Genomic DNA, 57,671 nt, shown 5'->3' with positions numbered 1-57,671 from the left:
GCCGGGTATCCTCGCCTAGTGTCCGCGTCTGGAAGGAAGCTGCGTAAAGCTCGACTGCTGATCAGTGACACGGCCATCCAGTCGCTCATTCGGCTTTCCGCCCGCTTCAACCGACGACGCATCACTGACGAACGATCGGATGCGATCGTCTCTTTGACCACTTATGGGCATCGTTTGCGCACGGTGCACCTGGGGATCGAGTCCATTGCGTGGGGCAAGAGTCGGCCGTCCCGAATATTGTTGTGGCTGAACACCGATGAGATGGTCGCGATTCCACGTGCGCTTCGACGCCTCAGTGATCGCGGGCTCGAGATATTGGGGACCCCCGACCTCGGACCGCACAAAAAATACTATCCGTATGTTTCAACTTCGAGCGATTTGGCTAGCCCGCTGGTAACCGCCGACGACGACGTCATCTATCCCCGGCGATGGCTCAGCGATCTATTGGCGGCGCACCACTCCGATCGGGAGTCGGTGCATTGCCACCGCGCATGGTCGATACTCATCAAAGACGACGCTGTCGCGCCCTATCTGCAGTGGCGGCCGTGCACTAGTACGACTGCGAGCCACTCTCATTTCACAACGGGCGTGTCCGGTGTGCTTTATCCCGTGCGCGCGCAGGAGGTGCTCCGCGCCGCCGGGGATGACTTCGTGAACACCTGCTTTCGAGCGGACGACGTGTGGATCAATGCAAAAGTCGCTGAAGCGGGGATACGGGTCCGACAGATCAGATCCAGCGGACCGCGATTTCCGCTCATCCGTGGGACCCAAGCGGAAGCACTGTGGAGAACGAACATTCGAGGAGAGTCTCAGAATGACGAATACATCAAACGAACATACTCTCGCGAGGCCCTAAGACGGGTTCTGCTCGACGCGGAACCGGCAACAAAGGAGTAGGTCCATCACGCGGGCTTTGGGGCGCGCCGACGAGCGACGCCCAAGAGCCCGCTGCCGATGACCCTGAGATCGGCAGGTCGAACCAAGTAGAAGTCACGAGTGCGTAGCTTCCCGCCCCGGGTCATGAACACTATGCATCCGTTGCTCGAGATCACGTTGCCGGCCAAGGTCGCATAGGCGGCGCCGTACGCCCCGTAGTGCGGCACCAGCAAGACGAGCAGGCCGATGTTGACGACGCAGGCGAACGTCAGCGACAAGCTGCGCATCCCGGGCCTGCCGCGGGCGCTGAGTCCCGAGCCGGCGATCGACCCCGGTGTGCCGAGCGCGACCGCGATGATCAGCACGATCGCCACGCCCGTGGCCGGCCTGAACTGCGAGCCGAAAGCGGCTGGCAACCATAGCCACAGGGTGCCGCCGATCAATCCCGCGACCGCGACGCTCAGCGCGAAGGAGACCCGAGCCGCCCGGGTGAGCTCGTCGTCGTTGCCGCGCGCCGCGTCGGCGGAGAACATGACCTCGCGCACCGCCGTGTTCACGATCAGCGGCAACTCGCCGATGCTGACGGCGACCGCGTAGAGCCCGAGCTGATAAGCGGCCGACAGCGGGGTCATAATCGTTTGATCCAGCCGGGACAACAGCACGCCCGAGACAGCGCCGACCCAGACCCGCGATCCGTAACGCATCATCAGCCCGGTGACGCCGTCGGTGACGGCGGCAGTGGTCACCTCCGCGGTGACCGGCATTCGCAGGTAGGCAAGCGCGCCCACCGAGGGGGCCAGACTGATCGCCAACGTCGCGGTCAGCGTGTCGAGCCTCCCGATCAGCGCCAGCACGACGATCGACACCAGGCGAAATGCGGCGTTGATCATCCGTTCCCTGGTCACCCGCTTCCAGAAGTGCTCACCAGCCGCAGCGCCTCGCAACACGGCGGTAAACAGGCCGGGGATGATCAGCGCCGCGCTGACGATCATGAGCCGGCGGATGGTGTGATCTCCACCGCTGAGCGGGCCCGACAGCGCGATGACCGCCAAGCACGTGACGGTGCTAGACAGCAGGATGATCCGGATGGCATGCCGCAGTGCCATCCGGCGGGCGAGCTGCCGCCGCGCCACGAAATAGGTCACTGCGTCTGGGACGCCGAGGGTCGCGCATGACGTCGCCAGCAGAAACGGCGCTGTGGCTGCCGCGACCTGGCCGCGCTCGGTGACCCCGAGGGCGTGCGCGAGGATCGGCGCCGTGACCACGGCGGCCGCGATGGGCGCCAGGTTGCCGAACGCGTTCGTCACCATCCGCGAAGACAGCGACACCTTGGCGGCCTTCGATTCCGCCGTGGCCACGCGCTCCACTGGGGCGCGATGCCGACCTTCGGTCATCAAAGCGCCCCGCGATCCGCAGTCGTCACGCGCTCGGCGAGGTCAGAGGTCAGCTGTCAGGTCGTCGCGTGTCAGCTCGTCCACTTCGCGGTAGACCGCGAGGCCACGAGCTTCGAGAGCACGACAGGCTTGCACCTGGTGATCGTCGACGTGCTCTCGACGGACCGAGCGGCGCGGAATCAGGATCGGCTTCTTGCCGCGCTCGAGAATGTGGATCGCGGTGCCGATGCCGGCGTGGCTGATCACGACGTCTGCGTTGTCGATCGCTTCGTCGAAGGCTGCCTGCTCCAACTCGAGTTTCGCGATGCCGGGAAGATCGTCGCGGTCAGTGACCCCCAGCTGCCAGACGACAGACGCGTCTGCGGGCAGGCAGCGCAGCACGGCGTCCACCATGCTGTCGAACCGCCATGGCCGGACGGTGCCCAACGTGACGAAGTAGCGGGGCGGCCCCGGTGCTCGAACAGCCGGCGTACCGGCGGCCGCCAGGTCGCCGACGATGCTGCCGCGGTAGGTCCACCGCGGGGTGATCCAGGAGACGTGTTGTGCGTATCGCTCGATTCCTGGCACGTAAGCGAGCATCCGCCCGCTGGTGGACGGGCCGTCGAATCGGGAGAAACTCTCGATGAAGACGGCTCGTATCCCGCGTGCGCGAGCCGGCAGCAATGCGCTCAGCGCGACCGCGCCGCCGGTCGAGGCGACCGCGGCGAACTCCCGCGCACGCAGCAGATCGTTGACGATCTTTCCAGCTCGGAGGACTGCGCCGGGTGAGCGCGCGGCGATGTAGGGGACGAAGGTGACCCTGCGTTCATTCGCCAGAGCCCGCGACTGCGCATTCTCGAACGTGACCAGTTCCACGTCGGCGGTGGGCAGCTTCGAAATCAGCCGAAGCGCCTGCACGAGATGGCCGCCGGTTGAAGCAGCCACGAGCAGGCGTTTGCCGTCCAGGTCGAGGGTGGACACCAAATCGCGTTCAGGCACGAATGGACCCCCAGTCCTCGACCCTGACGGTGCCGCAGGGTGTCTGTTTCGCCTTCTTGGTTGGCCGCAAGGCCGGGGAACGCCTGCTGGCCGCCGCGCTAGTGTGTTGCCGATGTTAGCAAACTGGCATAACCCGCGGCGCGCTTCGATGGCGCAATTTGTGTGGCAAAGGTCGCCTGACCCTTTGCCGGCTGCCCGGGATCACGAGCTTAAGACTGCTATTTTCCACGGGTCTGCGGCGCAGCGTCGGTGAAGGCGGTGGAATGAACGTCCTGATAACCGGGGTCGCCGGCTTCATCGGCTCGACCCTCGCCCGGCGCTGCCTCGACCTGGGCTGGACTGTCGTCGGCTGCGACAACTTTTCTCATTACTACGACGTGGAACAAAAGCGGCATAACATCGCAGAAGCCCAAAAAAACGACGCTTTTCGCATGATCGTCGGCGACATCACCGACACAGTGACGCCGGAGCTGCTCGCCGGGGTCGATGTGGTGTTCCACCAGGCCGGTCAGCCTGGCGTGCGCGCGTCCTGGAGCACCGGCTTCGGCGACTACGTGGCTGCGAACATCGTGGCCACCCAGGCCCTCCTCGAGCGTTGCCGCGCAGGCACCACCCGCGTCGTGATGGCCAGCAGCTCCTCGGTCTACGGCAACGCCGAGAAGTACCCGGTGCTGGAGACGACGCCGACGCGGCCGTACAGCCCCTATGGCGTCACCAAGCTGGCCGCCGAACGTTTGGCCGTGGCATATGCGGACAATTTCGGCCTGCCCATTGTGGCGTTGCGCTACTTCACCGTGTACGGGCCGCGGCAACGCCCGGACATGGCGATGCACCGGCTTGCTCGCGCCGCGTTGACCGGCGAGGAATTCGCGGTGTTCGGCACGGGCGAGCAGATCCGCGATTTCACCTACGTCGACGACGTCGTCGAGGCGAACATCGCCGCGGCGACCGCTGCCGTCGATGGCGCGCAGGTGCTCAACATCTGCGGGGGGTCCACCATCACCCTGAACGAGGTAATAGAACTGTTGCGAGAGATGTCCCCGCGTCCGCTCAACCTGCGGCGGCAGGGCGCAGAGCATGGCGACGTGTTCCGCACGGGCGGAGTCAACGACCTCGCGCGGTCTGCGTTGTCGTGGCAGCCGACGGTCGCAGTCGCCGACGGCCTTCGGCGTGAGCTGGACTGGATGGACGACTGGCTCACGAGCGGGGCGTCGTGACCGCCGGGCGGGTTCAGCGTCGAGTGATCATCGACGCGTTCGACCCGCGGAAGACCAAGGCCGGCGGCATCGACACGTGTATTCGTGGCTTGCTCAAGTATCGGCCGGCAGACGTCGAGATCCACATCGCGGGCGTGGACACCCAGGGCGACCTCGAACTCGGGGCGCGGCACGAATGGGACTTCGAGGGATCTCCTTACTCGTTCACCGCGATCGCCCGGCTGGACAACACCGACATGCGTCCGAAGGTCCCGCACACGCTGAAGATGGTCGGCGGCATAGCCCGGTTCAGGCCCGGTCGCGACGCCGACGTCATCCAGTCGCACCGGGCGACCATCGGGGCCTTTGTCGGCCGGACAACGTCGAAACCGCAAGTCCAGTTCTTGCACAACGATGGCGAGACCAACCTGAAAACCGCAGGCGAGTCGTACTTCTCGCGCGCCGCGTGGGCGTATCGGGCGCTTGAGCACGCCACTGTGCGAAGAGCGGTCGACGTCGTGGTCTTCAACGCGGCGGGGGCGGAGCGGCTTCGGGCGGTGAGCGACCGTGTCCGCTTCTCGCCGACGTGGTACGAGCCGTCGATCTTCTTCCCGGCAGGCGTTGCGCGCGCAGAACGGCGCGGCCGGCTGCTCTGGGTTGCCCGGATGGACCCGGCGAAGGATCCCGTGTTGGCGGTGGAGACACTGGCGAACCTCGGTGCGGAATATTCGCTGACCATGGTCGGCGCCGGCACGCTGGCCGAGGAGCCGCGGCGCCGGGCTGCGGAACTCGGTGTGGCAGACCGAGTCGACTTCGCCGGAGTCGTTCCCAAGGACCGGGTGGGGGAGCTCATGCGCGCCCACGACGTGCTGCTGATGACCTCCCATTTCGAGGGCTATCCCCGCGCGGTCGTCGAGGCCCTGGCGTGCGGGCTGCCAGTCGTGTCCACCTTCGGCGGCGAGCCGAACGGGTTGGTCTCCGACGGCGCGAACGGTTATCGCGTCGAACCCCGCGACCCCGCCGCGCTCGCTCGGGCGATCGAGCGGTGCGCCGACATCGGCGCCGACGCGTGCGTCTCGTCGGTCAGCGGGTTGAGCGCGGCGGAAAGGGTGCCGGATGTCCTCGGTTGGCGATGACGCCGATGTGCTGCGTGGCCGGCCGATCACCTTTCTGATCCATTCGCTCAGCGGCGGCGGCGCGGAGTTCGTGACCCGCGTGTGGGCGACGACGCTGGCCGCCCGCGGCCACGATGTACGGGTCCTGATGACGAATCCCGGCGACGCCGAGCCGCAGCTGACAGGTGTGCGGCAGTCGCGGTTGGGCGGCCAGGGCTCTGGCCGACGGGGGCAGATCGTCGCGTTGCGGAGACTGCTAGCAAGCGCGCCGGACCAGGTGGTCATCTCGATGATGACCCGGTCGAACATCGTGCTGCTGTCTGCTGTGGCCACCTTGAGGTCGGGGCGCAGACCAGTCAGCGTGATCAGCGAACGCAACATGCCCTATGTCGAACGATCGCACTCTGTGCCTCATCGGGCGTTTCGACGGTCGGCAGTCCGCTTGTTGTATCCGATCGCGGATCAATTCGTCGCGATCTCGCACCCCGTCGGCGCGGTGTTCACCGGGCTGGCGGCTCTCGAGCGCACCCGTGTCGCGGTAGTGCCGAATCCCGCGCTCGGCAAGGCCGGCGTGCTGACCGGCGCAGGAGTGGACACCGGGCGAGCCGGGGGTCCGCTGTCGATCGTGGTGCCGGCGCGGCTGGTGGCCAAGAAACGGCCGCTCCTCGCTGTCGAGGTCGCCGACGTGCTGGCGGCGCAAGGGCACGATGTCCGGTTGATCTTCTTCGGCGACGGCGACATGCGGCCCGAGCTCGAAGGACTGTCGCGTGCCTACCCGATCGAGCTGCGTGGCTGGGTGGACGCCTGGTATGACGAGCTGCCCGGTGGCGCCGTGGTCTTGTTGACATCGGCGGTGGAGGGCTTCGCGAACGTCCTGGTCGAGGCCGCGAGCCGCGGAGCGCCGTCGGTGGCGCCCTCGACAGCGATGGGGTGCGCCGACGCGATCGTGCCCGGAGTGACCGGCGTGCTGACCCTTGGCGACGAAGCGCGCGACCTGGCGGCCGGGGTCTTGCAGGCCGCCGCGATCACCCCGGCCATCGACAGCCCGTGGTTGGCGAGGTTCACAGCCGAGGCGAGCACCGCAGTGCTCGAGCAGGCTCTCGGCGACGCCGTCCGCCACCGGCGAAGGCTAGACCAGCGACAGACGTGACCGAACGATGAAAGGAAACGAGTTCCGAGGAATCATTTTCCGTCGAGTGTGAAAGACGGCTGAGGTCTGTTACGTTCCGCCCGTCGTATTAGCCGGGGGGCGAGCTCGTGAGCATTTCGTCGCGCATCTTTCGTTTGTCGCGTTATGTCCTGTTGTTGCTCTTGGGTGCTGGCGCTGCCACAGCAGTGATCGCGGCGTTCGGCCAGTCGGCTTCGGCAACGCCGACCTGCACGATCTACTGGACAGGCGCCAGCTCGACGACGTGGAGCAGCTCGGCCAACTGGTCGTTGAGCGACGGCGGGCCGTCGGCCGGCGGCACGCCGGCGAACAGCGACTACGCGTGCATGTCGACGTCTCCGGTCCGCTCGACGGTCATCGCGAGTTCCACCAACCGGACAATCGCGGGCATCAACTTCGCGAAGACCGCCACCGTCACGCCGAGCCTCGAATTGCAGGGCGGCACGTTCTCGGTCAACACCAACGCCTCGACGATCAACAATCTTCAGGTCGACGGCGGCGGTCTCGGCGGCACAGCCGCGCTGACTCTCACCGGCACCCCGCAGCTCAGCGGGTCGACGATCTCCGGTTCCGGGGCGAAGATCATCCCCGCTGGCGTCACCACCGAACTGACTAACAGCCTCAACCTCGGTTCCAACTCCTCGCCCGCGGCGACCGGACTGCTGCAGGTGAACGGCACCCTCACCATCGATCAGGGCGTGGGTGTGTACCTGGCAGCGCCCTCGAGTGGCACCGCCGTCACGCTGACCAACGCCGGCACCATCAACCTCGGCGACGGATCGGCCGTGAATGAGAACGGCAGCGGCGTGGTGCCCAAGTTCAGCAACTCAGGCACGCTGATCACGGCCGCCGGAACCAGCGTCGACAGTATTTCGACCCAGTTCACGAATACCGGCAGCGTGCAGGTGGCTGGGGATGCGCTCAACATCTCGGGCGACAACGTCACCGGCACCACCGACACCGGCACCTGGAACGCGTCCACGTCCCAGGTTCAGTTCGCCTCCGGCACCCGATCGCTGACGGCCGGCTCGATCAGCGGCGCCGCGGGCGCGCAGGTTTCCGGCGCGACGGTCACCTTCGCCTCGAACTACGCTGTGTCGGCGCTCGACATCGAGTACGGCACGGTGAAGGGTTCGCCTGCGGTCACCACCGCGGTGCTGAACGGTGGGACGCTGACCGGCGCCGGGACGTTGACGGTGCCGGCGAGCGGCACAACCAAGCTGTGCGGGGTGACGCTCGATTCCGGCTATCGGCTGTTGAACAAGGGCACGATGTCGACCGACAGCACCAACTGCTACTTCACGAGTGTCACCGGCGGCGGCCAGATCGAGAACGCCGGCAGCTGGACGGTTACTGGCGACGGCACCTACGGGCTGAGCGCCGACGTGAACACGACTGACGGCGTCACCAACGATTCCGGGGCCACTTTCACGGTCTCCCTCGACGCAGCAGGCGACAACTGGTCTCTCACCCCGCCCTACACCAACGCCGGATCGGTGTCGGTGACGGCAGGCTCGTTGACCCTCAATTCCGGCAACGTCGGATCGACGACCGACTCCGGAACGGTGGCGCTGTCGAGCGGGACGACGTTGAATCTCCCGGGCGGGACGCGGTCGGTGTCGGCGGGTTCGGTGACGGGGGCCGGCACGCTCGAGGTGTCCGGCGCGGCGGTGACTTTCGGCTCCGGCGTCACGTTGTCGAGCCTGGATCTGGAGGGGGGCTCGGTGGCCGGCTCGCCGTCGGTCTCTCGGGCGGTGCTGAACGGCGGGACGCTGACCGGTTCGGGCACGTTGACGGTGCCGTCGAGCGGGACGGCGTCGCTGTGCTCGGTGACGATCGACTCCGGTTACCGGCTGCTGAACAAGGGCGCGCTGACGTCTGACACCGGCTGTTACTACCCGACGTTGAGCAACGGCGGCCAGATCGAGAATGCCGGCACGTGGACGGTCACCGGCAACGGCAACTACGGGATCGTCAGCGACAGCAACACCTCGGACGCGATCACGAACGACGCCGGGGCGACGCTCACCGTCTCGCTCTCCGCGACCACCGCGCAGTGGTACCTCTATCCGGCGTTCACGAACGCCGGGACGATCTCGGTGACCGAAGGCACGATCTGGCTGTCGAACGGAAACGTCGGGTCCACCACTGACTCCGGCACTGCGGCGTTGTCGAGCGGCGCGACGCTGGACTACGGCGGCGGGACCCGGTCGGTGTCGGCTGGTTCGGTGACCGGCGCCGGCACGCTCGAGGTGTCCGGCGCGACGGTGAACTTCAGCTCGGGTGTCACGCTGTCCAGCCTGGATCTCGAGTCCGGCACGGTGACCGGCTCGCCGTCGGTGACCCGCGCGGTGCTGAACGGCGGGACGCTGACCGGGTCGGGGACGTTGACAGTGACGTCCAGCGGCACCGCGTCGGTGTGCGCGCCGACGATCGACTCCGGTTACCGGCTGCTGAACAAGGGCGCGATGACCACCGACACCAGCTGCTACTACGTGTCGCTCACCAACAGCGCCCAGATCGAGAACGCCGGCACCTGGACGGTCACCGGCAACGGCAACTACGGGATCAACAGCGACGGCACGTCGAACTCGATCACCAACGACGTGGGCGCGACGCTCACCGTCTCGCTCAGCGCGACCAGCGCGCAGTGGTACCTCTATCCGGCGTTCACGAACGCCGGGACGATCTCGGTGACCGAAGGCGCGCTGTATCTGTCCAACGGCAATGTCGGGTCGACGACCGACACCGGCACTGCGGCGTTGTCGAGCGGCACGACGCTTAACTACGGCAGCGGCACGCGGTCGGTGTCGGCCGGCTCGGTGACCGGCGCCGGCACGCTCGAGGTGTCCGGCGCGGCGGTGAACTTCAGCTCGGGTGTCACGCTGTCCAGCCTGGATCTCGAGTCGGGCACGGTGACCGGCTCGCCGTCGGTAACTCGGGCGGTGTTGAACGGCGGCACGCTCACCGGCTCGGGGACGCTCACGGTGCCGGCGAGCGGCACGGCGTCGCTGTGCCAGATCACGATCGACTCCGGTTACCGGTTGTTGAACAACGGCGCCATGACGACGGACAGCACGAACTGTCCCGTTTACCTGACCGGCGGCGGGCAGATCGAGAACGCCGGGACCTGGACGGTCACCGGCAACGGCAATTACGGGATCGTCAACAACGACGGCAACAGCTCTAACGCGGTCACCAACGACGCCGCCGCCACTCTCACCGTCTCACTCAGCTCGACCAGCGCGACATGGCCGATCAGCCCGGCGTTCACCAACCAGGGGTTGCTTAAGGCGACGAAGGGCACGGTGCAGCCTTCGACGCTGACCAACCTGTCGTCGGCCGGAACGCTGGCGGGCGGCGGCTACGCGGTCGCCGGCGGCAAGATCGTGTTCCCGCAGGCTGTGGTGAAGAACTCCGCCACGCTGACCCTGGGCTCGACCGGCTCGTTCAGCCCGTCGTTGGCCTCGGTCACGTCGAACACCGGCAGCCTGTCGATCGCGCAGAACGTCACCGCGTCGGGGTCGCTCACCAACTCTGGCGCTGTGGCCGTCAGCGGCTCGGCGATCACCTACCGGGTCAGCTCGTTCGCGCAGTCGGCCGGCTCGACCACTGTGGGCAGCGGCGCGACCTTCAAGTCGGGTTCGTCCGGAACGGCAGCGGTGGCGATCTCGGGCGGCGCCTTGAGCGGCACGGGCACGGTGCAGGGCGCTGTCGCCGGCGTCGGCTCGTTCAGCCCGGGCACGGCCGGCGCCGGCACGCTGACGGTCACCGGAACGTTCGCGCCGGCGTCGGCAGGCTCGACGGCGGTGACCGTCGGTCCAGGTTCGGCGGCCACCCAGCTCGCCGTGTCCGGCGCGGCGACGCTGAACGGCAAGTTGGCGATCAGCTCCGCGAGCACGCCGGCGGTCGGCTCGACGTTCACCGTGCTCACCGCCGGCAGCATCTCCGGCACGTTCTCCTCCATCACAGGTCAGAACATCGCCGCCACCGGCACCTTCTACTCGGTCAGCTACACGTCCACGTCGGTGGTGTTGACGGTCAAGGCGTTCCCGACGATCAGCGTCGGGTCGGCGTCGGTGGCCGAGGGCAACTCCGGAACCACGAACCTCGTGCTGCCGGTGACGCTGTCCAGCACGGCCGAGGAGCCGGTGTCGGTCAGCTACGCGACGGCCGACGGCACCGCCACCGCTGGCAGCGACTACACCGCGGCCACCGGCACGGTGACGATCCCGGTCGGATCGAGCGCGTCGTCAATCACCGTGGCGGTGTCGGGCGACACGACCTATGAGCGTGACGAGACGCTGACGGTCACGCTGTCCACCCCCGTGAACGCCACGATTGGCACCGCCTCTGCGACCGGCACGATCACCAACGACGACGCGCCGCCGGTGGTGTCGGTGGGCAACGCGTCGGCCAGCACGAACGCGAACGGCGGCGGATCGGCGGTCTTCACGGTCAGCCTGGGCGGCAACCCGACCGCGCTGCCGTTGTCGGTCAGCTACGCGACTGCCGACGGCAGCGCAGCGGCGGGCACGGACTACACGTCGACATCGGGCACGCTGACTTTCCCCGCCGGCACCACCTCGCAGACGGTGTCGGTGCCCGTCGCCGCGCAGTCCACATACGCCGCGGCGAAGGCGTTCACCCTCAACCTCTCGAGTCCGGTGGACGCGACGATCGGCACATCGTCGGGCACCGCGACGATCACCAACACGAACCCTTCGGTCACCTCGGTGGCGCCGGGTTCGGTGGGGCGTGGCGCGGCGAAGTCGGTGACGATCACGGGGGCCAATTTCGCGTCGGGGAGCACGGTGGCGGTCTCTGGCACCGGGGTGACGGTGGGCGGCGTGACGGTGGTGAGCTCGACGCAGATCACCGCCACGTTCACAGCGTCGTCGAGCGCGGCGACTACTGCTCGTGATGTGAAAGTGACGAGTAGCGGGTTGTCGGCGACGTGCAGCGGGTGTTTCACGGTGACGGCGCCGCCGACGGTGTCCTCGGTGTCGCCTAACGCGATCGCCGCGGGCGCGACGAAGACGGTGACGATCAGCGGGGCTAATTTCCAGTCCGGCGCGAGCGTGTCGGCGGGCACGAGCCGGATCGTGGTGACGGTGACTGCGGTGTCTGGGTCGTCGATCACGGCGACGGTGCATCCGAACACCTCGGCTCCGGCCGGGTCGGCGACGTTGACGGTGACCAACCCGGACGGCGGGAAGGGCACGTGTCCCGGCTGCTTGACGGTCGATGTGGCGCCGACGGTGTCGTCGGTGTCGCCGTCGACGCTGCACGGCGGGGCGAACACGACGCTGACGGTGACCGGAACCGGGTTCGCCAGCGGCGCGGCGTTGACCATCGGCACGACGACGGTGACGGTGTCGAGCGTGAGCGTGGTGTCTTCCACCCAGGTGACCGCGACGGTGGCGGTCGCGGCGAATCCGTCGATCGCGGTGAAGACGGTGACGGTCACCAACACCGACGGCGGCACCGCGGTCTGCAAGTGTTTGACGCTCGCGGCGGCGCCGAGGATCACCTCGGTGTCTCCGTCGACGTTGGGCGGCGGGGCGAGCCGGACGGTGACGGTGAACGGCTCCAATTTCGTGCCGGGCAGCACCGTGTCGGTGACGAGCACGGCGGTGACGGTGTCGAACGTGGTCTACGTGTCGGCAAGCAAATTGACCGCGACGTTCACGGTGGCGTCGTCGGTGTCGGCGGGCGCGAAAAGCGTGGTCGTGAATGACACTGACGGCAGCAGCGGGCACAACGCGGTGCTGACGTTGGCTGCCGGGCCGACGGTGACTGCGATCTCGCCGAGCAGCGGAGCGCACGGCACGAGTGTTCCGATCACGATCAGCGGCACCGGTTTCAGCAGCGACGCGACGCTCACCGCGCCGGGGATCACGTTCAGCGCGGTGACCGTGGTCAGCTCGACTCAGATCACCGCGACCGCGGCGATCTCCTCAACAGCCACGCCCGGCACCGTCGTCATCACGGTCACCAACGGGTCCGCGGGCAACTACGGCTCTCGCGGAAGGAACTTCACCGTCAGCTAGCCGAACCGGTTTCACCCAAAGCGGCCCGCTGGGACATGTCGAGCAGCTTCTGCGGCAGGCATCCTCGCGGTGATGGCCAGGTCACCGTGGTGAGCGCCGCGCCAAGGTCACTTCTACATAGGTGACGACGCTCCTTCGCGCTTCTCCGGTCCCTATGAGATGTACCGTGGCGCAGCTCGTCCAGGCACCGGCGACACTCAGCCGGGCGCGGAGAGCTGGTTGTCCACCAAGCCCAGGGCGGACGCAATCGCCATGTGCATGTCCAGGTATTGATAGGTGCCCAGCCGGCCGCCGAAGAACACGTTCGGCTCCAGCCGGGCACGCTCTCGGTATTCAGCCAGCCGGGCTCGATCGCCCGTCCCGTTGATCGGGTAGTACGGCTCGTCCGACCCCTCGGCGAACCGCGAGTGCTCCCGCATGATCACCGTCCGGTCGTCGGGGTACGCGCGCTCCGGATGGAAGTGCCGGAACTCGTGGATGCGCGTGAACGGGACGTCGAGGTCGGCGTAGTTCATCACCGGCGTGCCCTGGAAGTCGCCGATCGGCAGCGTCTCGAGCTCGAAGTCCAGCGTGCGCCAGCCCAGCGCGCCGTGCTCGTAGCCGAAGTACTCATCCAACGGGCCGGTGTAGACCACTGGCACGTTCGACACCGCGTCGTCGCGCACGTCGCGGAAGTCCACCCCAAGACGCACCTCGATCCGCGGGTGGTCGGCCATCTTCTCCAGCCACGCCGTGTACCCGTCGACCGGCAGGCCTTCATAGGTGTCGGAGAAATAGCGGTTGTCGAAGTTGTAGCGCACCGGCAGCCGGGAAATGATGTCCGGCGGCAGCTCCCGCGGGTCGGTCTGCCACTGCTTGGCGGTGTAGCCCTTCACGAATGCCTCATACAGCGGCCGCCCGATCAGCGAAATGGCCTTGTCCTCGAGATTGGTGATCGGCCCGCCGGCCACTTCCGCGGCCTGCTCGGCGACCAGCGCGCGAGCCTGCGCCGGCGTGAACGCCTTGCCGAAGTACTCGCAGATCGTGCCGAGGTTGATCGGCAGCGGGAACACCCGGTTCTGATAGATCGAGAACACCCGGTGCTGGTAGCCGGTAAACGCGGTGAACCGGTTGACGTAGTTCCACACCCGATCGTTCGAGGTGTGGAAGAGGTGGGCGCCGTATTGGTGGATCTCGATGCCCGTGCTCGGCTCGAACTCGCTGTACGCGTTGCCGCCGATGTGCTCACGCCGCTCGAGAATCTGCACGCGCATGCCCAGCTCGCTTGCGCAGCGCTCGGCCACGGTGAGTCCGAACAGCCCTGAGCCGACGACGACGAGGTCGACGTTCATGCCCGGGGGCCGCCGCGCGGCAGCCAGCTCCTGGTTCGCCGACGGACCACGATTCGCCCGCCCGGCCTCATCTGGTGAGCATAATGGGACGCGGCTCGCGGGCATTTTCGATGGCACCACCTCGGCCCGGCGCGTGCGCGCTTCGACTCGATATGTCGGGATCGGCGTTGTAGCTTTCCACGATGGCGGTCCGGGAGTTGGTGCAGCCGCTGCGCCGGCTGGTGCCCGCCGGCGCTGTGCCCCTGGTCGCCCGAGCCCGATATGCGCGCGTTGAGCACGACGCCGGCCGCCGCGAGCGGGACATCGCCGCGATGCGGCTGCTGCTTGGGGATTCCCGGCCGCCGGACGAGATCCAGGAGCTTGCCGACAAGCACGCGCAATACCGGCTCAACTCCGCCGAGCGTCGTTGGCATGCGGCCCTGCTATGCAACCAGCGCGTCGAGTCGATCGAGATCCTGGCCGACCGCGACCAGAGCAAAGCGGTCGTCCTCACCTTCATGCACCACGGCTACTACGCCGGCTTGTTCGGCTCGTTGGCCGCGCAGGGCGTCGTGTGCGACGTCGTCGTGGATCGGATGCTCGTTGCCCCCGACGCAGTGCCGTGGATGACGCAGCACATCAGGGTCGTGTCCACCGGCGGCACCCGCGTCATCGACAACACGGTCGGGTTCCAGGGCCTCGTCGACGCCGTTCGTCCGGGCGTCGTGCTCGCCATCGCGTGCGACATGCCCGGCCGAACGCCGATCCGGTTCCTCGACCAGTCGCTGCGCGGCAGCTCGGCGGCGGCCCGGATCGCGCACCTGACCGGCGCCGCGGTCGTTCCCCTCACCACCTGGCGCGACGGCGATGGCTTCCGCCTGCGCCTCGAGCAGCCGCTGCAGCCCGCCGATTTCGCCTCCGCCGAAGACCTGCTGCAGGCCGTGCTCGACGTGCACGAACCCGCCGTCGCGGCCGCCCCGGACGCCGTCGAAGACCCGCACCTGCGGTGGGGATGGCCGACCTGACGCCCGCCGAAGTTTAGCCACCGTGTGGTCCGGCGCGAATTCCTCTGTAGCCTTTCAGAGGTGAACTGCCTGCCCGCGGCGCTCCGCGACGCCGGCTGCCGATTCTAGGACGCGTGCCGATCATGACGAGCGTCCAGGCCGACGAGCGGCGTCCGGCCATTCCGCGGTCGAACGCGCTGTGGGGCGTTGGCGACCAAGCGGTCTCGATGGCGAGCAACTTCCTGCTGACGGTGATCGTCGCGCGGGTGAGCAGCCCCCGCGACTTCGGCCTGTTCACGCTGACCATGGCTGGGTTCATCCTCGTGCTCGGTGTCGCCCGGGCGGTGGTCAGCGAGATCGTGATCATCCGGCACGCCGTGCTGGACATCGACGAGCAGCAGGTCGCCTACCGCCAGGCGCTCGGCGCCACCGCTGCGATCGCGGTGCCGCTCGCCGTGATCTTCCTGGCGGCCGAGGCCGCGATTTTCGGGTCGCTGGGTTCGGTCACAGTGATCATCTTCGTCGCGCTGGCGCCGCTGCTGCTGCAGGACGCGGCCCGCTTCCTGTTGATCACGGTCGGCCAGGCGCGCCTCGCCTTCTACAACGACATGGCCTGGCTCGTGCTGGAGCTGGTGGGCTTCGCCGCCGTCCTCGAGCTCGCTGGCCACGGCAGGCAGACCGAGCTGGTCGTCGCCGCGTGGGCCGTCGCCGGCGCCGCCTGCGCGCTCATCGCGTTGCGCCAGCTGCGCTCTTTTCCGCATCTGGCCGGCGGCGCGCATTGGCTGCGGCGCAACGCCGACCTCAGCTGGCCGGCCGTCGTCGAGTTCCTGTCCGGGCAGGGCGCCGCGCAGCTCGTGCTGTTCATCGTCAGCGCCGGCGTCGGGGTGGAGGCCGCGGGCGGCTGGCGCGGCGCCTTCGTGCTGTTCGGGCCGCTCGGCGTGCTGACCACCGGCTTGGGCATGGCGATCGTGCCCGCCCTGGCCCGGCAGTTCCACGACGGCGACCGCAGCTCGGCGCTGCGCACTTGCCTCGTGGCGGCGGCGGTGGTGGCCGGCGCGTCCGCGCTGCTCGGCCTCGTTCTCACCTTCAACCTGTTCTCGATCGGGTCGGAGCTGCTCGGCAAGACTTGGCCGCTGGCCGCCGCCGTCATGGCGCCGGTGGCTGTGCAGAAGACCCTGGAGGCGTTCTCCCTTGGTGCCGTGGTCGGTTTGCGCGGCGCCTCGCTGGTGTCCAGGTCGATGCGCGTTCGGCTCGTGCTCGCCGCGCTGAGCATCGCGGTCGCCAGCTTCTCGTTCGCGACCACCAGCCTGCGGCCAGTCGCCTGGGGACAGGCGGCGGTCATGTCGATCGGGCTGGTGCTCTTCTGGCTGCAGTTGGTCCGCCACGTGCGGAACACGCCGGCCAAGCACCGCGTCGCGGGCCGCACATGAGCACCGACCCCCTGCCGTCGAACTCCTCGCACCTGCCCGGCAGCTCGGCGACGCTGATCACCCGTAGCCGCAAGCGGATCCCGGCGGGCGGCAAGGCCCGGCTGGACATTCGCGAGATCGGCCTGGGTCTGGGCTTCGCGCTCGTCGATCTGGACGCCGACGGCTCGGCGTCCCGCAAGGTCGTGCGCGCGGGCATCGAGCTGCCGGGTGTGCTTCGTGCGTTGCTGGCCCGCGACGGCGGCCCGGTGGTGACGCAGTACCCCCTCGGCGCGCCGTTCGACCGCGTCGTGGCGCGCGTCGGCAGCCGGGCGAAGATCGCGCTCGTGCACGACCTCGACTCCTTGCGCGATGGGGCCGGCGGCGCCGCGGACGCAGCCATGCTCGCCGGCTACGACGCGGTGATCGGGCACACCCCGGCAATGTGCGCATGGCTGCGTGAACGCCTGGGCAACACTCGGGTGATCGAGCTGGGCATGTTCGACTACCTGCTTGCCACGCCGACCGAGCCGCCGCCGCTGGCGCCGTCGCCCGCCCGGCTCGTCGTGGTCGGCAATCTGGACCCGGCCAAGGCCGCCTACCTGTATTCGGCTGGCGGCCTGACCGTGCCCGTCACCGCCTACGGCCCCAAAGCGGACCCGCAGTTGCTGCCGGCCGGTGTGGCGTGGGGCGGCATGCTGGACATGCACCAGCCGGCGCTCGACCATCGCGACGCGTTCGGCCTCGTGTGGGACGGCCGCTCGCCCGACGCCCTGGACGGCGACTTCGGGCGCTACCTGCGCTACAACGCGCCGCACAAGCTGAGCTTCTACCTCGCCGCAGGCCTGCCAGTGCTCGTGCCGGCCGGCTCGGGGATGGCGCCCTTCGTCACGCGGCACGGGGTGGGTGTGGCCGTCGAATCGGTCGCTGCCGCGGCGGAATTCGCGCGCACCTGTAGCCCTGATGTCTGGCAACAGCTCGGTGCGGCGACGCTGCGGCTGCGCGCCGACGTGCTCGCCGGCGCGCACGCCAGTGGTGCGCTCCGGGCCGCGCTGGCCGTCGGGGCCGGCCCGTAGCGCTCGCGGCCGTCAGCGACCTACCGTCACGAACCGCGTCGTCTCGTTGACTTCAGCGGCCAACCGTATAAGGTTCACGTGAAGAAATTTGGCGATTGTTGCGATGGGGGGCCATCGGCATGGCGACGCTGCGCGCAGTGCTAACTGACGAGATCGGCGAGGTCGAGAACGCGTGGTGGCGCGAGGTCGCCCAGCTGACGTTCAACGCCGCGACGCTGGAATGGCTGGTGCGCCGGTTGATGCGCGGCGAGGCGGGGGTCAGCCCGCGGCTCGCCGCCGTGCTGCTGCCGCAGCAGCTCGCGCAGGCGCTGGACGCCGCCGTCAGCTTGACTGACTACTCGATTCCGGTGAGCGCCCGGTCGCAGGTCGTGAGCTGGCTCGAGCAGGTCCGCGAGGTCATCGGCCGGCGCGACGCGCTGATGACCGGCTTCGCGGCCGAATCGTTGTTGTGGACCGTCGCCGCGGACGGCCGACCCGCAGGCGTCCGGGTGTCGCCGGCCGCTCCGCCGTGGCCGCTGGTCGAGCTGGTCGGCGTGAACGCGGCGCTGCGGGCCGCGATCGCCGCCGGCCGGGTGCTGCTCGACGAGCTCGGCGGCGCGGAGTCGCGGTTCGCCGACCTGATGCTCGAGCAGGCATGACGACCAGTCCTTCGACTGAAGCCGCTGCCACCACCACCTCAGGCGTCCGGAAGGCCGTCTTCCGCGATCAGCTGCGCCTGTTCACCGGGATCGCGTTGCCCCCGGCCCTGGTGCCGCTCGCGGCCACCGTGCGCACCAAGCACGCCTGGTCGAACCCGGCCAGCCGCGCCGAACACGTCCGCCAGATGGAGTACCTGCTGGGTTGCAGCGAGCGCGCCGCCGAGGTTCCGGCGCTGGCCTACGGGTACGCGCGGTACATGGCCTTACGCGGCGAGCTGCGTTGGCACCCGCGGTTGATCACCCGGCAGCGCGTCGAGGGGATGCCGGTGCTCACGGGCGATCGCGACGCCTCGCGCGGCGTCGTCCTCAACTTCATGCATCACGGGCAGACCGACGGCGCCTGGGCCTCGCTGCGCCACCTCGGCGTCGAGAACCTCCACTTGATGGCCGTGAAAACAGCCCTGTTGCGCGACGCGCCGGCCTCGTGGAAGCAGCGGCGCAAGATCTGCGAGCTCGGCGCCGTGTTGGTGCCGGCCGACCTGGCCGGCACCAAGAAGACAGTCGGCCTGCTGCGCCGTGGCGAGATCGTGGCCATCGCCTCCGACCTGCCGGGCGACGTCCCGGTCACCTTTCTGGGCCGGCGCGTCGGGGCCGCCTTCGGCGCAGCGCGTCTGGCCTGGATGACGGAATCGCCGGTCGTCCAAATGACGGCGCACACCGGCCGCGACGGCGCGTACATGCAGTTGCACGCCCCGCTCGAGCCGCGGTCGTTCCCCGACGCGAAGGCGCTGCTGCAGGAGATGCTGCGGCGCTTCGAGCCCGCCGTGCTCGCCTGGCCCGAGGCCGTGGAATTACCGCTGTCCCGGTGGACCGCCCTCGAGCCCGCGCCCGCCGACGACCGGGCATGACCGCACGCCCTTAGGCGTCGAGCAACGGCGCGGCGGTGCGCAGCATGGCGTCGGGGTCGCGCGGCGGCAGCTCGGTCGCCCGCGCCCGGCCGATGGCCGCGGTCAGCTCCTCGACGCTCGAGCCGGCGGACACGATGCAATCGTCCGGGATGGCCAATTCGCGCGCCAGAGACCTCAGCTTCGACTCGTACGGCACGATCACCACCGGCGCCGAGTGCAGCGCTGCCAGCAGCACGGCGTGATAGCGGGCGCCGACCACCACCGCGCACCGACTCAACACCTCTGCGTAAGCAGCCGGTCGCGCGTGCAGATCGACGATGTCGAACTCCTGGCCGGTGGCGGCACGACAGGCGGCGGACAGCTGTCGAACCGTCTCCACGTCGTCGGCCGGCCAGGACAGCTGAAACGGCAACAGCAGCACGTTGCCGCCCGGACACGCAGCAGCCGCTGCCGCGCACGCGCGCATCCAGAATCGAAGGTCGAATTCCGCGGTCAGCCTGGGCGCGATGGCGATGCGATCGGCCGTCGAGTCGTGTGCCGGCCCGACGGGCAGCAGGCCGGCGAGATCGAAACCGGTCACGATCTCGCGTTTCGTCGACAGCGCGTCCAGCGCCTCGCGCGAAGCCGCGTCCCGAACGGTGACCGAGTCGCACGCCCACAACATGAATCTCGCGAGCCCTCGGGTGACGACGTGCGTCAGCTGCCCCACGCCGTGACCGAGCAGCACCGCGCGCCGGCCCAGCGCCCTCGCCAGTCCGAGATACACGGCATAGCGGGCCAGGCTCAGCCAGTGATAGGCGAGCCGTCGCCCACGGAACTCGTCGTGCAGGTGCGTGCCGCCGCAGAACGCGATTCCGGAACCGCGGACGACAGCGCGGGCGACGGCGAGGAGACCCTCGGGCGCCCACTCGACACCCGGGCCGTGCACGCCGGCCGCGCGCACGGGATCCGACACCGACACGGCGCACGACACCCCATGGGCCCGGGCGTAGTGCAGAACGCCGGCGAGCATCGCCTCGTCGCCGAGGTTCGCTCCGCCGAAGTGGCCGACGATCAGCCATCGGGCGGCGGGCGTGCGCGTGCTCGCCCGCCTAATCATCGAAGGCGGCGTCATAGGCGCGGGCATGCGCGAGCGCGGAAGCCTCGACGCTGAACAGCGGCGCCTTCGCGCGGGCCGCCGACCCGAAGCGTGCGCGTTGGTCTGCGTCGTCGATCAGGTCGATCAGCTGTTCGGCGAGTCCGGCCGTGTCGAGCGGGGCGACGAGGTGCCCGGTGCGGCCGTCGTCGACGACCTCGGCCAGCGACCCGACGTCGAACGCGACGACGGGCAGGCCGCTGCACATCGCCTCGAGGGTGGCGGTCGCGACACCTTCGCCGCGGGAGCTCACGACGTAGACGTCGAATGCCGGCAGCAACGCCGAAGCCGGCACCGAAGGCGTGACGATCCGAACGGCATGCCGCAGGACCGGCGAGCTCTCGACTCGGCTGCGCACGGCGCCGGCGAACCAGCGCGCGTTGCTCGCGACCGGCTGGCCCACGATGACGAAGGCCGAGCCAGGGCGCCGCGCGAGCACCGTCTCGGCTGCGGTCACCAGCAGATCGTGGCCCTTCTGCGTGGAGAAGTTGCCGATCGTGCCGATCACGATGTCGTCGTCGCCGAGGCCGAGGTCACGCCGAAGGGTTGACCGTTCGGCAGGAGACACCGCGCTGCCCGCCGTGTCCACCGGCGGCCAGAACAACGCGGGCGGGCGATCGCCGAGCGGGAACGCCCGAGCGACCCGGTCCCCCTCGGCCATGACCTCCGCGGCCCGCGCCAGCATTCGCGCGCTCGCGCGTCGCAGCAGACGCGGCGCGAAATCACTGTTCAGCTGGATGATGTGCGGGATGCCGAGCTTTCGGGCGGCCGCATAGCCGTGCCGGTTGACCACGCCGTGCGATTGCACGGCCGCGGCGCCGAACTCGCGCGCCACCCCGCACAGCCGATCGACCTCGGCGGCGAAGTTCTTCGCGAAGGCGGCGTGGCGCATCGGCGACATGGTCCGGCGGACCCGGCTGAGCTGCAGCGACTCGGTGGGCACGCCGAACTGGGCGAACCGGTCGAACACCGTGGTGTCGCTTTCCACCGGCACCGCAGCCGCAGAGTTGTAGCCGTGGGCGAGCAGCGGCTCGTGCAGCCGGGCGACCATGTTGTGCAGGCCGCCGAACGTCGTCGGATGGATCACCGTCAGGATAGTGCGCAGCGGCTTGCTCCAGCCCTCAGTTCGAACGCGGACGACGAGGCGGCGTCAGCGCGCGGCGGCGACCTCGTCGTAGATCCATTTGTAGGTCCGCTCGAGGCCGTCCTGCAAGGTGATCGACGGCTCCCAACCGAAGCGGCGGACCATCTCGGCGTTGTCGCTGCTCCGCCCGCGCACGCCCTGCGGCGCGGTCAGGTTGTACGACCGGGCGAGTTTCACGCCGGCGATCTGCTCGACTATGGACACCAATTGGTTGATGCTGACCAGCTCGGCGCTGCCGAGATTCACCGGCTCAGGGGAGTCCGCGTCGGTGATCAGCCGGGTGCCTTTGACGCAATCATCGACGTACATGAAGCTGCGGGTCTGCTCGCCGTCGCCCCAGATGTCGATGTCGTGATTGCCGCTCAACTTGGCCATGGCCACCTTGCGGCAGATCGCAGCCGGGGCCTTCTCCCGGCCGCCATTCCAGGTGCCCTGTTCGCCGTAGACGTTGTGGTAGCGCGCGACCCTGGTTTGCAGACCGAAGTCTTCGTAGAAATGGCGGCACATGCGTTCGCTGAACAACTTCTCCCAGCCGTAGCCGTCCTCCGGCATGGCGGGGTATGCGTCCGACTCTTTGAGCGGCACGACGTCGGACGATGTCTGATGCTCGGCGGCGTAGACACAGGCCGAGGAAGAATAAAAGTATCGCTGCGCGCCGAATTCATGCGCGGCCATCAGCACATGCGTGCTGGTCAGAACAGACAGCATGCAGGCCGCGCGGTTGTTTTCGATAAACCCCATGCCGCCCATATCGGCCGCCAAGTTGTACACGACTCGGGCGTCTGCAGCAACGGTGAAAGCCGCTTCCCGCAGCGACACGTCTGCCACGACGTTGTCGGCTTCCGAGGAGAGCTGGTGCCACTCGCCGAGCGGCTTCACGTCCACAGCCCGAACCGATTGGCCGTCCTCAAGCAGCGAGCGCACGAGATGTCCGCCGATGAACCCGCCGGCGCCGGTCACTAGGGCATCGCAATAATCGGTCACAGTGGACTCCCCCCGAGCCAGAGAACCAAGGCGTTTGCGCCGAAGCGCGGTTGACGCCAGCATCATGCAACAGGAACTTCACGCTACACGGAGTCGGGCGAAGGCGCGCGGGCTCCGTGAACTGGCTCACCCATTGCATTAATGCTGACCGGGCGCGGTGTGCGACAAGACGGCAGCCAAGGCACCGCGTATGCTTCGCGTGTGCCGACCGTGGGCGGGACATGCGGCAACCGGGAGGGCAGCCGTCGCCGTGTTCATCAATCTTCATGACTACAGCGGCCACCCTTTTCAGATCGACCTCTCCCGTGAACTCGCCCGTCGCGGCCACCGGGTGGCCCACACGTACTGCGCCCAATACGTCACCGGCCGAGGCAATCTCCAGACCACGGACGCCGATTCGCCGGGGCTGACGATTGCGCCGCTTGCCACCCGGGTGCCTTTTGAGAAGTACCAAATGGCGGGGCGGGTGCGTTTCGAAATCGCCTACGGGATCGCCTGGCGCAGGTATCTGAAACGGCACGACTTCGACGCGGTTATCTCCTGCAACGTGCCACTGCTGAGCCAGGCGGCCGCCGAACGCGGCCTGCGCGCGCGGCGCACGCCATGGATCTTCTGGCATCAAGACATCTACAGCAAGGGAGTCGTCGCCGAACTCAGACGAAAGCGGATTCTGGGCGGACGACGTCTCGAACAGCTCATTGTCGATCTGGAACGTCGCCAAGTCGAGCGGGCAGCAAGCGTCGTGGCGATCAGCCAGTCGTTCGTCGACCAGTACTCGGCGTGGGACATCAAGCCGAGCCGCGTCGCGGTGGTTCGCAACTGGGCGCCGATCGACGAAATCTACCCGGTGGACCGGGACAATTCCTGGAGCCGGCTGCACGAGATTCCAACCGACCGGCTCCGACTGCTCTACTCGGGCACTCTAGGGCGCAAACACAATCCCGCCTTGCTGCTCTGGCTGCTGGACGCGTTGCACGCGTCCGGGGTCAACGCCTTCTTGACCACCTGTTCGGAAGGTGAGGGCGCCGACGACCTGATGCGCGCTGCGGGCTCGCGCGACGATGTGGCCGTGTTCGGGTTCCAGCCGGCGGCACGCCTCCGTGAGGTCCTCGGCAGCGGCGACGTGCTCGTCACGTTGCTCGAACCCGACGCGTCCGAGTTCTCGATACCGAGCAAGGTGACGAGCTATTTGTCTGCCGGGCGGCCGGTGGTCGGTCTCATGCCGGCGACGAATCCGGCGGCCTGCGACATAGTGGCTGCCGGCGGATTCACCAGCACGCCGGATCGCGGCGGTGCACATGCCGCCGCGGACTGGATCCGCCAGCTCACGCCCGACAGCATGGCGCTCCGAGGATCGAGCGCGCGGTCGTTCGCCGAGAGCCACTACGACGTTCAGCAAGCAGCGGACGCGTTCGAAGAGGAGTTGTCCGCGATCGCCCCGGGCTGCGCTGCGGCCGAGCATGCTTGATCAGGGGACCCGCGCCAAGCACCGCGCCGATAACCGCGAGGTCCAGCCGGTCGGGGCCGCCGCGATGTCGGGAATGGCGTCCGCGGGCCCGTCGGCGCCCTCGACCACGATGCGGACACCTCATGCGTCCGGCGAGAGCTCGCCGCTAGGGCGGCACAAGTTCTTTCGGGCGCTGCTCATGTTGTCGGTTGCGGCCCTGCCGTGGAACGCGGTCCAGCCGGGCGGTGTGCCGATTGGTGACGTCTTCCTCGCGGCGGCTGTCTTCACCGGGACGCCGCTGCTCATGCGCGGGTTCTCGCGGATGCCCGCCCCACTGTGGCTTGGCTCGTTGCTGGTCTTCCTGTCCGGCGCGATCTGCGCAGTCTTCCCGCCCGGCGAGCACTATCTGACCTCACGGTTCCAGCTGTCGCAGCAGCTGCTCGTCACGCTCGGCGTGACGCCCCGCTCGACGGCCAACCTGTCGAGCATGTTCAAGTACGAGCTCGGCCTGTTCGTGCTCCCGCTTGTCGTGCTCGCGGCAGCGGGCGGGCCGGCGGCGCAGCCGTATCGCCGCAAGCTGGTCGCGGCGTGGTCGGCGGGGATTTTTCTCAGCCAGGCGCTGGCCTACAGCGATCGGCTCGGCCTGACGTCAGTCGGCTACTCGCTGCTCGGGTACAACGACGTCAGCGGCCGGCAAGCGGGCCTGAGCAACCAGCCGAACACCCTGGCGTTGCAGTCGGCGATGTGTCTGCCGATCGTCCTCTACTGGCTGGCCGGCAGCCGGGCGAGCCGGATCCGCGGATTGATCCTGTTCCTCGGCTGCGCCGCCGGGCTGTACGTGTCCGAGTCTCGCGGCGCGTTCGTCGGCGCGTTCGTCGCGTTGGCTCTCGTGCCCGTCGTGTGGCCGCGCGCCCGAGCGTGGACCGGCCGCCTGTTGCTGCTGTTCGGCGTCGCAGGCTTCTACGTGCTGCTGACATCAGGTGGGTCGAAGGTGTTGGCCGCCTTCCGGCTTAGCGGGTCGGACACTGACGGCACCGCGAGCTCGGACTACGAGCGGGCAGCGGCGCGGGCGCAGGGCTTTGCCGACTTCCGGCACGCGCTGGTGCAGGGGATCGGCTGGGGTCACGCGGGCGACGCGCACCTGCTGTACGTGCAGCTGCTAGCGGCTGGTGGCGTGATCGGGGCGATCGGCGTGCTCGGCTACCTCGGCGGATTCGTCGTCGCGGGATGGACCGGATGCCGCAAGCGCAGCGCCCTTGCGGCGACCATGATCGCCTCGATACTGACGTGGCTGGTGCTCGGCTTGGTGGAGAACCAGCTGACCGACCAGTGGATCTACGTGCCGATCTGCGTGCTCGCCGCCGAAATTGCGGCCGACCGAGGGCGCGACAAAACGGCTTCCGCTCACCCGGCCGGCCAGCTTCCGGCCGTCCGCGTCGGCGACGTCGGCCGCGAGGAGTGACCGACGACTCGGCCGCTGCGTCGGCCGAACCGCGACAGCGATCGCGGCGGACTTCCCGCCGTCGGCCTTCCGCTGTGGTTGTGGCCGTCCTGGCCGTCGCGACCATCGTCGCGGCCTCGGCCACGGTGTCCAAGATCTTTGCGCTGAGCGCGAACCCGCGGCATGCCGTGGTCGCGACCGTGGACGGGCACGCGCCGGTCGTCATCCGGTTTCACCTGTACTTCGACGGATCCACCTCCCGTGACGGTGTGCTGACTGCGACGAAGCTGCCCTGGACCTATCGCATTCGAGGTCGTGGCGAGTACGCGGACTTCGCAATCGCCGTCTCGCCGGCCGACGGCTCGACTGGCTATCCGGTGTCGTGTGCGCTCGCGGTCGACGGACGGTTGGCCTGGCGGGACAAGTCAAGAGGCACCGCGGAGTGCTATGCCTCCGGCATGGGCGGCAGATGATCGCCGACGGCGGCGGGTCAGGCGACAAGCGGCCGCCGCGATCAGCTCGCCCGACGCGCCGAACGTCGACCCGTCGTCGCGGCCTTGTCAGCATCGTCACGAGTTGTCTTGCCGTTGTGCTCGCCTGGTTGGCGTTCGGGTGGTTCGCGATCCTCTCGCCATCTCTCGGATCGCCACGTAAAGCGGACGTCATCGTCGTGCTCGGCCCACCCGATCTGGGTGGGGCGGTGAACTACGGGATCGCTCTCGCCAAGCGCGGCATCAGCCGCACCCTGCTGATGTCGTCGCCGACAACGCTGTACGACCGAGGCTTGTGCAACCACGGCGTGCCGGGCATCGAGCTGCGCTGCTTCGACCCAGTGCCGTCGACGACCGCGGGCGAGGCGTCGTATGTGGCGTCCGCCGCCCGCCGCTCAGGTTGGTCGACGCTCGTGGTGGTGACCGGTCTCTATCACGTCTCCCGGGCGCGCGCGGTCTTCCGGCGCTGCCTTAACGCGACGGTCGACGTCGTCGGTGTCAACCACGGCGTCACCGCGACTGAGTGGGCGAAACAGTACCTGTACGAGACCGGCGCCTGGGCGAAGATGATCGTCGATCGTCCTTGCTGAGCGTCGATCGTCCTGGCGCGCTCGACTAGCGTGCCGCCGCTGCCGGCTCGAGGCGCGCATGGCGTGCGTGTCGCGATTGCCGCAGCCCGTCCACCGCCAGCAGGACGAGCGCCACCCAGACCAGGCAGAACCCGGCGAGTTCGGCCGCCGGCAACTTCTCGTGCCGGATGCCGACGCCGACCGCGAACTGCAGCACCGGCGTCATGTACTGCAGCAGGCCGATCACCGACAGCGGCAACCGGCGGGTGCCCGACGCGAACAGCAGCAGCGGCACGACGGTGATCGCCCCGGCGCTGGCCAGCAGCAGCGACGTCGACCACCGGGTGCCGAAGACCAGGTCGCCCTGGCCGCCGATCACCGCGATCGCGATGACAGCAGGCAGGAATTGGAAGCCGGTCTCGATCGCCATCGACTCGACGGCGCCGGCCGCGGCTTGCTTCTTGCAGAATCCGTAGAGCCCGAAGGTGACGGCCAAGATCAACGCGATCCAGGGCGGGTGCCCGTAGTCGACCGCGATCACCAGCACGGCCGCCGCGCCGATGCCGACGGCCGTCCACTGCGCCGGCCGCAGCCGCTCGCCGAGCACCAGCACGCCGAGCAGGATGGTGAACAGCGGGTTGATGAAGTAGCCCAGGCTCGTCTCCACCACCCGGCCTTCGTTCACGCCGTAGATGTAGGTGCCCCAGTTGATCGCGACGAGCACTGCCGCGGCCGCGAGCAGCAGCGTCTGGCGGCGGCTGCGCAGCACCTCGCGGACGCCGCCGAAGCCTGGGCCGAGCTTCGTCACGACCAGCATGACGAGCAGCGACCACGCCATCCGCTGGGCCAGGATCTCGATCGTCCCGGCCGGCTCGAGCAGCGGGAAGTACAGCGGGAAAGCGCCCCACGCCAGATAGGCGGAGCCGCCGTAGATCAGGCCGCGGCGGCGGTCATTGTCCGCACTTGGCACATGCCCACACTACGAGCGGCGTCGAACGCGTTGCCGCTCCGTAAGGGCGGGGGGCTCAGCGGCGGCGCGCGAGCCGCCGGATGAGCATTGCGGCGCGGAGGCCGACGATCAGCGCGCCCGCCGCGGCGATGGCCACGCCGTAGAAGACTCCCAATTCGGCCAGTCCGGCCTGCCGGGCGCCTGTGGAACTCGCGTACATGGCAAGTGCCGACCCCGCGATCAGCGCCGCGACACCGAGCGTCGCCCACGCCACGGCATCGGCTCGCACGCGACGCCTCGTCATCCGAGGTCTGGTTTTCGCCACAACATCAAAGTCAACGGGCCGGACATGGCCGATGCGTTGCCGCGACGTGACACGCCGTCGTCGGTGGGTCAAGCGCGCAGCAGCGCCGACGCCGGCGGGTTGACCAGTCGAAACGCGTCCGCCTGATCGAACCCGGCTTGCGCGAACCGCCGCTCCACGCCCGCGAGCACTCGGAACAACGTGATGCCGCGGGTGGCCGCGGCGCGCAGTTGGCGGTTGACCGCAGCCGCGTCCTCTGCCGACGGCTGCTCCTCGACGCCGTCGCTCGGGTCGGCGACCGTCGCGACGACCCGCTGCGGAGTCGCGTCGGGCGACTCGATCCACGCGCCGCGCATCAGCGCGTCGCGGGCCTGAATGGCGTCCTGGGCCTCGTCGATCCAGTCGGCGAGCTGCGTGCGGTATTCCGGCGGCACCGACGTGTGGACGAGCTGCGCTGCGAGCAGCGCCGCCTCGCCGAACTGGTCGGGCACCATCGGCGAGGTGCGCGGCGTCAGGCCGGCCTCGCACCAGAGCAGCCGCTGCATCAGCCACTCGAGATTCGCGGCGTTGACGGCCACGTAACCGATCTCCCGCCACCAGCGGGCCTCGGCCTCGCCGGCCGGCGAGGCCTGTGCGACCGCCCTGAGCAGGGCAGCATGATCCACGGATTTGAAATGCGCCACGACAATCCCCCCGAATTTTGCGGCGAACGGCTCGATCTGCGTGCGATGCGAGCCATCGTCAGGCTAACAGAAACTTCACACGCTTGTCGCCAGTCTCGGAGGGGCTTGTTTGCCTTAGGGTTTCCATGCTGGCAGCGACCTGAGCGGATGCGCGTGAGAGTCCTAAGTCCCTAGGCGCGTTGGTGCCGATGATTGATCGTGGTGGCATGACTCGCCTCGGGGGGCGCGGGTTAGCGCTCATCATCGCCCTTTTCTGTTTCGCGTTCGGCCTTGCCGCGCCCGCGTTCGCGGCCGCGCCGACGATCACGTCGTTCACGCCCACGTCGGGTCCGTTGCACACGACCGTCACGATCACCGGCACGAATTTCACCAGCCCGGCGACAGTCAAGTTCAACGGCGTCGCCTCGTACACGGTGGTGGTGAAGTCCGCGACCACGATCACCGCGGTGACGCCGCCGCTCGTGTCGACCGGCAAGGTCAGCGTGACCACCAGCGGCGGGACCGCCACCAGCAGCGGTGTCTTCACCGTCACCCCGGGCATCTCCTCGACTCCCACCGTCGGCCCGCCCGGCACCGCCGTCAACGCCCAGTTCTCCGGCTTTGCCGCCTACGAAGCAGTCGACGTCTACGTCGACGCCACCGATCTGCAACTGATCTCGGCCACCCGCACCGGCACCGGCCACGTCACCGTGACCATCCCCAACTCCGCAACCCCCGGCACCCACTACGTCACCGCAGTCGGGCGCCATTCCGGCTACAGCGCCCAAGCCGCCTTCACCGTGCGAACCGACTGGGCGCAGTACGGCTTCGACGCCAGCCACGCCAACACCAACCCCGTCGAGGCGACTCTCGGCGCGGGCAACGTCAGGAAACTGGCCCAGGTGTGGCGCAGCAACGTGGCCACCCAGACAAACAACTACGATCAGGAAGCCGTTGTCGCCGGCGGAATCGTCTATTCGGTCAATGACAACGGCGTGGTCGCGACCTCGGAGAGCACCGGCGCCCCGGTGTGGAGCCAGGTCCTCGGGCAGGTGGCGGCCACTCCTGCGGTGTCTGGCTCGACACTTCTGTTCGGCACCACGGCAGGCCACCTGATCGCCCTGAACGCGGCCACCGGCGCGGTGAAATACAACGTCACTCTCAGCAACGGCTCGCTCTACCTGCCCATCACTGTGGTCGGCTCAGTGGCCTATACCGAGGTCGACACGTCGGACGGCACGCCCGGGTCGATCGACGCCTTCGACGTGACGACCGGCGCGCAGAAGTGGAGCTACTCGATCAGCAGCTACTGCTTCGGCGCCTCGGTGTCGAACGGCGTTCTGTACACCACGTGCAACAACGAGCACCTCTACGCGCTGAACACCAGCGATGGAACGCTGCTGTTCGACGACGACGCCACCACCTACGAGCACGAGGGCACCCCAGTCGTCGCCAACGGCCTGGTCATCTGCGCCGGCTTCGACACGAACAACGACACCAGTGTGGTGCTGGCCTACGACGCTGCGGACGGAAGCCTCAGGTGGGTGCAATCCACGCCCCTGGACCTCATCCCCTTCACCACGTTCACCGTCGCCGACGACGAAGTGTTCGTTCGCGCCGAGAACGACAGCGCCAGCACCTATCAGATTGCCGCGTTCCAGACGGCCGATGGCACCCCGCTGTGGACGGTCCCGGCGGCCACGCCGCAATACTTCCCGATGACAGCAGCCAATGGACTGCTCTACGTGCCCTCCTACACCAGCACCAGGGTGCTGGACGTGGAGACAGGCAGCAGGGTGACCACCGTGAGCGGCGGCCAATTCGCGACCATCACCGACGCCGGACTGATCGACGCCGTCAACGGGACGGCATTGATGCGCTTCGCGTTGCCGACATCCGCTTATCCGACCGTCCAGCGACCGACGGCAGCAACGCTGCACCCGAACCACACGTTGCGGACGACTGCCTGATCGCTCGCGCCATCGACCACGGGGCCGCAGCGGGGTCAGCGGTCGAGGGAGGCGATCAGCTTCAGCAGCACCTGGGCGTCTTGTCCTTTCAGCCCGCTGAGCAGCTGGTTCGCCAGCCCGGCGTAGGTGCGGATCGGGCTGAGGTAATAGCGGCCCGCCGTCTTCGTCACGTCCAACCCGAGGTTGGAGACACCGGCGAACACGTCGTCGAGAGCCGTCAGCTGGGCGGGCGTCAGCGGGCGCGGCGACGCCTGGGCGAGCGACTTGATCGTGTCCGGCGCGCATTCCTTCGTCGTCCGGCCCTCAGCCTTGAGCGTGAAGCACGACCCCGCCACGGACACCGATTCCTCGTGCCCGCCCTCGGCCACCGTCACCGACTTGAGCGTCACCCGTGCGCCGTCGGACGTGGGCGTGTCCGCCAGCTGCAGATCCTTGAGCTGGACGTTCGCCGGCTTGTAGCGGCCGTGTTCGACGACGAGCTTGCCGTAGTCGTGCAGCACGCCGAGCTCGTCGGGCGAGGTCAGCTCGATCGCCCGTTCGACGTCGCCGTGCAGCAGGGCGGTGATGGCCGAGCGGACCGCGTCGTCCGGCGACGACGCGCCGAGGTTCGGGATCCGGTCGGCAGGCGCCGGGGCCTGCAGCCCGGCCTCGGTGGCGGCGTTGTCGGCGATCGTGTACAGCACGCTGGGGTACCAGCCGCCGCCGGACTTCTGCGCGGCGATGCGGATCGGCTTGCCGCTCTGCTTGACCTGCTTGGCGATGTCGATCGTGGTCGTCTGGGCCGCAGACGTCGCAGACGTCGCGGGCGCGTGGATCGCCCTCTCGAAGTCGGCGGTGAGCGGCAGCCTGGCCGCCGCCGCGCCGATGGTCAGCGTGCCGCCGGTCAGCTCGACGATCTGCACGTGGTCGTTGATGGTGATCGTCTTGCCGGCGAAGGTCACGTCGCTGGCTTTGAAGGTCAGCCCGCTGACGTGGCCGAGATTCGCGTCGGGCTTCAGCACGTCGTTGCGCTTCAGCGAGTCGAACGTCGACAGCAACGGCTTGCTGATGGCCACTCGCTCGCTCGGCGCGAGGTCGTTGAGGGCGCCCGCCAGATCGGCGTTGCCGAGATCGGCCAGCAGGCCGGTCACCGCCCTCTGCGGGCTGGCCGCGCCGCCGCCGGCGCTGCTCGACGACACCGCGGCGTAGGTGGCGACCCCGCCGCCGATCACCACGACGGCGGCCGCGGTCGCGGCGATCAGCCGGCCGTGACTGCGTGCCGGCGGCGGCTGCAACGACTCGAAGCCGGGCGGCAGGGCGGTCCACTCGCCGGCCGGCGACGCGGGCTGCGCTTCGTGGCGGGCCGGCGTCGGCCACTCGACGCCGGAGCCCTGGTCGGGCGTCCAAGAAGGGTCGGGTGGGGTGGTCATCGGGTCCTCCGGTGGCTGTGGCGGTGCGCGACGAGGCAGGAAACGGCGGCGCCGAGGGTGAGAGCCGCGCCGATCAAGGTGGTCAGCGGTCCGGCGCTCGCCGCATGCACGACGCCGCCCGTCGCCCGTAGCAGCGTGGCGAGCGAGATCACTGCGCTCGCGGCGGCCGGCACGATCGCAATCGCCGCTCCGAGCGACACCCGCCCCACCAACACGGCCGCGGCCGCCAGCGCGCAGACGAACCCGACGAACGGCCAAGCGGACAGCGCGGCGCCGCTCGCGCCGTGGAGCTGCAGCAACTCTCGCAGCAACCCGTCGGCGGCATAGCTGTTGCGGCTGACCCGCCCGGACTGGAGCCACGGAAGGAAGCTGCCGATCACGATTGCGGCAAGACCGAGACCGAGGCTGAGTCCGAGACCGAGGCTGAGTCCGGAGCTGCGGCGGATCGGGGCGGCCTGACGAGGCCGGTCCAGGTGGGTCGCAGTCGACGGCACCGGATGTGATCGAGCGCCGCGAACGGGCGCGGCCAGCACTTTTTCCGTCACCGGCAAACCCCTCCCACAGTGGGCCCCACCCAACTACCGGCCCTCGTCCAACCGCCAATTTATCCTGAACTCACTTACTCGCCTATTCGCGGGTGGTAGCACCTGTCGGCCTAGCTTCGTCAGGACCGACGAGCGGCCGCGGCGGGCTGCTGGCTAGCCGCCGCCGGATCGAGGCCGCGGTCGCGAGTGCGGCTGGGGTCGCGAGTGCGGCTGGGGTCCGGAGTGTGGCTGGGGTCCGGAGTGCGGCTGGCTGTCTGGCCGGGGCGTGGGCTGGGCGGGCGGCTGCTGCCCGGCGGGCGGCCGCGGTCGAGGTGGCGGGCTGGGCTGCGGCCGAGGGGTTACCTCGGCCGGGACGGCTTTGTTCAACGCGCCGCGCACCGACGTGGACAGCCCGTAGATCACGTGCTCGCCGCCGTCCAACATGCTCACGACCGAGTGCGGCTGGTTGTGTTCCCAGTACGAATGCACGGCTTCGATCTTGGCGCGCTCGATCGCCAGCTCCACCGGCGAGTCTGCGTCGCCGCCGATGAACAACAGCCGACGCTCGGTCACCGCCGCGGCGCCGCGCAGCAGCGGCGGACTTGGCGCCGTCCGCGGGTCCGCGAACGACGCGTCGCCCCACTTGATCACGGACTCGTGCGGGTCGAGCCGTCGCTCGATCTCCCTGATCGCCTGTCCCGGTGTCATTCCAGACCCACGCCTCGCCCTCCGCGAATGCGGCAGCGTACAACGGCAAGCACGCCCTACGCAGATACGGGTGCGTGCGCGCGAGCCGCGTCAGCCGATCGCGGACTCGAGGGCGCCGCGCACCGATGTGGACAAGCCGAAGAACACGTACTCGCCGTCGCCGGTGACCGTGACGATGGAGTAGGCAGGCGACCGTTCCCAGTAGGAGTGCACCGACTCGATGTCCGGGCGCTTGATCGACACGAGCACGGCGTCCGGCTCGTCTCCGCCGGAGAAGATCAGCCGGTCCTCGGTCACCGCCGCGGCGCCGCGCAGCGGATTGCGGTCGCGGCGGCCGGCCTGCCGATCACCCAAGGAGGCCTCACCCCAACGGCGCACCGTCTCGCCGTCGTGCAACTGGTCCTGGACTCGACGAATCGCCTGTCCTGGTGTCATCAAGGCACCGCCCCACTCGACGCAGATATGATTAGTGTTAAGTCTACCCAGATTCGTCAGCTGCTGTGCACTACGCGACGGTCCAGGTGTCGGCGCCGTTGAGCAGTGTCTGCAGCGCGTCGTCGCCAGCTGGTTTCGCAGCCGCCGCCTCGTCCAGCTGATCGTTCATGAGCGTGTCGTAGACCGGCCGTTGCACGTCGCGGAACACGCCCATCGGCGCGTAGCGGCTGTCCATGTTCTGGATGCGGGACAGCGCGAACGCGTAGCTCGGATCGGTGCGGTGGGCGTCGTGCACCACCACGCGGGGGTCGTCGGCGGCGACGTCCTCGGCCACGGCCAGCGCGCCGAACTCGTCGCGGACGATCGCCTTCGAGCCAACGCCGTCCGCGCTGCCAGCGGCGGGCGTCCCGAAACGCAACGGTTGGCCGTGCTCCATCCGGATGGTCCAGTCGTCGCGGGTCTCGGCGTCTTTGAGGACGTCGAAGGCGCCGTCGTTGAAGATGTTGCAGTTCTGGTAGATCTCGACGAGCGCGGTGCCCTGGTGGTCGGCGGCCGCGCGCAGCACCGACTGCAGGTGCTTGCGGTCGGAGTCCAGGGTGCGGCCGACGAAGGTGGCCTCCGCGCCGAGCGCCACGGACACCGGGTTGAACGGCGCGTCGATCGAGCCCATCGGCGAGGACTTGGTGATCTTGCCGAGTTCCGAGACGGGGGAGTACTGGCCTTTCGTCAAGCCGTAGATCCGGTTGTTGAACAGCAGGATCTTCAGATTGACGTTGCGGCGCAGCGCGTGGATGAGGTGGTTGCCGCCGATGCTCAGCGCGTCGCCGTCGCCGGTGACGACCCAGACGGACAGGTCCTTGCGGGAGGTCGACAGGCCAGTGGCGATCGCCGGCGCGCGGCCGTGGATCGAGTGCATGCCGAAGGTGTTCATGTAGTACGGGAACCGGCTGGAGCAGCCGATCCCGGAGATGAACACGATGTTCTCCCGCGGCACGCCGAGTTCGGGCATGAACCCCTGGACGGCGGCGAGGATCGCGTAGTCCCCGCAGCCGGGGCACCAGCGGACCTCCTGGTCAGTCTTGAAGTCCTTCGGCTTGAGTCCGAGTTCAGTCATGTCCGATCACTCTCCATGTCCGATAACGCCCGAGAGCATGTCGGCGAGCTCGTCTGCCTTGAACGGCAGCCCGCGCACCTGGGTGACCGACAGGATGTCGATGAGGTACTTGGCACGCAACAGCGTCGCCAGCTGGCCGAGGTTCATCTCCGGCACCACGACCTTGTCGTAACCCGCCAGGATCTCGCCCAGGTCGTTCGGGAACGGGTTGAGGTGCCGCAGGTGCGCCTGCGCGATCGAGGCGCCGGTCGCGCGGACCTGGCGGCAGGCCGCGCCGATCGGCCCGTACGTCGAGCCCCAGCCGAGCACGAGCACCCGGGCGTCCCCATCCGGGTCGTCGACGCTCATCGGCGGGTAGGAGGCGGCGACGCCGTCGACCTTCGCCTGCCGGGTGCGGACCATGAAGTCGTGGTTGTCCGGGTCGTAGCTGATGTTGCCGGTGCGGTCGGCCTTCTCGATGCCGCCGATCCGGTGCTCGAGGCCGGCCGTGCCCGGCACCGCCCAGGGCCGGGCGAGGGTGTCGGGGTCGCGCAGGTAGGGCAGGTAGACGCCTTCGGCGCCGCCGTTCGTGCCGTCGCCGTTCGGCTCGGTGGCGAACTCGACCCGCAGGTCCGGCAGCGCCTCGACGGCCGGCACCTGCCACGGCTCGGAGCCGTTGGCCAGGTAGCCGTCGGAGAGCAGGAACACCGGCGTGCGGTAGGCCAACGCGATCCGCGCCGCCTCCACCGCGGCGTCGAAGCAGTCGCCCGGGCTTTGCGCGGCCACGATGGGCACGGGCGCCTCGCCGTTGCGGCCGAACATCGCCTGCAGCAGGTCCGACTGCTCGGTCTTCGTCGGCAGGCCGGTCGACGGGCCGCCGCGCTGGATGTCGCAGATGAGCAGCGGCAGCTCGAGGGAGACGGCCAGGCCGATCGTCTCGCCCTTGAGCGCGATCCCCGGCCCGCTGCTCGTCGTGACCGCGAGCGAGCCGCCGAACGCCGCGCCCAACGCCGCGCCGATGCCGGCGATCTCGTCCTCGGCCTGGAAGGTCCGCACGCCGAACCGCTTGTGCTTGGAAAGCTCGTGCAGGATGTCACTTGCCGGGGTGATCGGGTACGCGCCGAGGAACAGCGGCAGCTCGGCGCGCTGTGCGGCGGCGATCAGCCCGTACGCCAACGCCAGGTTCCCGGAGATGTTGCGGTACACGCCGGTTTTCAGCGGCGCCGGCTTCACCTCATAGGAGACCGCGAACGCCTCGGTCGTCTCGCCGAAGTTCCAGCCCGCCTTGAACGCGGTCACGTTCGCCTCGGCGATGTCGGGCTTGCGGGCGAACTTCGTCCGGATGAAGTTGATCGTGCCCTCGGTGGGACGGGAGTACATCCACGACAGCAGGCCGAGGGCGAACATGTTCTTGCTGCGGCCCGCGTCCTTGCGCGAGAGCGCCGAGCCCTCCAACGCGTCCAGGGTGAGCTGGGTGAGGTCGACGGCGTGCACGGTGTAGCCGTCGAGCGCGCCGTCCTCGAGCGGGTTCGACGACCAGCCGACCCGGGCCAGCGCGCGGGTCGTGAAGTCGTGCGTGTCCACGATCAGCGTCGCGCCCTTCGGCACGTCGCCCAAGTTGGCCTTCAACGCCGCCGGGTTCATCGCGACCAGCACGTCCGGACGGTCGCCCGCGGTGAGGATGTCATGGTCGGCGAAGTGCAGCTGGAAGGACGAGACGCCGGCCAGCGTCCCCTGCGGCGCGCGAATCTCGGCCGGGAAGTTGGGGAACGTCGCGAGGTCGTTGCCGAACACCGCGGTCTCCTGGGTGAACCGGTCACCGGTCAGCTGCATGCCGTCGCCAGAGTCGCCGGCGATGCGGATGACCACTCTGTCCAGCTGTTCGACGTTCTTCGCCATGCGGGGTTGAGCCTCCAGCCGTCGAGGTCGCCGCGCACGGATTCCGACTCGGGTGCGGAATTGCCGTCGCAACCTGGCCATATTACGGTCGCTGGCCGCTCCGGTGCCGGTGGCGTGGCTCTCATCGGCCCGCTTTTGCGGGCTTTGCCCGGTTCGTCCTGTGGATTTCGATCGTGAGCGTGTCCCCAACGCCGGGTACACCGTTGTCGAGGGAATAGGTGCTGTTACCGAGGCCCACCGGCGAGCGCAAAGGGAACATGTCATGACGGATCTGGTGTTGCCGGCGTTCGAGATGGACTGTCGCGACTGGCTGGTTGTGAGCCCCACCGAGGCGGGCCTGCCCGACGACGTCGCGGGCGCGCCGCTGCTCGCCGTGCTCAGCACCCTCGTGATTGAGGACGACATTTGCGAGGCCACCGGCGCTTTGACCGTTGGCCTGATCGACGACGACGAGGCTCTCGACGTCCGCCAGGTGGCCCCGGGCGCCGCCGCGCACGAGCTGCTCGACGAGGAGAGCTCGCCGGGCATGCGCCGCTACGTGATGCCCGCCCCTGGCGACCAGAACCTCGCCCTGCTCGCCGAATTCGTGATGGCCCGCGACGCCGACGACGAGCTCGAGCGCCGGGTCGAGGCGCTGATGACGTCGTTCAGGTGGCAGGCCGCGTAGGCGGTTTCGCCCGTCGGTTTTCGATCGGCTCTCAGTCGGCGGTGACCTCGGTCAGCGCGCCGGATGCCACGTCGAACACGAAGCCGCGCACGTCGTCGCGGAATGGCAGCCAAGGGCAGTTGCGCACTGTCCTGATCGACTGCTTCGCGTCGGCGTAGAGGTCGGTGAAGCCGGGCACCCGCCAGCTCGGCGCCACCCCGGATTCCTGCTCGAGTTTGGCGCGGAACTCCCCGTCGTCGAAGCCGTCCATGCCGCACTCGCTGTGGTGGATCACCACGATCTCCCGGGTGCCGAGGGCCCGCTGGCTGATGGCGAGCGAGCGCAGCGCGTCATCGGTCGGGATCCCGCCGGCGTTGCGGAGCAGGTGGGCGTCGCCGATGTCGAGGCCGAGCGCGCCGAACAGGTCCAGGCGGGCGTCCATGCAGGTCAGCACGGCCAACTGGAGCCTGGGCCGGGCCGGCCGGGCGCCCGAGAAGCGCTCGACGTACTGCTGATTCGCATCCACGAGGTGGTCTGTCGCGCTCACCGCGGCATCCTCGCAGACGGCGGGAACGCCCGCGGGGCTGGGAACGCTCGGTCGCTGGGAAGGCTCGGTCGACAGGGAACGCTCGGTCGACAGGGAACGCGGCGCCGCCCGCCAAGCGTTGACCCCACATGCATGGCGTGCAGAACGGCTTGAAGACAGCCGTGCTCTTCGGGGTGCTCGGGGCGCTGTTCGTCGTCGTCGGCTCGGTGCTCTACGGCACAGGGGGCGCAGTCGTCGGGCTGCTGATCGCGGTTGCGATCAACGCGTTCAGCTACTTCAACTCGGACAAGCTCGCGCTGCGCTCGATGGGCGCCCGGCCGGTCAGCGAGGCCGAGCAGCCGGCGATGTACCGGATCGTGCGCGAGCTCGCGACCTCCGCCCGGCAGCCGATGCCGCGGTTGTACGTGTCGCCGACGGCCGCGCCGAACGCCTTCGCCACGGGCCGCTCGCCGCGGCACGCCGCCGTCTGCGCCACCGACGGGATTTTGCAGATCCTGTCCGAGCGGGAACTGCGCGCGGTCCTCGGCCACGAGCTCAGCCACGTCTACAACCGCGACATCCTGATCTCTTCGGTCGCCGGCTGCCTGGCCGCCGGCATCACGATGCTCGCGAACTTCGCGATGTTCTTCGGCGGCGGCGGCAACGATCGCGACCGCAACCCGTTCGCCGCGCTGCTCATGGTCTTCCTCGGCCCGCTGGCGGCCGGCCTGATCCAGCTGTCGATCAGCCGCTCGCGCGAGTACCAGGCCGACGAGTCGGGCGCGCGGCTGTCCGCCGACCCGCTCGCCCTAGCCTCGGCGCTGCGCAAGCTCGAGGCCGGCACCAACCGGGTCAGCCTGCGCAAGACGCCCCGGCTGCAGACCACCAGCCATCTCATGATCGCGAATCCGTTCGGCAGCAGCGTCCGCTCGCTGTTCTCGACGCACCCGCCGATGGCCGCGCGCATCGCGCGGCTGGAGGAGATGGCGCGCACCGACCCCCGCTACCTGCGCTGAGCCGGCGCCGCGCAGCGGTCAGGATTTGCGCCGGCGAGCGGCGCCGACCCGGGGCCGGCCGGGTTTCACCGCGAGGAACACCCCGACGAGGATGTAGGCGGCGGCGAAGACGTACATCCACGGCGACGCCTGCGCCTCGTGGGCGAGATAGAGCATCAGCAGGCCGAGCACGATCAGCAGCGCGCTGGTGAACACCGCCCGCGGCGGATAACCCTGCGCGGCGCGCCTGGCCGAGCGGCGGCTCAGCGCGAGCCCAGTGCCCGGCTCGTCGTCAGATTCTTCGGCATCGGCCGTCCACCGCCACCGGCGCACGAGCTTCCCGGAGCGCTCGACCTCGAATCCCGGCACGCTGCCAGCTTGCCAGCCCGAGCGCCGGCCTACCCCGCCCGCCCGTTTTTCGCTCCCGCGCCCGCGCACTTTCGCTTCTCCTGGTTGCGTGGTGCTCATTTTCGGGCCCGATTTCGACGTCACGGAACCAGGAGAAGCGGAGGGCGGAGAGCGGAGGGCTGCGGGCGGCGGGGCGACCGCGCGACCGCGCTGCCGTGTCTTGTCGTGTCCTCAGGCTGCGGCGAAACGGGGGCGGTTGAGCGCCCGGTGCACTCGCCCGGCCACCTCGTGTGGCGCGCCGCGGACCTCTTGCCAGCTGACCCGAACGACCGTCCAGCCCGCCTGTTCCAACGCCTCCTGCCGGCGCTTCTCTGCGGTCAGCGCCTGTCCGGACTGGTACTTCAGCTCGCCGTCCGCCTCGACGACGACCCGCTGGCGGCGGTACAGGAGGTCGACGCGGAAGTCGCCACGCCCCGTCTGCAGCACGACCTGCAGCTCGGGCGTCGGCAGGCCGGCGTTCACCAGGCACAGTCGGGTGAGCGACTCGAGCGGGGACTCCGCGAGCGGCGAGGCCAGCTCCAATGCCCGTTCGGCGCTCTTGATCCCGGGACGCCGCGCGAGCTCGAAACGCGTTGCGAGCAGGGCGTCGCGGGTCGTCAGCCCGTCGTTGAGCGCGGCGTCGGCCGCGATCAGCCCCGCAGCCACCCCGCCGTTGCGCGCGACGTCGATCACCGTCCGCTCCAGCGTCATCACCGGCGCGCCGAACCAACCGGTCACGTGGTCCGCCCGGATGCCGACGCCGCGCACGATTGCCGTCGACGAGCTGACCGAGCGGGCGATCTCGATCGCGGTCAGCGTCGGGCACCGGGGTGTCCCGAGCGTCGGCAGCCCGTACATGGCCACGGCGGACTCGTGGCTGACGAACGTGTCCGGCCGGACGAGCGAGGCGGCCGTGGCGTGGATCTGGACGGCGTGTCCGTGCGGGACGAAGGCGCTGCCACCGGGCCGCGGCTTCGGGCCGAACCTCGGCGTGCGCGGAGGCGTCGGCGCCAGCGGCGACAGGACGCCACGACGAGGCTGCGTCCAGAGCCGCTTGCGGAGAAGCGTGCGGTATCGACCCGGCGTGACACCGGCGGCTCGGGCTTGCGCCGTGGTCAGCACGAAGCCCTGCCGAAGCGCCACCTCGACGGCCACCGCGAGTTCGGCGCCGCCCGCCGCCCGGCGTAGGTCCGCCGCCGCCTGCAGCCATAAAGCCTGCCGCAGCCGGGGCTCGCCGAGCCTGCTGACGCCTGGCTCGCTCACCTCGACGAGGTGGTCGAGGTAGTCCTCGACGTCCGGTTCCACGTGCAGCGCCACGTCGCAAACGCTAGGCCGCCGGCGCGCGCGTCGTCAGTGCCTGTGGATAGCCCGGCCGCCATCTCGCCGAGTCCGGACGTGCGCCCGGCACTTTCGCTTCTCCTGGTTGCGTGCTGCTCATTTTCGGGCCAAATTTCGACGTCACGCAACCAGGAGAAGCGAAACTACGGGGTGAGCGCCGCGTAGAACGAGGTTGGCAGGTCGAGGTGGTGCTCGGGGCCCCGCTCGAGGGCGATCACGGTGAACCGATCTCGGCGGGTCGTCCGCAGACCGACGGACGCGACGCTGTCCAGCGGGATGGACAGGAACGACTCGTCATCGCCCGCCGAACCGGCGAACAGCACCCGCTCGCGGGTCAGCGCGGCAGCGCCGGCCAGCGACTCCGCCGCCCGGCCGCGCGCGTCCTGCTTGCGAAGCCGCGCCGCGGACCAGGTGACCACGTTTTCGTTCACGTCGAGCTGCTGCGTGATCTTGGCGAAAGCCGCTGCTGGAGTCATGACGCCTTTCCCCCGTTCGAAGAATCAATGAAACGATCGCCCGCGCAGCTCCATCGTCGCGCCTGTCCGCGATGAGCAGGCTAAGAGCGGGCCGTGACGTTCGACTCGGCTCAGCGGTAGTTGGTGAATTGCAGCGGCACCTCGAGGTCCGCGCCCTTGAGCAGCGCGATGACCTCCTGCAACTGGTCCTTCTTCTTGCCCGAGACCCGCAGCTGATCGCCCTGGATCTGCGCCTGCACGCCTTTCGGGCCCTCGTCGCGGATCAGTTTGGCGATCGAGCGGGCATGGTCGGAATCGATGCCCTGGCGCAGCGTCGCGGCGATGACGTACTGCTTGCCCGACGCCTTGGGCTCCCCGGCGTCGAGCGCCTTCATCGAGATCGAGCGTTTGACCAGCTTCTCCTTCAGGACGTCGAGCGCGGCCTTGGCGCGTTCCTCGGTGTCCGCCTTGACGGTGATGCCGAGCTCGCCGGACCACTCGACCGACGCGTTCACGCCGCGAAAGTCGAAGCGCTGCGCGAGCTCTTTTGCCGCCTGGTTCAGCGCGTTGTCGACCTCTTGCCGGTCGATCTTGCTGACGATGTCGAACGATGGGTCTGCCATTGCTTGTCCTTTCCGGTGCCGCGGCGCCCGCTCGGCGGCGGCCGGCGGATCGCGCGGCGAACCGCCTGCGGAGGCTCCGGTAAGCTTTCGTCCCGTCCGCCGGAGCGATCCGGCGCACGGCGGGTTGCCCGAGTGGTCAAAGGGAGCGGTCTGTAAAACCGCCGGCTCAGCCTACGTTGGTTCAAACCCAACACCCGCCACCGACCTCGGCAAGACCGGACCTGACCCGGACCTCGTCGGCTCCCGGGCTACGACGCCGTGAACTTGCCGGTCGCCAACAGCTTCTGCTGCAGATACGGCTCCAGCGATCGCGAGTACGTGTCGGTCAGGTGGTGCGTGTCGCGGTAGACGATGATGTTCCCGACCACGGCCGAGCACGTGGCGGCGCTGCAGATGAGCGTGTTCATATCGATGATGCTGGCGCCGGGCGTTTGCTGGACCGCCTTCTGGATCGCCGTGTTCGGATAGATCGCCTCAGCCGCCGGCACCGAGCAGGATGCGACGGTGTTCCCGTGCTTGGCCAGGCAGGTCGGGATGTCCTTGTGCATCTCCGGGGTCTCCCGAATGCCGACGACGCGAATGCCCGCTTTCGTCAGGCGGTTCCAGTAGTCGGCCATGCCCGCGCCTATCGCCGACCGCGTCTGCGCGCTGTTTTTCGGGTGGGAGGGGATGCCGTTTGCCGGGCGGTCGGTGGCGATGACGACGTCCGGCTTGAGCGTCTTGGTCAGGTAGTCGAGGACGCGGCGGCCCCAATCGGCGCACACGGTGTAGGGCTTCGTGTGTCCGGTCTGCGTCACCATCGTCGACGTCCAGGGGCACGAGCTGTGCGTGACGACCACCAGCTTCCAGTGCTTGCGCTTCGCGATGTCCGCGAGCGGGGACGACCACTCGCCGGCGACGGAGTCACCCACCAGCGCGACCGTCTGAACGGGGGCCGTCGTGTCGCCGAAGACGCACGTCTTCATGGTCACTGCGTTGTATTTGGCCTGGCAGCGGTCGTTCGAGGCGACCTCGTAGTCGGTGGCCGCGGCCGCGATCGGAGGCGCCAGGGACGCGTGCGCGGGCGGGCTCGCACTCCTGGGGGCGACGGCTCCGGCACTCGTCGTGAGGGCCCCGGCGCCGGGATGCTGGCTGTCGCTGACCGCCGTGTACGGGGCCGGCCGGTCGGCGATCCACAACGAAGCGAGCGCGACCGGGACGATCGCGGCCGTCACCGTCGCAAGCGAGCGCCACGGCCGACCCGCGATGAAGGACGAGAGGCGGACCCGGTCTTCGACGAAGACCTTCGTCAGCCATGCCAGGACGACCGAGGCCGCGAAGATGGCGGGTCCGTCCAGCGCCCCGATCGAAGCGCCGGAGTAGGTCTTCCAGAACACGATCAACGGCCAGTGCCAGAGGTACAGCGAGTAGGAGATGTCGCCGAGGAACACGGCGGGGCGCACGGAGGCTGCCTTCGCCGTCCCCAGCCGTGCGCGCGCGGAACCGCACGCGAGCACCAGCGTCGAGCCGGCCACGGGCAGCAGAGCCAGGTGGCCGGGGAAGGCGGACGAGTCGTTCAAAAAGAATGCGGACCACACGATGAGCGCAAGTCCGAGCCAGGACAGCGGGCCGAGGCGGGTGAGCAGGCTGCTGACCCGGCCGCTGAGCAGTGCCAGCAGGCCGCCGCAGGCGAGTTCCCAGATGCGCGTGGGCGTGACGAAGTACGCCGCGGCCGCGTCCACTCTCGTCTCGTGCACCGAGTACCAGAACGAGGCGCCGATGACGGCCGTCGCCAGTGCCGCCATGGTGACGCGCGCCCGAGAGGCGTAGCGCTGATCGCGGCCTGACGCGCCGAGGCGCGCGACCAGGCCGGACACGAGGAACAGCGCAGGCCAGACGAGGTAGAACTGCTCCTCGACCGACAAGGACCAGAAATGCTGGACCGGCGTCGGCGCATTGCTCGACGTCAGATAGTCGACCGCGTTGCGCGCGAGTTCCCAGTTCTGGAAGTACAGCGCGCTCGCTCGCACCTGCGTCGCGGTGTCCGGCAACTGCGTCACCGGCAACACCACTCGCGCCGTGAGCCACGTGACCGCGAGCACCAACGCCGCGGCGGGCATCAGCCGCCGCGCTCGGCGACCGTAGAAGTCGACCAGCCTGACTCGTCGTTCCCGGTGCTGGACGTTCGCCAGGTGCCCGGTGATGAGAAAGCCGGAGATGACGAAGAAGACGTCCACTCCGACGTATCCGCCCGGCAGCAACCGGGGATACAGGTGGTAGACCACGACCATCATCACGGCCAGCGCGCGCAGACCTTGGATGTCCGGCCGGAATTGTCCGCGGCCGAGGGTGAGCGCGGATCGAGCCGCGTCGGCGCTGCTCTCCCGGCGCTCCGGCTCGCCAGTCGCAGCGGGTCGCCGTCTGCGGACGGAATGTCGGCCCGCGTCCAACCTCTACGACTCCTTCGCCCTCACCTCGCGCACGAGGGTGAGGGCTGTCGCCGCTCGCCCGCGAAGTTCCTCGACCGAGCTAATCGATTGCCGAAAGCGTACGCGCCGGTGATCGGGTCCCCGGCTGTCCGCCTGCGCGGCGTGCTGTCCGAAGCGGCCGCGACGAAGCCAGCGACAAGGGCGGTCGCTGCCGCCAGAATTGATAAGAATGCCCAGTTCGAGGTGCACGCTAACGCCGCGGATGTTAACCTTTTGTGTGATAGTCGGGTCCGGGGGGGCTCGCTCAGAGGTCTTGGGGGTGGGTGGCCGTGCCGGCTGCCTGGAATATGTCTGCGAACGTGTCGCCGTTCGCCACGCGGTCGGCTCGCCGGTGGATCGCGCTTGTCGCCGTCCTGGCAGCGATCGCCGCGTTCGTCTCGGCGCTCGCCCAGCCGGCGCGGGCGGCCGCGGCGACCGGCCCTGGCCCGATTCAGCAGCCGTCTGCCTCGAACGTGACCGCGGACGCGTTGCCGACGGTGCAGATGGACGGCGTGGCCTGGACGCAGGTGATCGTCGGGAACACCGTCTACGTGGGCGGCAAGTTCGCCAACGCTCGTCCGTACGGCAGCGCGGCCGGCACGAACCAGACGCCGCGCACAGACATGCTCGCCTACGACCTGACGACCGGGAACCTGATCACGGCCTTCAACCCGCTGCTCAACGGCCAGGTGACGGCCGTCGCGGCGTCCGCGGACGGCAAGACGATCTACATCGGCGGCGACTTCACCACCGTCAACGGCAAGACGCACAGCCACATCGCGGCGCTCGACGCGACGACCGGCGCACCGATCAGCACGTTCACCGCCAACGCGAGCACGACGGTGAAGTCGCTCATCGCGACGCCCACGGCGCTCTATGCCGGCGGCGCCTTCACGACCGCCAACGGCGTCGCGCGCAGCCGACTGGCGGCCTACACGCCGGCCGGCGGGCTCACCGCGTGGGCGCCGAGCGCCGACTACACCGTCAACGCGATGACGTTGACGCCGGACAAGTCGAAGGTCGTCGTGGGTGGCGCGTTCGACGACCTCAACGGTGTGGAGTCCTTCGGGATCGGGGCGGTCGACGCGGCCAGCGGCGCGTCTGTGCCGTGGGCGGTGAACCAGACGCTGCGCGATTACGGCTCGAATTCGGCGATTGAGAGCCTGTCCGCGGACGCGAACGCCGTGTACGGCTCGGGCTACAACTACGGCGGCAAGGACACCCGGGCCTATGAGGGCGCGTGGTCGGCCAACCCCGCTGACGGCTCGCTGAATTGGCTGGAGGACTGCCACGGCGACACCTATGGCGTCTTCGGCGTCAACAACATCGTCTACACCGTCAGCCACGCGCACTTCTGCGCGAACGACGGCGGCTGGCCGGTCTACGACCCGTGGCAGTACCGGCACTCGGTGGCATTCACCGCGAACGCGACCGGCACCTTGCTGCCCAACTCGATGGCCGGCAACTACAACGACTTCGCCGGCCAGCCCGCGCCGTCGATCATCAACTGGTTCCCCGATTTCACCAACGGCACAGTCACCGGGCAGAGCCAGGCGGCGTGGACGATCACTGGCAACTCGAATTACATCGTCGAGGGCGGCGAGTTCCCCACGGTCAACAACTCGCCGCAGGCCGGGTTGGTGCGTTTCGCCGTGCGCGGCGCAGCGGGCAACCCCGGCAAGCAGGGCCCGATGCTGACCGGCACGAGCTTCCAGCCCAACCTGAACCCGGTGTCCGGCAGCGTCGTCGGAGTCACGTTCGGCGCCAACTGGGATCGCGACGACAAGACGCTGACCTACACGCTGACCCGCAACGGCCAGCAGATCTGGACGTCGGCGCAGGATTCCGAGTGGTGGAGCCTGCCCACGCTGTCCTACACCGACAGCGGCCTCACCGCCGGCAACTCGTATACCTATCAGCTGACCGCGACTGACCCGAACGGCAACTCCGTCACCGGCGCCGCCGCGACGGTGACCACGCCCGGCGGTACGGCGGCCAGCGGCACGGCGTACGACCAGAAGGTGCTGGCCGACGGCGCGTCCAGCTACTGGACGCTGGGCGAGGCGTCCGGGTCGACCGCGGCCTCCAGCGTCGGCACGAACCCGTTGACCCTCGGTTCCGGGGTGACCCGCGGGGTGGCCGGCCCGGTGTCCGGCGAGACGGCGTCGGCCTTCAACGGCACCTCCACCGGCTTCGGCGCCACGAAGACCGCGGTCGCCGCGCCGAACACGTTCACGATCTCGGCCTGGGTGAAGACGACGTCGACCTCCGGCGGCAAGCTGTTCAGCTTCGGCGACGCCGCGACCGGCTCGTCGTCCAAGGCCGACCGCCAGCTCTACCTGGACAACGCCGGGCACGCCTACTTCGGGGTGTACTCCGGGGGCAAGGCCGTGACGGTGAACTCGAGCGCCGCCGTGAACGACGGCACGTGGCACCTGCTCACCGGCTCGCTCGGCAGCGGCGGGCTCACGCTCTACGTCGACGGGGTCAAGGCGGGCTCCAGCACCGGCGCGACCAGCGGTCAGACGAACACCGGCTACTGGCGGGTCGGCGGCGACTCCATCTCCTCGTCCTGGCCCGGATCGCCGACCAGCAAGTACCTCAACGCCGCGATCGGCGACGTCGCGGTCTTCCCGACGGTGCTCGGCGCGTCCACCGTCTCGGCCGAGTACGCCGCGGCGTCGTCAACCACCCCGCCCGGCGGCGGTGGCGGCACGCCGCCGGCGAACAACGGCACCGGGTACGACCAGAAGGTGCTGGCTGACGGCGCGTCCAGCTACTGGACCCTGGGCGAGGCGTCTGGGACGACCTCTGCCTCCAGCGTCGGGACCAACCCGCTCGTGGTGGGCGCCGGCGTCACCCGCGGCGTGGCCGGCCCGGTGTCCGGCGAGACAGCGTCGGGGTTCAACGGGACCTCGACCGGCTCCGGATCGACGCAGACGGCCATCGCCGGGCCGAACACGTTCACCTACTCGGCGTGGGTCAACACGACGTCGACCACCGGGGGCAAGATCCTCGGCTTCGGCAGCGCGACCACCGGATCCTCGGCGCAGAACGACCGCTCGCTCTACCTGGACAACGCCGGCCACGTGTATTTCGGCGTGTACTCCGGCGGCAAGGCGGTCACGGTGAGCTCGACCTCCACGGTGAACAACGGCGCGTGGCACCTGGTGGCCGCGTCGCTGGGCACCGGCGGCCTCGTCCTGTACGTCGACGGGGCCCAGGTCGCGTCGAGCACGGCTGCGACCAAGGGGCAGGCCTACGACGGCTACTGGCGGGTCGGCGGCGACAACATCTCGGCCTCGTGGGCGGGGGCGCCGACGAGCAAGTACCTGAAGGGCAGCATCGGCGACGTCGCGATCTTCCCGGTGGTCCTCAGCGCCTCGACCGTCGCTGCCGAGTACGCCGCCGCCTGAGCCACGGCCCGTCGCGACAGTGGTCAGTTTCGCGGGTCGGTGGTCGTGATTGGGCGACCACTGACCGCGCGAACTGACCACTGACGCACGAAACCGGCGAGGTCAGCCGGAGACGGCGGCCTTCTCTGGCGACAGCGCGCGGGACAGGAACTCGGTCAGCGCCCGCAGCAGCCGCAGCTTCGACTCGACCCGCCGGTACTCGTGGCCCTCGCCGGCCAGCTCGAGGTACTCGACGTCGCGGCCGAGCTCGCGCAGCCGGTCGACGATCTGCACGGCCTCGTTGCGCGGCACGTTGGTATCCAGCTCGCCGTGCACGACCAGCAGCGGCGAGTGGATGCGCTCGGCGGCGCCCAGCGGCGAGATCTCGGCCAGCAGCGCGGCGTCGCGGCGCGGGTCGCCGTACTTCGACACCGCCGCCGCCGCGATCCACGGCTCGGTGTCGCGATAGAACGTCAGCAGATCGGACATGCCGCAGATGTCGACGCCCGCGGCGAACAGCTGCCCGTGGTGCTCCAGCGCCATCAGCGTGGCGTAGCCGCCGTATGACCGCCCAGTCACCGCGACCCGGGCCGGGTCGGCCCAGCCGTGCGCGTCGAGCAGCCACGCCGACTGCGCGATGTCCCGGATCGCGTCGAGGCGCCCCCAGCGGTCGTCGGCGTGCACGAAGGTGTGCCCGAAGCCGGACGAGCCGCGGATGTTCGGCGCGAAGACCGTGATCCCGGCGGCGGCCAGCACCTGGTGCTGCGGGGTGAACACCGGTCGCTCCTGTGCCTCGGGCCCGCCGTGCAGGCTCAACATCGCCGGCGGCGCGGTCCCCGGCGGCGGCGCCCCCGGCCGGCTGCGCGCCCGGTACAGCCAGCCGGTCAGCGGCAGGCCGTCGTGCGCGTCGTAGCGGATCAGCTCGGGATAGACGAGGTCGCCGCGCGGGGCCAGCGCCGCCTCGGTGACCGGCGTCCAGAGCTGGTCGCGCACCCCGAGGCGCCACAGCCGGCGCGGGCCGACGGGGCTTTCGACGGACAGCACGGCGGCGCTTCCGTCGCGGGCCATCACCACGCCGGCCACCACGTCGCCGGGCAGTCCGGGGCAGGCGTACCGGTCGCCGCTGGCGGTCTCCAGCAGCTCCACCTCGCTGCGGCCGTCGACGTTCCACACCAGCACCAGCCAGCGGCCCGCGGCGTCCGCGTCGGCGAATTCCAGCTCTGCGTCCTGCCGGGCGGCCAGCGCGCCGGCGGCGATCCGCCGGCCGTCGCCGTCGAAGCCGATCGCCAGCAGCTCCCGGCGCGGCCGGCCGGCGTCGGTCACGAGGTAGGCGACCCGCGCGTACTCCGTCCAGCCGGGCGGCGCCGCACGCAGCAGGCCGCTGTCGGTCGAGCCGGTCTGCGGGTAGGGCAGCACGGGATAGTCGGCGTCGACGACGCGGTCGACGAGCCGGCAGAACTGCGCGCCGCGGGTGCCGTCGCGCACCAGCGCGAACCGGCCGTCCGCGGCGAGGTCGAGCATGTGGATCAGCCAGCCGGTCGCGATCAACTCGCGTTCGCCGGTGGCCGGGTCGATCAGCAGGCACTCGTTCGGCGTGCCCGGCTCGTCCGAGCAGATCGTGACGACGAGCCCGTGGCCCAGCCGCGCCCAGGGGCCGAGGATCGCGTGCTGCTCGCCGCCGGCGACCCGGGCCGCGCCGCTGCCGTCCGGGCGCACCACCCACACCTCGGTGCGCACGCCGCCGCCGGTGGCCACCGAGCAGGACAGCCACTGCGCGTCCGGGGACCAGTGCACCGCCAGCACCGGGTCGTCGCTCAGCGGCAGGTGGGTCGCGGCGGCGTCCGGCGAGACGTCGCGCACCCACAGCTGCGGCGCGCCGTTGCGGTCGCCGACGTAGGCGACCCGGCCGCCATCTGGAGTGAGCGTCGGGGCCCAGCAGCCGTAGGCGGCGACGAGGTCGCGCGCGAGCGCCTCGACCGCATTCCACGCCGCGGCCGGTTCGACGACGGGCATGGCTACCCGACGCCGATCTTCTGCAGCCACATCTCCAGCAGCGCCAGCTGCCACAGCGCGTTCGAGCCGAGCGTCGTGCGGGTGCGGTTGGGGTCGGCGAGCAGCGCGTCGACGGCCTCGCGGCGGAACAGCCCGCGGGCCTGCGCCGCCGGGTCGGTCAGCGCGGCGCGGACCCGCTCGAGGTACGGCCCCTCGAGCTGACGGATCGCCGGCACCGGGAAGTAGCCCTTCGTGCGGTCGATGACCTCGTCCGGGACGATGCCGCGCGCGGCGCGCTTCATGACGCCCTTGCCGCCGTCGGCCAGCTTCAGCTCCGGCGGGATCGCCGCCGCCAGCTCGACGAAGTCGTGGTCGAGGAACGGGACGCGCGCCTCGAGGCCGGCGGCCATCGTCATGTTGTCCACGCGCTTGACCGGGTCGTCGACGAGCATGATCTCGGTGTCGTTGCGCAGCGCGGCGTCGAGCGCGGTGTCCGCGCCGGGCCGGCCGAACAGCCCCGAGATCAACTGGTGCGGCGCGCCGGGATCGTCGGCGTCGATCAGCCACTGCGGGTTCAGCAGCGTCGCGAGCTCGCCGAACGGCCGGTCGAAGAACACCTTGGCGTAGGCGTCCACGGCGTCCGCTCGGTCGACGCCGGCCATCGGCGGGTACCAGTCGTAGCCGCCGAGCACCTCGTCCGCGCCCTGCCCGGACTGCACGACCTTCACCGACTTCGCGACGTCCTGGCTGAGCAGGTAGAACGCGACGCAGTCGTGGCTGACCATCGGCTCGCTCATCGCCTCGATGGCGCTGTCGATCGCCGGCAGCAGCCGCTTCGAGTCGATCTTGATGCGTTGGTGGTCGGTGCCGAACCGTTTGGCCACGATGTCCGAGTACTCGAACTCGTCGCCGGACTCCTCGCCCGCGGAGTCGAAGCCGATGCTGAACGTCTTGAGCCCCGTCTGCCCGGCCTCGGCGAGCAGCGCGACCACCAGGCTCGAGTCGATGCCGCCGGACAGCAGCACGCCGACCGGCACGTCGGACACCATCCGCCGTTCGACGGCGGTGCGCAGCGAGTCGATCAGCGCGTCCTGCCATTCGCGTTCGGACCAGCCGGCGCGCTCGGCGGACCGCGCGAACGGCGGATCCCAGTACACGGTGTCGGCGAACGTCCCGTCCGGCTCGACGACCCGGACGGTCGCCGGCGGCAGCTTGCGGACGCCGTTGAGGATCGTCCGCGGCGCCGGCACCACCGAGTGGAACGTCATGTAGTGCGACAGCGCGACCTTGTCGATGCTCGTGTCCACCCCGCCGGCCGCGACCAACGCCGGCAGCGACGACGCGAACCGCAGCCGGTCGGCGGTCTGGTCGAGGTAGAGCGGCTTGATGCCGAGCCGGTCGCGGCCCAGGATCAGCCGCCCGCTCGCCCGCTCGTGGATCGCGAAGGCGAACATGCCCTTGAACTTCTCGACGCAGCGCAGGCCCCACTCGGCGTAGGCCTTGGCGATCACCTCGGTGTCGGCGTGGGAGAAGAACGAGTGCCCGCGGCCGATCAGCTCCTCGCGCAGCGCCTCGTAGTTGTAGATGCAGCCGTTGAAGATCGTCGTCAGGCCGAGCTGCGAGTCGACCATCGGCTGCGCGCCGGCCGCGGACAGGTCAATGATCGCCAGCCGGCGGTGCCCGAGCGCGACCGGGCCGTACGCCCAGAACCCGTCGCCGTCCGGGCCGCGGTGCGCGAGCACCGAACAGGTGCGCTGCAACGCGCCGAGGTCGGCGCTGCGACCGTCGAACCGAATCTCACCCGCCAAACCGCACACCGGCCGACCTCACACCCCTTCTGCGTCGGTGATCTCCCCGTCGATTATCCAGGTGTCCTTCGCCCCGCCGCCGCGCGCCGAATTCACCACCATGCTGCCTGCCGGCGCGACCCGGGTCAGCGCGAGGTCGGCGAGGTGGACCTGGTCGGCGCGGGTGCCGCTGAGGTAGACGAAGGCGCGCAGATCGACATGCCGGGGCTGCAACCGGCCGTCGGCGAAGGTCGGGTGGGTCGACAGCGCCACGACCTCCTGCGCGATCCAGTGTTTCGGCGCGTCCTCGATCGCGCGGCGGCGCTCGTCGATCTCCTGCTTGCTCGCGTCCGGGCCGATCAGCACGTCGCCGCCGCCGTAGCCGTCCACCGGCTTGGTGACGAGCTGGTCGAGCCGGGGCAGGACGGCCTCGAACTCCGCCGGGTTGCCGCACCGGTAGGTCGGGACGGGGGAGAGCAGGGGCCGCTCGTCGAGGTAGTACTGAATGAGGTCGGGCAGCACGCAGTAGAGCGCCTTGTCGTCGGCGACGCCCGCGCCCGGGGCGTTGGCGAGCACGACGGCGCCGTCGTACGCGGCCTCGAGGATGCGCGCGCCGATCATCTCGCCCTGCGTCGTGTGCAGCTCGGCGAGTTCGACGCCGAGCCGCAGGTACAGCACGTCCACCCGGCGTCCGGCGGCGAGGACCTTGCCGCCGGCGACCTCGATCTGGCTGGGCTCGACGAGCAGCAGCCCGGCCTGCGAGGCGATCATCCGATGCTCGTACCAGGCGGAGTTGTCCGCGCCGTCGGACAGCAGCGCGACGACCGGGTCCGGCCGGCTGGTGCACTCGCGCAGGGTGCGGCCGATCAGGCCCAGCGCGGTGCGCGGGTCGCGGACCGCGACGTCGCCGGTCAGCTCGGGCAGCGCCTCGCGCATGAGCCGGCGCACGCCGATCGCGTAGCCGACGCCGGAGGGCACCCGGGTGTTGTCCTCGAGCACCCGCCAGCCGCCGAGCGCGTCGCGGACCAGGTCGAAGCCGATCACCGGGGCGTTGACGACGCCCTTGGGCAGCTTCGCCGCGGCCTCGTTCCAGCCTGGGCTCTCGTGCAGGGTCGCCCAGTCCAGCAGCCCGTCCTCGACGATGCGCGCGGGGCCGTACACGTCGCGCAGGAACAGCTCGATCGCCCGAGCCCGCTGGGTCAGGCCGGCCGCCAGCGTCGCCCACTCGTGGGCCGGCACGATGCGCGGCACGATGTCGACCGGGAACGGTCGCTGCTCGCCGCCGACGCCGTAGGTGAGTCCGTCGGCGAGTGCGTTGTCGCGCAGCAGCTCGACCCGCGCGGCGAGCTCCGCGGCGGCCAGGTCGTCCAACACCGCGAACACCGGCCGGTAGGACGGGTAGGGGATGCCGGACACCGCCAGCGCCTCGTCGTCGGGCGACTCCGGGTAGCCGGCGCTGACCCGGGGGGCCTCGATGTGCGGGCTCGCGTCGCTGCGGGTCTCGGCCAGCGCCGACGCGACGACGTCGGAGATCTTGCCGCGCTCGGCGAAGCGGGCGCGCTGCCGGCTGCTCGACTCGCCGCGGGACAGCAGGCCGATCGTGAGCTCCTGAACGGCGTCCCGGTCGCCGGCGTCGTCGAGGTGGTCGCCGACGCGCTCGACCAGGCCGCGGACGACGTCGGCCGCGGCGACGGCCTGCGGGCGCGACTCCGGGGTGAGCAACTGCCCGGCGAGGCCGCTGCGCGCGGCCCGCCACATTGCCGCGCGGTGCACCGGTTCGGGACGGTGCCGGATCGGCTCGCCGCGCTCGTCGGCGGCCACCGCCTCGGCGACCAGCGCGCGGAACAGCCCGGCGATGAGCACCGCGTCGTCGACGAGCGGGCAGGCGTCGCAGACCCGCAGCTCGACGGTCGGCAGGTGCGCGGACGGCCGGACGTCGAAGTACGCCATCTTGGGGTCGGAGATGATCCCGGCGCCGATCAGGTCGCCGACGAGGCGGTCGTAGTCGGCCGCCGAATCCGGCCGGCCGAAGCCGCCTGCGGTGGGCCAGCGCTGCCACACCATGGTGCGAAAACTGGAGTATCCGGTGTCGGTGCCGTGCCAGTACGGCGAGCTGGCGCTGACCGCGAGCAGGGTGGGCAGATCAGGGGACACGCGCTGCGCTATTCGCACTGCCAGGTCGCGATCGTCCACCCCGACGTGCACCTGCAGGCCGCAGATCAGCTGGTCGTCGACCAGGAAGCGGTAGTCCTGCTGCATCCGGCTGAACCGGCCGAGGGCGGTGAGCTCGAAGTCGCCGACCCGGGACAGCGGCGCGGTGCCGGTGGCGACCAAGCCCAGGCCGGACGCCGCGGCGACGTCTTGGGCGAGGCCGCGCAGCCGGACGATCTCGACGCGCAGATCCTCGAGGGTGTCGCAGACGGGGGTGTTGGTCTCGACGGTGCTGCGCTGCAGCTCGAAGGAGAAGCCGGTGTCCGGCAGGCCGCGCAGCAGCTCCGGGGCGCGCGCGGTGAGCTGTCCAGTGCCGAGGTCGACGACATGCAGCTCTTCCTCGACGCCGAGAGTCCGCACGTCCGGCATCGAGTCAGCCTAGTTCGCCCGAGGTTTCGCTGGTGTATCGCTGACTGGGACGACGACAGCGGGTCAGTTGGGGCGGCGGCGCAGGATGTTGCCGATCATCACGATCGGGTCGAACTTGCGGTCGACGACCCGCTCCTTGAGCGGGATCAGCGCGTTGTCGGTGATCTTGATGTGCTCCGGGCAGACCTCGGTGCAGCACTTGGTGATGTTGCACATCCCCAGCCCGTGCTCGTCCTGCGCGACGTGTTGCCGGTCGAGGGCGTCCAGCGGGTGCATGTCCAGCTCGGCGATCCGCATCAGGAACCGCGGCCCGGCGTAGGACTCCTTGTTGTCCTCGTGGTCGCGGATGACGTGGCAAACGTCCTGGCACAGGAAGCACTCGATGCACTTGCGGAACTCCTGCGAGCGCTGGACGTCCACCTGGCCCATCCGGTACTCGCCCGGCTTGAGCCCGGGCGGCGGCGCGAACGCCGGCACCTCCTGCGCCTTGCGGTAATTGAACGAGACGTCGGTGACGAGGTCTTTCATCACCGGGAACGTCCGCATTGGCGTCACGGTGATCACCTCGGCTTCGGTGAACGTGGACATCCGGGTCATGCACAGCAGCCGCGGCCGGCCATTGATCTCGGCGCTGCACGACCCGCACTTGCCGGCCTTGCAGTTCCAGCGCACCGCGAGATCGCCGGCCTGGGTGGCCTGCAGCCGATGGATGATGTCGAGGACGACCTCGCCCTCGTTGACCTCGACCGTGTAGTCGACGAGCTCGCCGCCCTCGGCGTCGCCGCGCCACACCCGGAAGTGCGCCGCGTAACTGGTCTTGTCGCTGGCCGCCTTGTCCTGCACCCGGCCGACGGCCTCTTCCGCCGAGACCTCGCCCTCGTTCACGGTCGTCATGCGTTCACCTCGGCCACCGGCGCGGGGAGCTCTTCGGTCACGTCGGTGATCTCCTCGCTGGTGAAGTACTTCGACAGCTCGTCGCGCTTGAACAGCTCGAGCAGGTCCGGACGCATCGGCGGCATCGGCTGCTGCACGACGTCGATCGCGTCGCCGGCGTCGTTGAGCGAGCAGAGCAGGTTCACCTTGCGCCACTCGGCCGACATCTTCGGGTAGTCGTCGCGGGTGTGTCCGCCGCGCGACTCCTCCCGGATCAGCGCGGCGCGGGCGATGCACTCGCAGACCTGCAGCATGTTGCGCAGGTCGAGCGCGAGGTGCCACCCCGGGTTGAACCGTCGGGTGCCGGCGGCCGAGACGTGCTTGGCGCGCTCCTTGAGCTTCTCCAGGCGCTCCAGCGCGTCCTCGACCTCGGCCGCCTTGCGGATGATGCCGACGAGGTCGTTCATGCACTGCTGCAGCTCTTCGTGGATCTCATACGCCGTCTCGCCGATGCCGTCGAACGGCGCCAACGCCGCCTGCGACAGCGCCGCCACCTGCTGGTCGGTCACCTTTGGGTACTGGCCGCGCAGCGCTTTGACGTATGCCGAAGCGCCCTCGCCGGAGCGCTTGCCGAACACCAGCAGGTCCGACAGCGAGTTGCCACCCAGCCGGTTCGACCCGTGCATGCCGCCGGCCACCTCGCCGGAGGCGAACAGGCCGGGCACGCCGGTGGCCGCGGCGGTGTCCGCGTCGACCTCGATCCCGCCCATCACGTAGTGGCAGGTCGGCCCGACCTCCATCGGCTCGGCGGTGATGTCGACGTCGGCGAGCTCTTTGAACTGGTGGTGCATCGAGGGCAGCCGGCGCAGGATCTCCTCGCGCGGCAGCCGGGAGGCGATGTCGAGGAACACCCCGCCGTGCGGCGACCCGCGGCCGGCCTTCACCTCGGAGTTGATGGCCCGCGCGACCTCGTCGCGCGGCAGCAGGTCGGGCGTGCGCTTGTTGTGGTCGGGGTCGGTGTACCAGGCGTCGGCCTCGGCCTCGTTGTCCGCGTACTGCTGGCGGAAGACGTCCGGGACGTAGTTGAACATGAACCGCTTGTTCTCGGAGTTTCGCAGCACGCCGCCGTCGCCGCGCACGCCCTCGGTGACGAGGATGCCCTTCACCGACGGCGGCCAGACCATGCCCGTCGGGTGGAACTGGACGAACTCCATGTTCAGCAGCTTCGAGCCGGCGCGCAGCGCGAGGGCCATGCCGTCGCCGGTCGACTCCCAGGAGTTGGAGGTGACCTTGAAGGACTTGCCGATGCCGCCGGTGGACAGCACGACCGCCGGCGCCTTGAACAGCGCGAACTCGCCGGTCTCGCGGTAGTAGCCGAACGCGCCGGCGATCGCGCCGCGCGCGTCGGTGATCAGCTCGGTGACGGTGAACTCGGCGAACACCTTCAACCGGCCGTCGTCCGCGCCGGGCGCGTTGATTTTCTTCGCGTCGTCCTGCTGCAGCGAGACGATCTTCTGCTGCATCGTGCGGATCAGCTCGAGGCCGGTGCGGTCGCCGACGTGCGCCAGCCGCGGGTATTCATGGCCGCCGAAGTTGCGCTGGCTGATCCGGCCGTCCTTCGTCCGGTCGAACAGCGCGCCGTAGGTCTCGAGCTCCCAGACGCGGTCCGGCGCCTCTTTGGCGTGCAGTTCGGCCATTCGCCAGTTGTTCAGGAACTTGCCGCCGCGCATCGTGTCGCGGAAGTGCACCTGCCAGTTGTCGTTGCTGTTGGCGTTGCCCATCGCAGCCGCGCAGCCGCCCTCGGCCATGACGGTGTGCGCCTTGCCGAACAACGACTTGCAGATCACCGCCACCCGCAGGCCGGCCTCGTGCGCGGCGATCGCCGCGCGCAGGCCGGCGCCGCCCGCGCCGATCACGACGACGTCGTAGCTGTGCTTCTCCAGGCCCGCACGGGGCGCTGCTGCGGCGGCTGTCATGACGACCGTCCTCTCAGTGGACGATGCGAGGGTCGTTGAACGCGCCGGACGAGACCAGCGCGATGTACCCGTCGGTGAGCATCAGCGTGGCCAGCGTGGTCCACGCCAGCTGCATGTGCCGGGCGTTCAGCTTGGACACGAAGCCCCAGGCCGCGTAGCGCATCGGGTGGGCGGAGAAGTTGCGCAGCCGGCCGCCGACGATGTGCCGGCAGGAGTGGCAGGACAGCGTGTACGCCCACAGCAACGTCGCGTTGACCAGCATGACGATGGTGCCGAGGCCGAAGCCGAACGTGTGTCCGACCGGTCGGAACGCCTGGATCACGTCCCAGGTGTTGAACAGCGAGATGACGCCGGCCGCCAGGAAGAAGTAGCGGTGCAGGTTCTGCAGGATCAGCGGGAACCGCGTTTCGCCGGTGTACTTCGCGTGCGGCTCGGCGACCGCGCAGGCCGGCGGCGAGGCCCAGAACGCCCGGTAGTAGGTGCGTCGGTAGTAGTAGCAGGTCAGCCGGAAGCCGAGCAGGAAGGGCAGCGTCACGATCGCCAGCGGCACGAACGGCGGGAAGTGCCCGAACCACGTGCCGAAATCCCGGAACTCCGCCGGGCAGCTCGCGGTCACGCACGGCGAGGTGAACGGCGACAGGTAGTGCTCCTGCGTCGCCGCGTACGCGTGCTGGCTGAACGCGCGGACCGTCGCGTACGCGACCCAGATCGTCAGCAGGATGAACGTGACCAGCGGCGCCCGCCACCAGTTGTCGGTGCGCAGCGTCCGGACGCCGATGCTCGCTCGACCAGGGGCGCCCGTCCCCGCCTGCAGACTCGTCGCGCGCGTCACCGGTGATAGCCACCAAGCCCTTCGTCGTCCGCGCCGACCCACAGGGCGGGGTCGTGCGGGGTGTCGTCCAGGACGAGCACCTCGCCCGGGGCCGGCACCCCTATGCCTGCCAGCGGCGTCAGGTCGCGCAGGTCGGCCGCGTCGAGGTCGAAACGCTCGACGTCGCCGAGCAGCCGCTTGACCGCCGGGATGTCACCGTAGCGCCCCCGGACGGAGTCCACCGCGGTTCGCAGTTCGTCGAGGGTGCGATGCAGCACAGCGAGCTCTGACTCGATCATCGAAGCGCTCCTCACAGGCGAGACGATCAGCGGCCTGGCGGGCCCACAGCGTAATGATGCCAACAGCGGCGGGAAAAAGGTGATCCGGGGTAGTGAGGTCGATCAGCACGGGGTCCGCCGGGCCCGCGGCCGGGGATTCGTGCCGCTGCGGCGTGTAAAGTACCGGGCTGGCGCGCGTGCCCGTTCGGGCGCGGGCGACTGCCCCCTTAGCTCAGTCGGCAGAGCGTCTCCATGGTAAGGAGAAGGTCTACGGTT

46 protein-coding genes and 1 tRNA gene are annotated in these 57,671 nt (G+C 69.4%); 19 read left to right on the top strand and 28 right to left on the bottom strand.

Annotation, left to right across the window (positions count from 1 at the left end; all coding sequences use genetic code 11):
* The first annotated feature begins 18 nt into the window (after positions 1 to 18).
* Positions 19 to 897, top strand: coding sequence for a hypothetical protein (locus tag ACFFBG_RS07715; protein ID WP_375477340.1), 879 nt, complete (start codon positions 19 to 21; stop codon positions 895 to 897).
* Between the two features lie 5 nt (positions 898 to 902).
* Here the strand turns inward: ACFFBG_RS07715 and ACFFBG_RS07710 are convergent, their stop codons facing one another.
* Both ACFFBG_RS07710 and ACFFBG_RS07705 read right to left on the bottom strand, forming a co-directional pair.
* Positions 903 to 2,234, bottom strand: coding sequence for a polysaccharide biosynthesis C-terminal domain-containing protein (locus tag ACFFBG_RS07710; protein WP_375477338.1), 1,332 nt, complete (start codon positions 2,232 to 2,234; stop codon positions 903 to 905).
* 78 nt (positions 2,235 to 2,312) lie between these two features.
* On the bottom strand, positions 2,313 to 3,248 hold the full coding sequence (locus ACFFBG_RS07705) for a glycosyltransferase (RefSeq protein ID WP_375477336.1): 936 nt from the start codon (positions 3,246 to 3,248) through the stop codon (positions 2,313 to 2,315).
* 158 nt (positions 3,249 to 3,406) lie between these two features.
* On the opposite strand from ACFFBG_RS07705, the gene ACFFBG_RS07700 reads away from it, so the two are divergent.
* From ACFFBG_RS07700 to ACFFBG_RS07685, 4 genes are all read left to right on the top strand, one after another.
* The gene (locus ACFFBG_RS07700) at positions 3,407 to 4,465 is read left to right on the top strand and encodes an NAD-dependent epimerase/dehydratase family protein (RefSeq protein WP_375477334.1); all 1,059 of its coding nucleotides are present in this window, start codon (positions 3,407 to 3,409) and stop codon (positions 4,463 to 4,465) included.
* Positions 4,462 to 5,580 carry a glycosyltransferase family 4 protein gene (locus ACFFBG_RS07695; protein WP_375477332.1) on the top strand — a complete coding sequence of 373 codons (1,119 nt, stop codon included), beginning with the start codon at positions 4,462 to 4,464 and terminating at the stop codon, positions 5,578 to 5,580. The genes ACFFBG_RS07700 and ACFFBG_RS07695 overlap by 4 nt, the downstream gene beginning before the upstream one ends.
* Positions 5,561 to 6,709, top strand: coding sequence for a glycosyltransferase (locus ACFFBG_RS07690; protein ID WP_375477330.1), 1,149 nt, complete (start codon positions 5,561 to 5,563; stop codon positions 6,707 to 6,709). The genes ACFFBG_RS07695 and ACFFBG_RS07690 overlap by 20 nt, the downstream gene beginning before the upstream one ends.
* Before the next feature lie 185 nt (positions 6,710 to 6,894).
* A complete protein-coding gene (locus ACFFBG_RS07685) occupies positions 6,895 to 12,780 on the top strand; it encodes a Calx-beta domain-containing protein (RefSeq protein WP_375477328.1) in 5,886 nt (1,961 codons plus the stop codon).
* A gap of 197 nt (positions 12,781 to 12,977) precedes the next feature.
* Here the strand turns inward: ACFFBG_RS07685 and glf are convergent, their stop codons facing one another.
* On the bottom strand, positions 12,978 to 14,111 hold the full coding sequence (gene glf / locus ACFFBG_RS07680) for a UDP-galactopyranose mutase (protein ID WP_375477326.1): 1,134 nt from the start codon (positions 14,109 to 14,111) through the stop codon (positions 12,978 to 12,980).
* Between the two features lie 182 nt (positions 14,112 to 14,293).
* Here glf and ACFFBG_RS07675 point away from each other — a divergent pair, with 182 nt between their 5' ends.
* From ACFFBG_RS07675 to ACFFBG_RS07655, 5 genes are all read left to right on the top strand, one after another.
* On the top strand, positions 14,294 to 15,115 hold the full coding sequence (locus ACFFBG_RS07675) for a hypothetical protein (protein WP_375477324.1): 822 nt from the start codon (positions 14,294 to 14,296) through the stop codon (positions 15,113 to 15,115).
* 113 nt (positions 15,116 to 15,228) lie between these two features.
* Complete coding sequence (locus ACFFBG_RS07670; RefSeq protein WP_375477322.1) at positions 15,229 to 16,524, top strand: hypothetical protein; 1,296 nt, start codon at positions 15,229 to 15,231, stop codon at positions 16,522 to 16,524.
* Positions 16,521 to 17,576 carry a hypothetical protein gene (locus tag ACFFBG_RS07665; RefSeq protein ID WP_375477320.1) on the top strand — a complete coding sequence of 352 codons (1,056 nt, stop codon included), beginning with the start codon at positions 16,521 to 16,523 and terminating at the stop codon, positions 17,574 to 17,576. Before ACFFBG_RS07670 ends, ACFFBG_RS07665 begins: the two co-directional genes overlap by 4 nt.
* A gap of 137 nt (positions 17,577 to 17,713) precedes the next feature.
* Complete coding sequence (locus tag ACFFBG_RS07660; protein WP_375477318.1) at positions 17,714 to 18,214, top strand: hypothetical protein; 501 nt, start codon at positions 17,714 to 17,716, stop codon at positions 18,212 to 18,214.
* Positions 18,211 to 19,122 (top strand): hypothetical protein, encoded by a 912-nt coding sequence (locus tag ACFFBG_RS07655; protein WP_375477316.1) that lies wholly within the window; start codon positions 18,211 to 18,213, stop codon positions 19,120 to 19,122. Before ACFFBG_RS07660 ends, ACFFBG_RS07655 begins: the two co-directional genes overlap by 4 nt.
* Before the next feature lie 10 nt (positions 19,123 to 19,132).
* Here ACFFBG_RS07655 and ACFFBG_RS07650 read toward each other — a convergent pair whose 3' ends face one another.
* The 3 genes from ACFFBG_RS07650 to ACFFBG_RS07640 all read right to left on the bottom strand — a co-directional run bounded on the left by ACFFBG_RS07650 (position 19,133) and on the right by ACFFBG_RS07640 (position 22,361).
* Positions 19,133 to 20,221: a polysaccharide pyruvyl transferase family protein gene (locus ACFFBG_RS07650; RefSeq protein WP_375477314.1), complete on the bottom strand. Its 1,089-nt coding sequence runs from the start codon at positions 20,219 to 20,221 to the stop codon at positions 19,133 to 19,135.
* Complete coding sequence (locus ACFFBG_RS07645) at positions 20,214 to 21,344, bottom strand: glycosyltransferase family 4 protein (protein WP_375477312.1); 1,131 nt, start codon at positions 21,342 to 21,344, stop codon at positions 20,214 to 20,216. The genes ACFFBG_RS07650 and ACFFBG_RS07645 overlap by 8 nt, the downstream gene beginning before the upstream one ends.
* A gap of 63 nt (positions 21,345 to 21,407) precedes the next feature.
* On the bottom strand, positions 21,408 to 22,361 hold the full coding sequence (locus ACFFBG_RS07640; protein WP_375477310.1) for an NAD-dependent epimerase/dehydratase family protein: 954 nt from the start codon (positions 22,359 to 22,361) through the stop codon (positions 21,408 to 21,410).
* A gap of 274 nt (positions 22,362 to 22,635) precedes the next feature.
* Between ACFFBG_RS07640 and ACFFBG_RS07635 the strand changes: the two genes are divergently transcribed.
* The 4 genes from ACFFBG_RS07635 (at position 22,636) to ACFFBG_RS07620 (ending at position 26,354) form a co-directional block, all read left to right on the top strand.
* Positions 22,636 to 23,853, top strand: coding sequence for a glycosyltransferase family 4 protein (locus ACFFBG_RS07635; protein WP_375477308.1), 1,218 nt, complete (start codon positions 22,636 to 22,638; stop codon positions 23,851 to 23,853).
* Complete coding sequence (locus tag ACFFBG_RS07630) at positions 23,846 to 25,294, top strand: O-antigen ligase family protein (protein ID WP_375477306.1); 1,449 nt, start codon at positions 23,846 to 23,848, stop codon at positions 25,292 to 25,294. The genes ACFFBG_RS07635 and ACFFBG_RS07630 overlap by 8 nt, the downstream gene beginning before the upstream one ends.
* A gap of 80 nt (positions 25,295 to 25,374) precedes the next feature.
* Positions 25,375 to 25,746, top strand: a complete 372-nt coding sequence (locus tag ACFFBG_RS07625) for a hypothetical protein (protein WP_375477304.1) — start codon at positions 25,375 to 25,377, stop codon at positions 25,744 to 25,746.
* A gap of 116 nt (positions 25,747 to 25,862) precedes the next feature.
* A complete protein-coding gene (locus ACFFBG_RS07620; protein WP_375477302.1) occupies positions 25,863 to 26,354 on the top strand; it encodes a YdcF family protein in 492 nt (163 codons plus the stop codon).
* A 25-nt stretch (positions 26,355 to 26,379) separates the two neighbouring features.
* Here ACFFBG_RS07620 and rarD read toward each other — a convergent pair whose 3' ends face one another.
* The 3 genes from rarD to ACFFBG_RS07605 form a co-directional block, all read right to left on the bottom strand.
* The gene (gene rarD, locus ACFFBG_RS07615) at positions 26,380 to 27,303 is read right to left on the bottom strand and encodes an EamA family transporter RarD (protein WP_375477300.1); all 924 of its coding nucleotides are present in this window, start codon (positions 27,301 to 27,303) and stop codon (positions 26,380 to 26,382) included.
* A 55-nt stretch (positions 27,304 to 27,358) separates the two neighbouring features.
* Entirely contained in the window at positions 27,359 to 27,571 is a 213-nt protein-coding gene (locus tag ACFFBG_RS07610) for a hypothetical protein (RefSeq protein WP_375477298.1), read from the bottom strand.
* Between the two features lie 104 nt (positions 27,572 to 27,675).
* Positions 27,676 to 28,251: a hypothetical protein gene (locus ACFFBG_RS07605; RefSeq protein ID WP_375477296.1), complete on the bottom strand. Its 576-nt coding sequence runs from the start codon at positions 28,249 to 28,251 to the stop codon at positions 27,676 to 27,678.
* 224 nt (positions 28,252 to 28,475) lie between these two features.
* Here ACFFBG_RS07605 and ACFFBG_RS07600 point away from each other — a divergent pair, with 224 nt between their 5' ends.
* Positions 28,476 to 30,218 carry a PQQ-binding-like beta-propeller repeat protein gene (locus ACFFBG_RS07600; RefSeq protein ID WP_375477294.1) on the top strand — a complete coding sequence of 581 codons (1,743 nt, stop codon included), beginning with the start codon at positions 28,476 to 28,478 and terminating at the stop codon, positions 30,216 to 30,218.
* A 35-nt stretch (positions 30,219 to 30,253) separates the two neighbouring features.
* Here ACFFBG_RS07600 and ACFFBG_RS07595 read toward each other — a convergent pair whose 3' ends face one another.
* The 6 genes from ACFFBG_RS07595 to ACFFBG_RS07570 all read right to left on the bottom strand — a co-directional run bounded on the left by ACFFBG_RS07595 (position 30,254) and on the right by ACFFBG_RS07570 (position 36,286).
* The gene (locus ACFFBG_RS07595) at positions 30,254 to 31,627 is read right to left on the bottom strand and encodes a hypothetical protein (RefSeq protein ID WP_375477292.1); all 1,374 of its coding nucleotides are present in this window, start codon (positions 31,625 to 31,627) and stop codon (positions 30,254 to 30,256) included.
* The gene (locus tag ACFFBG_RS07590; protein ID WP_375477290.1) at positions 31,624 to 32,172 is read right to left on the bottom strand and encodes a hypothetical protein; all 549 of its coding nucleotides are present in this window, start codon (positions 32,170 to 32,172) and stop codon (positions 31,624 to 31,626) included. The genes ACFFBG_RS07595 and ACFFBG_RS07590 overlap by 4 nt, the downstream gene beginning before the upstream one ends.
* Before the next feature lie 153 nt (positions 32,173 to 32,325).
* Positions 32,326 to 32,859, bottom strand: coding sequence for a hypothetical protein (locus tag ACFFBG_RS07585; RefSeq protein WP_375477288.1), 534 nt, complete (start codon positions 32,857 to 32,859; stop codon positions 32,326 to 32,328).
* 90 nt (positions 32,860 to 32,949) lie between these two features.
* Positions 32,950 to 33,294, bottom strand: a complete 345-nt coding sequence (locus ACFFBG_RS07580) for a hypothetical protein (protein WP_375477286.1) — start codon at positions 33,292 to 33,294, stop codon at positions 32,950 to 32,952.
* A gap of 70 nt (positions 33,295 to 33,364) precedes the next feature.
* On the bottom strand, positions 33,365 to 34,408 hold the full coding sequence (locus tag ACFFBG_RS07575; protein ID WP_375477284.1) for a 2-oxoacid:ferredoxin oxidoreductase subunit beta: 1,044 nt from the start codon (positions 34,406 to 34,408) through the stop codon (positions 33,365 to 33,367).
* A gap of 6 nt (positions 34,409 to 34,414) precedes the next feature.
* Entirely contained in the window at positions 34,415 to 36,286 is a 1,872-nt protein-coding gene (locus tag ACFFBG_RS07570) for a 2-oxoacid:acceptor oxidoreductase subunit alpha (RefSeq protein ID WP_375477282.1), read from the bottom strand.
* 262 nt (positions 36,287 to 36,548) lie between these two features.
* Between ACFFBG_RS07570 and ACFFBG_RS07565 the strand changes: the two genes are divergently transcribed.
* Complete coding sequence (locus ACFFBG_RS07565; protein WP_375477280.1) at positions 36,549 to 36,953, top strand: hypothetical protein; 405 nt, start codon at positions 36,549 to 36,551, stop codon at positions 36,951 to 36,953.
* Between the two features lie 31 nt (positions 36,954 to 36,984).
* Here the strand turns inward: ACFFBG_RS07565 and ACFFBG_RS07560 are convergent, their stop codons facing one another.
* Positions 36,985 to 37,479 carry a beta-class carbonic anhydrase gene (locus ACFFBG_RS07560; protein WP_375477279.1) on the bottom strand — a complete coding sequence of 165 codons (495 nt, stop codon included), beginning with the start codon at positions 37,477 to 37,479 and terminating at the stop codon, positions 36,985 to 36,987.
* A 128-nt stretch (positions 37,480 to 37,607) separates the two neighbouring features.
* Here ACFFBG_RS07560 and htpX point away from each other — a divergent pair, with 128 nt between their 5' ends.
* On the top strand, positions 37,608 to 38,474 hold the full coding sequence (gene htpX, locus ACFFBG_RS07555) for a zinc metalloprotease HtpX (protein WP_375477277.1): 867 nt from the start codon (positions 37,608 to 37,610) through the stop codon (positions 38,472 to 38,474).
* Positions 38,475 to 38,492: 18 nt separating this feature from the next.
* Here htpX and ACFFBG_RS07550 read toward each other — a convergent pair whose 3' ends face one another.
* From ACFFBG_RS07550 to ACFFBG_RS07535, 4 genes are all read right to left on the bottom strand, one after another.
* Positions 38,493 to 38,822, bottom strand: coding sequence for a hypothetical protein (locus ACFFBG_RS07550; RefSeq protein ID WP_375477275.1), 330 nt, complete (start codon positions 38,820 to 38,822; stop codon positions 38,493 to 38,495).
* A 210-nt stretch (positions 38,823 to 39,032) separates the two neighbouring features.
* Positions 39,033 to 40,157 (bottom strand): DUF559 domain-containing protein, encoded by a 1,125-nt coding sequence (locus ACFFBG_RS07545; protein WP_375477273.1) that lies wholly within the window; start codon positions 40,155 to 40,157, stop codon positions 39,033 to 39,035.
* A 164-nt stretch (positions 40,158 to 40,321) separates the two neighbouring features.
* A complete protein-coding gene (locus ACFFBG_RS07540) occupies positions 40,322 to 40,654 on the bottom strand; it encodes a hypothetical protein (RefSeq protein ID WP_375477271.1) in 333 nt (110 codons plus the stop codon).
* A gap of 110 nt (positions 40,655 to 40,764) precedes the next feature.
* Positions 40,765 to 41,256, bottom strand: coding sequence for a YajQ family cyclic di-GMP-binding protein (locus ACFFBG_RS07535; protein ID WP_375477270.1), 492 nt, complete (start codon positions 41,254 to 41,256; stop codon positions 40,765 to 40,767).
* 118 nt (positions 41,257 to 41,374) lie between these two features.
* On the opposite strand from ACFFBG_RS07535, the gene ACFFBG_RS07530 reads away from it, so the two are divergent.
* Positions 41,375 to 41,456, top strand: a tRNA-Tyr gene (locus ACFFBG_RS07530).
* A 48-nt stretch (positions 41,457 to 41,504) separates the two neighbouring features.
* On the opposite strand, the gene ACFFBG_RS07525 is transcribed toward ACFFBG_RS07530, so the two are convergent.
* Positions 41,505 to 43,685, bottom strand: coding sequence for an acyltransferase family protein (locus tag ACFFBG_RS07525; protein ID WP_375477268.1), 2,181 nt, complete (start codon positions 43,683 to 43,685; stop codon positions 41,505 to 41,507).
* A 326-nt stretch (positions 43,686 to 44,011) separates the two neighbouring features.
* On the opposite strand from ACFFBG_RS07525, the gene ACFFBG_RS07520 reads away from it, so the two are divergent.
* On the top strand, positions 44,012 to 47,119 hold the full coding sequence (locus tag ACFFBG_RS07520) for a LamG domain-containing protein (RefSeq protein ID WP_375477266.1): 3,108 nt from the start codon (positions 44,012 to 44,014) through the stop codon (positions 47,117 to 47,119).
* 102 nt (positions 47,120 to 47,221) lie between these two features.
* Here ACFFBG_RS07520 and ACFFBG_RS07515 read toward each other — a convergent pair whose 3' ends face one another.
* The 7 genes from ACFFBG_RS07515 to ACFFBG_RS07485 all read right to left on the bottom strand — a co-directional run bounded on the left by ACFFBG_RS07515 (position 47,222) and on the right by ACFFBG_RS07485 (position 57,416).
* Complete coding sequence (locus ACFFBG_RS07515; RefSeq protein ID WP_375477264.1) at positions 47,222 to 49,111, bottom strand: S9 family peptidase; 1,890 nt, start codon at positions 49,109 to 49,111, stop codon at positions 47,222 to 47,224.
* A 2-nt stretch (positions 49,112 to 49,113) separates the two neighbouring features.
* Positions 49,114 to 50,907, bottom strand: a complete 1,794-nt coding sequence (locus ACFFBG_RS07510; RefSeq protein WP_375477262.1) for an N-acetylglutaminylglutamine amidotransferase — start codon at positions 50,905 to 50,907, stop codon at positions 49,114 to 49,116.
* Between the two features lie 9 nt (positions 50,908 to 50,916).
* Positions 50,917 to 53,457: a glutamate--cysteine ligase gene (locus tag ACFFBG_RS07505; protein ID WP_375477260.1), complete on the bottom strand. Its 2,541-nt coding sequence runs from the start codon at positions 53,455 to 53,457 to the stop codon at positions 50,917 to 50,919.
* A gap of 63 nt (positions 53,458 to 53,520) precedes the next feature.
* On the bottom strand, positions 53,521 to 54,351 hold the full coding sequence (locus ACFFBG_RS07500; protein WP_375477259.1) for a succinate dehydrogenase/fumarate reductase iron-sulfur subunit: 831 nt from the start codon (positions 54,349 to 54,351) through the stop codon (positions 53,521 to 53,523).
* Positions 54,348 to 56,306, bottom strand: coding sequence for a fumarate reductase/succinate dehydrogenase flavoprotein subunit (locus tag ACFFBG_RS07495; protein ID WP_375477257.1), 1,959 nt, complete (start codon positions 56,304 to 56,306; stop codon positions 54,348 to 54,350). Before ACFFBG_RS07495 ends, ACFFBG_RS07500 begins: the two co-directional genes overlap by 4 nt.
* A 13-nt stretch (positions 56,307 to 56,319) precedes the next feature.
* Positions 56,320 to 57,138 (bottom strand): hypothetical protein, encoded by an 819-nt coding sequence (locus ACFFBG_RS07490; protein WP_375477255.1) that lies wholly within the window; start codon positions 57,136 to 57,138, stop codon positions 56,320 to 56,322.
* Positions 57,135 to 57,416: a hypothetical protein gene (locus tag ACFFBG_RS07485; protein WP_375477253.1), complete on the bottom strand. Its 282-nt coding sequence runs from the start codon at positions 57,414 to 57,416 to the stop codon at positions 57,135 to 57,137. The genes ACFFBG_RS07490 and ACFFBG_RS07485 overlap by 4 nt, the downstream gene beginning before the upstream one ends.
* Positions 57,417 to 57,671 lie beyond the last annotated feature (255 nt).

The sequence above is a fragment of the uncultured Jatrophihabitans sp. genome, assembly GCF_964251945.1.
In the GTDB taxonomy this organism is placed as follows: domain Bacteria; phylum Actinomycetota; class Actinomycetes; order Mycobacteriales; family Jatrophihabitantaceae; genus Jatrophihabitans.
Note: the sequence above shows the minus strand (reverse complement) of the source record. Positions and strands in the feature narration are given on the sequence as shown.

Coding starts and splice junctions, on each gene's coding strand:
- ACFFBG_RS07505 (WP_375477260.1), bottom strand. CDS start 53,457: ATGCCGGACGTGCGGACTCTCGGCGTCGAGGAAGAGCTGCATGTCGTC.
- ACFFBG_RS07600 (WP_375477294.1), top strand. CDS start 28,476: ATGACTCGCCTCGGGGGGCGCGGGTTAGCGCTCATCATCGCCCTTTTC.
- ACFFBG_RS07630 (WP_375477306.1), top strand. CDS start 23,846: ATGCTTGATCAGGGGACCCGCGCCAAGCACCGCGCCGATAACCGCGAG.
- ACFFBG_RS07580 (WP_375477286.1), bottom strand. CDS start 33,294: ATGACACCAGGACAGGCGATTCGTCGAGTCCAGGACCAGTTGCACGAC.
- ACFFBG_RS07495 (WP_375477257.1), bottom strand. CDS start 56,306: ATGACAGCCGCCGCAGCAGCGCCCCGTGCGGGCCTGGAGAAGCACAGC.
- ACFFBG_RS07535 (WP_375477270.1), bottom strand. CDS start 41,256: ATGGCAGACCCATCGTTCGACATCGTCAGCAAGATCGACCGGCAAGAG.
- ACFFBG_RS07485 (WP_375477253.1), bottom strand. CDS start 57,416: ATGATCGAGTCAGAGCTCGCTGTGCTGCATCGCACCCTCGACGAACTG.
- ACFFBG_RS07565 (WP_375477280.1), top strand. CDS start 36,549: ATGACGGATCTGGTGTTGCCGGCGTTCGAGATGGACTGTCGCGACTGG.
- htpX (WP_375477277.1), top strand. CDS start 37,608: ATGCATGGCGTGCAGAACGGCTTGAAGACAGCCGTGCTCTTCGGGGTG.
- ACFFBG_RS07540 (WP_375477271.1), bottom strand. CDS start 40,654: ATGACTCCAGCAGCGGCTTTCGCCAAGATCACGCAGCAGCTCGACGTG.
- ACFFBG_RS07675 (WP_375477324.1), top strand. CDS start 14,294: ATGGCGGTCCGGGAGTTGGTGCAGCCGCTGCGCCGGCTGGTGCCCGCC.
- ACFFBG_RS07690 (WP_375477330.1), top strand. CDS start 5,561: ATGTCCTCGGTTGGCGATGACGCCGATGTGCTGCGTGGCCGGCCGATC.
- ACFFBG_RS07655 (WP_375477316.1), top strand. CDS start 18,211: ATGACGACCAGTCCTTCGACTGAAGCCGCTGCCACCACCACCTCAGGC.
- ACFFBG_RS07575 (WP_375477284.1), bottom strand. CDS start 34,408: ATGACTGAACTCGGACTCAAGCCGAAGGACTTCAAGACTGACCAGGAG.
- ACFFBG_RS07570 (WP_375477282.1), bottom strand. CDS start 36,286: ATGGCGAAGAACGTCGAACAGCTGGACAGAGTGGTCATCCGCATCGCC.
- ACFFBG_RS07585 (WP_375477288.1), bottom strand. CDS start 32,859: ATGACACCGGGACAGGCGATCAGGGAGATCGAGCGACGGCTCGACCCG.
- ACFFBG_RS07595 (WP_375477292.1), bottom strand. CDS start 31,627: ATGACCACCCCACCCGACCCTTCTTGGACGCCCGACCAGGGCTCCGGC.
- ACFFBG_RS07650 (WP_375477314.1), bottom strand. CDS start 20,221: ATGATTAGGCGGGCGAGCACGCGCACGCCCGCCGCCCGATGGCTGATC.
- ACFFBG_RS07520 (WP_375477266.1), top strand. CDS start 44,012: ATGTCTGCGAACGTGTCGCCGTTCGCCACGCGGTCGGCTCGCCGGTGG.
- glf (WP_375477326.1), bottom strand. CDS start 14,111: ATGAACGTCGACCTCGTCGTCGTCGGCTCAGGGCTGTTCGGACTCACC.
- ACFFBG_RS07500 (WP_375477259.1), bottom strand. CDS start 54,351: ATGACGACCGTGAACGAGGGCGAGGTCTCGGCGGAAGAGGCCGTCGGC.
- ACFFBG_RS07515 (WP_375477264.1), bottom strand. CDS start 49,111: ATGCCCGTCGTCGAACCGGCCGCGGCGTGGAATGCGGTCGAGGCGCTC.
- ACFFBG_RS07665 (WP_375477320.1), top strand. CDS start 16,521: ATGAGCACCGACCCCCTGCCGTCGAACTCCTCGCACCTGCCCGGCAGC.